This is a genomic window from Sediminibacterium sp. (genome assembly GCF_030695065.1).
GTDB lineage: Bacteria > Bacteroidota > Bacteroidia > Chitinophagales > Chitinophagaceae > Sediminibacterium.
The window spans coordinates 1-57,671 of the sequence record NZ_JAUYTR010000019.1 but is presented as its reverse complement, the minus strand read 5'-3'; the positions used below and the strand labels follow the sequence as shown (position 1 = coordinate 57,671).

General features: G+C 37.2%; 53 protein-coding genes (1 of these 53 running past the window's edge). 16 read left to right on the top strand and 37 right to left on the bottom strand.

The window, feature by feature from the left end:
* The 3 genes in view from Q8S25_RS09425 to smc are tightly spaced (at most 59 nt apart) and all read right to left on the bottom strand, a layout consistent with a single transcriptional unit that may run on beyond the window.
* Positions 1-15, bottom strand: the start of a protein-coding gene (locus tag Q8S25_RS09425; protein WP_305537090.1) for a DUF389 domain-containing protein. The gene continues 1,242 nt to the left of window position 1, outside the view; the window shows 15 of its 1,257 coding nt (coding positions 1-15); it begins with the start codon at positions 13-15; the stop codon falls past the left edge of the window.
* Positions 16-59: 44 nt separating this feature from the next.
* On the bottom strand, positions 60-1,646 hold the full coding sequence (locus Q8S25_RS09420; RefSeq protein WP_305537088.1) for a peptide chain release factor 3: 1,587 nt from the start codon (positions 1,644-1,646) through the stop codon (positions 60-62).
* A 59-nt stretch (positions 1,647-1,705) separates the two neighbouring features.
* On the bottom strand, positions 1,706-5,224 hold the full coding sequence (gene smc / locus Q8S25_RS09415; protein WP_305537086.1) for a chromosome segregation protein SMC: 3,519 nt from the start codon (positions 5,222-5,224) through the stop codon (positions 1,706-1,708).
* A gap of 140 nt (positions 5,225-5,364) precedes the next feature.
* Between smc and Q8S25_RS09410 the strand changes: the two genes are divergently transcribed.
* Together Q8S25_RS09410 and Q8S25_RS09405 are read left to right on the top strand one after the other, a co-directional pair.
* Entirely contained in the window at positions 5,365-6,573 is a 1,209-nt protein-coding gene (locus Q8S25_RS09410; RefSeq protein WP_305537084.1) for a glycosyltransferase, read from the top strand.
* Position 6,574: 1 nt separating this feature from the next.
* Entirely contained in the window at positions 6,575-7,699 is a 1,125-nt protein-coding gene (locus Q8S25_RS09405; RefSeq protein WP_305537082.1) for a glycosyltransferase family 4 protein, read from the top strand.
* On the opposite strand, the gene Q8S25_RS09400 is transcribed toward Q8S25_RS09405, so the two are convergent.
* Together Q8S25_RS09400 and Q8S25_RS09395 are read right to left on the bottom strand one after the other, a co-directional pair.
* Positions 7,696-8,385: a cell division ATP-binding protein FtsE gene (locus Q8S25_RS09400; RefSeq protein WP_305537080.1), complete on the bottom strand. Its 690-nt coding sequence runs from the start codon at positions 8,383-8,385 to the stop codon at positions 7,696-7,698. The genes Q8S25_RS09405 and Q8S25_RS09400 overlap by 4 nt on opposite strands.
* A 43-nt stretch (positions 8,386-8,428) precedes the next feature.
* The gene (locus tag Q8S25_RS09395) at positions 8,429-9,610 is read right to left on the bottom strand and encodes an AIR synthase related protein (protein ID WP_305537078.1); all 1,182 of its coding nucleotides are present in this window, start codon (positions 9,608-9,610) and stop codon (positions 8,429-8,431) included.
* Between the two features lie 101 nt (positions 9,611-9,711).
* Here Q8S25_RS09395 and Q8S25_RS09390 point away from each other — a divergent pair, with 101 nt between their 5' ends.
* Complete coding sequence (locus Q8S25_RS09390; protein WP_305537076.1) at positions 9,712-10,644, top strand: bifunctional riboflavin kinase/FAD synthetase; 933 nt, start codon at positions 9,712-9,714, stop codon at positions 10,642-10,644.
* Positions 10,645-10,652: 8 nt separating this feature from the next.
* Here the strand turns inward: Q8S25_RS09390 and holA are convergent, their stop codons facing one another.
* Positions 10,653-11,654, bottom strand: a complete 1,002-nt coding sequence (gene holA, locus Q8S25_RS09385) for a DNA polymerase III subunit delta (protein ID WP_305537074.1) — start codon at positions 11,652-11,654, stop codon at positions 10,653-10,655.
* A 140-nt stretch (positions 11,655-11,794) separates the two neighbouring features.
* On the opposite strand from holA, the gene Q8S25_RS09380 reads away from it, so the two are divergent.
* Together Q8S25_RS09380 and Q8S25_RS09375 are read left to right on the top strand one after the other, a co-directional pair.
* The gene (locus tag Q8S25_RS09380) at positions 11,795-12,760 is read left to right on the top strand and encodes a hypothetical protein (RefSeq protein WP_305537072.1); all 966 of its coding nucleotides are present in this window, start codon (positions 11,795-11,797) and stop codon (positions 12,758-12,760) included.
* Positions 12,761-12,885: 125 nt separating this feature from the next.
* Positions 12,886-14,043 (top strand): HAMP domain-containing sensor histidine kinase, encoded by a 1,158-nt coding sequence (locus Q8S25_RS09375; protein ID WP_305537070.1) that lies wholly within the window; start codon positions 12,886-12,888, stop codon positions 14,041-14,043.
* 2 nt (positions 14,044-14,045) lie between these two features.
* Here Q8S25_RS09375 and Q8S25_RS09370 read toward each other — a convergent pair whose 3' ends face one another.
* A complete protein-coding gene (locus Q8S25_RS09370) occupies positions 14,046-14,699 on the bottom strand; it encodes a head GIN domain-containing protein (protein WP_305537068.1) in 654 nt (217 codons plus the stop codon).
* Positions 14,700-14,757: 58 nt separating this feature from the next.
* Positions 14,758-16,752 (bottom strand): 1,4-alpha-glucan branching protein GlgB, encoded by a 1,995-nt coding sequence (glgB, locus tag Q8S25_RS09365; protein ID WP_305537066.1) that lies wholly within the window; start codon positions 16,750-16,752, stop codon positions 14,758-14,760.
* Between the two features lie 103 nt (positions 16,753-16,855).
* On the opposite strand from glgB, the gene Q8S25_RS09360 reads away from it, so the two are divergent.
* Together Q8S25_RS09360 and Q8S25_RS09355 are read left to right on the top strand one after the other, a co-directional pair.
* Positions 16,856-19,624 carry an outer membrane beta-barrel family protein gene (locus Q8S25_RS09360; RefSeq protein ID WP_305537064.1) on the top strand — a complete coding sequence of 923 codons (2,769 nt, stop codon included), beginning with the start codon at positions 16,856-16,858 and terminating at the stop codon, positions 19,622-19,624.
* 1 nt (position 19,625) lies between these two features.
* The gene (locus Q8S25_RS09355; RefSeq protein ID WP_305537062.1) at positions 19,626-20,366 is read left to right on the top strand and encodes a GLPGLI family protein; all 741 of its coding nucleotides are present in this window, start codon (positions 19,626-19,628) and stop codon (positions 20,364-20,366) included.
* A 3-nt stretch (positions 20,367-20,369) separates the two neighbouring features.
* Here Q8S25_RS09355 and Q8S25_RS09350 read toward each other — a convergent pair whose 3' ends face one another.
* The 14 genes from Q8S25_RS09350 to Q8S25_RS09285 all read right to left on the bottom strand — a co-directional run bounded on the left by Q8S25_RS09350 (position 20,370) and on the right by Q8S25_RS09285 (position 36,554).
* Entirely contained in the window at positions 20,370-21,080 is a 711-nt protein-coding gene (locus Q8S25_RS09350) for a sulfite exporter TauE/SafE family protein (protein ID WP_305537060.1), read from the bottom strand.
* A 2-nt stretch (positions 21,081-21,082) separates the two neighbouring features.
* A complete protein-coding gene (locus Q8S25_RS09345; protein WP_305537058.1) occupies positions 21,083-21,520 on the bottom strand; it encodes a FixH family protein in 438 nt (145 codons plus the stop codon).
* A gap of 9 nt (positions 21,521-21,529) precedes the next feature.
* On the bottom strand, positions 21,530-22,915 hold the full coding sequence (gene ccoG / locus Q8S25_RS09340; protein WP_305537056.1) for a cytochrome c oxidase accessory protein CcoG: 1,386 nt from the start codon (positions 22,913-22,915) through the stop codon (positions 21,530-21,532).
* Positions 22,916-22,933: 18 nt separating this feature from the next.
* Positions 22,934-24,133 carry a cbb3-type cytochrome c oxidase N-terminal domain-containing protein gene (locus tag Q8S25_RS09335; RefSeq protein ID WP_305537054.1) on the bottom strand — a complete coding sequence of 400 codons (1,200 nt, stop codon included), beginning with the start codon at positions 24,131-24,133 and terminating at the stop codon, positions 22,934-22,936.
* A 13-nt stretch (positions 24,134-24,146) separates the two neighbouring features.
* Positions 24,147-24,308 (bottom strand): CcoQ/FixQ family Cbb3-type cytochrome c oxidase assembly chaperone, encoded by a 162-nt coding sequence (locus tag Q8S25_RS09330; RefSeq protein WP_305537052.1) that lies wholly within the window; start codon positions 24,306-24,308, stop codon positions 24,147-24,149.
* Positions 24,309-24,319: 11 nt separating this feature from the next.
* Positions 24,320-26,455 carry a cytochrome-c oxidase, cbb3-type subunit I gene (ccoN, locus tag Q8S25_RS09325; RefSeq protein ID WP_305537050.1) on the bottom strand — a complete coding sequence of 712 codons (2,136 nt, stop codon included), beginning with the start codon at positions 26,453-26,455 and terminating at the stop codon, positions 24,320-24,322.
* A 6-nt stretch (positions 26,456-26,461) separates the two neighbouring features.
* On the bottom strand, positions 26,462-26,623 hold the full coding sequence (ccoS, locus tag Q8S25_RS09320; RefSeq protein WP_305537048.1) for a cbb3-type cytochrome oxidase assembly protein CcoS: 162 nt from the start codon (positions 26,621-26,623) through the stop codon (positions 26,462-26,464).
* Positions 26,620-29,046 (bottom strand): heavy metal translocating P-type ATPase metal-binding domain-containing protein, encoded by a 2,427-nt coding sequence (locus tag Q8S25_RS09315; protein ID WP_305537046.1) that lies wholly within the window; start codon positions 29,044-29,046, stop codon positions 26,620-26,622. Before Q8S25_RS09315 ends, ccoS begins: the two co-directional genes overlap by 4 nt.
* A gap of 53 nt (positions 29,047-29,099) precedes the next feature.
* Complete coding sequence (locus Q8S25_RS09310) at positions 29,100-29,642, bottom strand: hypothetical protein (RefSeq protein ID WP_305537044.1); 543 nt, start codon at positions 29,640-29,642, stop codon at positions 29,100-29,102.
* A 93-nt stretch (positions 29,643-29,735) separates the two neighbouring features.
* The gene (locus Q8S25_RS09305) at positions 29,736-30,449 is read right to left on the bottom strand and encodes a Crp/Fnr family transcriptional regulator (protein WP_305537042.1); all 714 of its coding nucleotides are present in this window, start codon (positions 30,447-30,449) and stop codon (positions 29,736-29,738) included.
* A gap of 39 nt (positions 30,450-30,488) precedes the next feature.
* Positions 30,489-32,360 (bottom strand): alpha-amylase family glycosyl hydrolase, encoded by a 1,872-nt coding sequence (locus tag Q8S25_RS09300; RefSeq protein ID WP_305537040.1) that lies wholly within the window; start codon positions 32,358-32,360, stop codon positions 30,489-30,491.
* A 15-nt stretch (positions 32,361-32,375) separates the two neighbouring features.
* Positions 32,376-33,701: an MFS transporter gene (locus Q8S25_RS09295; protein ID WP_305537038.1), complete on the bottom strand. Its 1,326-nt coding sequence runs from the start codon at positions 33,699-33,701 to the stop codon at positions 32,376-32,378.
* A 110-nt stretch (positions 33,702-33,811) separates the two neighbouring features.
* Positions 33,812-35,095 (bottom strand): glucose-1-phosphate adenylyltransferase, encoded by a 1,284-nt coding sequence (locus Q8S25_RS09290; RefSeq protein WP_305537036.1) that lies wholly within the window; start codon positions 35,093-35,095, stop codon positions 33,812-33,814.
* 43 nt (positions 35,096-35,138) lie between these two features.
* The gene (locus Q8S25_RS09285) at positions 35,139-36,554 is read right to left on the bottom strand and encodes a glycogen synthase (protein WP_305537034.1); all 1,416 of its coding nucleotides are present in this window, start codon (positions 36,552-36,554) and stop codon (positions 35,139-35,141) included.
* Between the two features lie 124 nt (positions 36,555-36,678).
* Here Q8S25_RS09285 and Q8S25_RS09280 point away from each other — a divergent pair, with 124 nt between their 5' ends.
* Both Q8S25_RS09280 and Q8S25_RS09275 read left to right on the top strand, forming a co-directional pair.
* Complete coding sequence (locus Q8S25_RS09280; protein WP_305537032.1) at positions 36,679-38,286, top strand: MFS transporter; 1,608 nt, start codon at positions 36,679-36,681, stop codon at positions 38,284-38,286.
* 19 nt (positions 38,287-38,305) lie between these two features.
* Positions 38,306-39,301: an ROK family protein gene (locus tag Q8S25_RS09275; protein ID WP_305537030.1), complete on the top strand. Its 996-nt coding sequence runs from the start codon at positions 38,306-38,308 to the stop codon at positions 39,299-39,301.
* Here the strand turns inward: Q8S25_RS09275 and Q8S25_RS09270 are convergent.
* From Q8S25_RS09270 to Q8S25_RS09260, 3 genes are read right to left on the bottom strand one after another with little or no spacing between them, the layout of a single operon-like run.
* Positions 39,261-40,223: a phosphodiester glycosidase family protein gene (locus tag Q8S25_RS09270; RefSeq protein WP_305537028.1), complete on the bottom strand. Its 963-nt coding sequence runs from the start codon at positions 40,221-40,223 to the stop codon at positions 39,261-39,263. The two genes, Q8S25_RS09275 and Q8S25_RS09270, sit on opposite strands and share 41 nt — an antisense overlap.
* Positions 40,216-41,163, bottom strand: a complete 948-nt coding sequence (gene lipA / locus Q8S25_RS09265; protein ID WP_371131590.1) for a lipoyl synthase — start codon at positions 41,161-41,163, stop codon at positions 40,216-40,218. The genes Q8S25_RS09270 and lipA overlap by 8 nt, the downstream gene beginning before the upstream one ends.
* A 31-nt stretch (positions 41,164-41,194) precedes the next feature.
* Positions 41,195-42,019, bottom strand: a complete 825-nt coding sequence (locus tag Q8S25_RS09260) for a hypothetical protein (RefSeq protein WP_305537026.1) — start codon at positions 42,017-42,019, stop codon at positions 41,195-41,197.
* A gap of 45 nt (positions 42,020-42,064) precedes the next feature.
* On the opposite strand from Q8S25_RS09260, the gene Q8S25_RS09255 reads away from it, so the two are divergent.
* Positions 42,065-42,475, top strand: coding sequence for an OsmC family protein (locus Q8S25_RS09255; protein WP_305537024.1), 411 nt, complete (start codon positions 42,065-42,067; stop codon positions 42,473-42,475).
* 55 nt (positions 42,476-42,530) lie between these two features.
* Here Q8S25_RS09255 and Q8S25_RS09250 read toward each other — a convergent pair whose 3' ends face one another.
* Genes Q8S25_RS09250 through Q8S25_RS09230 form a run of 5 tightly spaced genes read right to left on the bottom strand, consistent with a single transcriptional unit; the run spans position 42,531 to position 45,241 of the window.
* Positions 42,531-43,130, bottom strand: coding sequence for a Maf family protein (locus Q8S25_RS09250; protein ID WP_305537022.1), 600 nt, complete (start codon positions 43,128-43,130; stop codon positions 42,531-42,533).
* A complete protein-coding gene (locus Q8S25_RS09245; RefSeq protein WP_305537020.1) occupies positions 43,127-44,071 on the bottom strand; it encodes a geranylgeranylglycerol-phosphate geranylgeranyltransferase in 945 nt (314 codons plus the stop codon). The genes Q8S25_RS09250 and Q8S25_RS09245 overlap by 4 nt, the downstream gene beginning before the upstream one ends.
* 47 nt (positions 44,072-44,118) lie before the next feature.
* A complete protein-coding gene (locus Q8S25_RS09240) occupies positions 44,119-44,634 on the bottom strand; it encodes an HAD family hydrolase (RefSeq protein WP_305537018.1) in 516 nt (171 codons plus the stop codon).
* A gap of 2 nt (positions 44,635-44,636) precedes the next feature.
* Positions 44,637-44,876: a Fe-S cluster assembly protein IscX gene (gene iscX / locus Q8S25_RS09235; protein WP_305537016.1), complete on the bottom strand. Its 240-nt coding sequence runs from the start codon at positions 44,874-44,876 to the stop codon at positions 44,637-44,639.
* A 29-nt stretch (positions 44,877-44,905) separates the two neighbouring features.
* Positions 44,906-45,241, bottom strand: a complete 336-nt coding sequence (locus Q8S25_RS09230) for a 2Fe-2S iron-sulfur cluster-binding protein (RefSeq protein ID WP_305537015.1) — start codon at positions 45,239-45,241, stop codon at positions 44,906-44,908.
* 93 nt (positions 45,242-45,334) lie between these two features.
* Between Q8S25_RS09230 and Q8S25_RS09225 the strand changes: the two genes are divergently transcribed.
* Together Q8S25_RS09225 and topA are read left to right on the top strand one after the other, a co-directional pair.
* Entirely contained in the window at positions 45,335-46,219 is an 885-nt protein-coding gene (locus tag Q8S25_RS09225) for an alpha/beta hydrolase (protein ID WP_305537013.1), read from the top strand.
* Between the two features lie 75 nt (positions 46,220-46,294).
* Positions 46,295-48,904, top strand: coding sequence for a type I DNA topoisomerase (gene topA, locus Q8S25_RS09220; protein ID WP_305537011.1), 2,610 nt, complete (start codon positions 46,295-46,297; stop codon positions 48,902-48,904).
* 106 nt (positions 48,905-49,010) lie between these two features.
* Here topA and Q8S25_RS09215 read toward each other — a convergent pair whose 3' ends face one another.
* A complete protein-coding gene (locus Q8S25_RS09215) occupies positions 49,011-50,087 on the bottom strand; it encodes an acyl-CoA desaturase (protein ID WP_305537009.1) in 1,077 nt (358 codons plus the stop codon).
* Positions 50,088-50,291: 204 nt separating this feature from the next.
* Here Q8S25_RS09215 and Q8S25_RS09210 point away from each other — a divergent pair, with 204 nt between their 5' ends.
* Genes Q8S25_RS09210 through Q8S25_RS09195 form a run of 4 tightly spaced genes read left to right on the top strand, consistent with a single transcriptional unit; the run spans position 50,292 to position 52,892 of the window.
* The gene (locus Q8S25_RS09210; RefSeq protein ID WP_305537007.1) at positions 50,292-51,170 is read left to right on the top strand and encodes a transglutaminase family protein; all 879 of its coding nucleotides are present in this window, start codon (positions 50,292-50,294) and stop codon (positions 51,168-51,170) included.
* Positions 51,170-51,499, top strand: coding sequence for a tRNA-binding protein (locus tag Q8S25_RS09205; protein WP_305537005.1), 330 nt, complete (start codon positions 51,170-51,172; stop codon positions 51,497-51,499). The genes Q8S25_RS09210 and Q8S25_RS09205 overlap by 1 nt, the downstream gene beginning before the upstream one ends.
* A gap of 48 nt (positions 51,500-51,547) precedes the next feature.
* The gene (locus Q8S25_RS09200) at positions 51,548-52,045 is read left to right on the top strand and encodes a methylated-DNA--[protein]-cysteine S-methyltransferase (RefSeq protein ID WP_295190617.1); all 498 of its coding nucleotides are present in this window, start codon (positions 51,548-51,550) and stop codon (positions 52,043-52,045) included.
* Positions 52,023-52,892, top strand: coding sequence for a hypothetical protein (locus Q8S25_RS09195; protein WP_305537003.1), 870 nt, complete (start codon positions 52,023-52,025; stop codon positions 52,890-52,892). Before Q8S25_RS09200 ends, Q8S25_RS09195 begins: the two co-directional genes overlap by 23 nt.
* On the opposite strand, the gene Q8S25_RS09190 is transcribed toward Q8S25_RS09195, so the two are convergent.
* The 6 genes from Q8S25_RS09190 to metK all read right to left on the bottom strand — a co-directional run.
* Complete coding sequence (locus Q8S25_RS09190; protein ID WP_305537001.1) at positions 52,867-53,883, bottom strand: GSCFA domain-containing protein; 1,017 nt, start codon at positions 53,881-53,883, stop codon at positions 52,867-52,869. The two genes, Q8S25_RS09195 and Q8S25_RS09190, sit on opposite strands and share 26 nt — an antisense overlap.
* A gap of 7 nt (positions 53,884-53,890) precedes the next feature.
* The gene (locus Q8S25_RS09185) at positions 53,891-54,766 is read right to left on the bottom strand and encodes a hydroxymethylglutaryl-CoA lyase (protein WP_305537000.1); all 876 of its coding nucleotides are present in this window, start codon (positions 54,764-54,766) and stop codon (positions 53,891-53,893) included.
* The gene (rlmB, locus tag Q8S25_RS09180) at positions 54,763-55,527 is read right to left on the bottom strand and encodes a 23S rRNA (guanosine(2251)-2'-O)-methyltransferase RlmB (RefSeq protein ID WP_305536999.1); all 765 of its coding nucleotides are present in this window, start codon (positions 55,525-55,527) and stop codon (positions 54,763-54,765) included. The genes Q8S25_RS09185 and rlmB overlap by 4 nt, the downstream gene beginning before the upstream one ends.
* Before the next feature lie 11 nt (positions 55,528-55,538).
* Positions 55,539-56,093 carry an NUDIX hydrolase gene (locus Q8S25_RS09175; protein ID WP_305536998.1) on the bottom strand — a complete coding sequence of 185 codons (555 nt, stop codon included), beginning with the start codon at positions 56,091-56,093 and terminating at the stop codon, positions 55,539-55,541.
* Complete coding sequence (locus Q8S25_RS09170; protein ID WP_305536997.1) at positions 56,093-56,590, bottom strand: hypothetical protein; 498 nt, start codon at positions 56,588-56,590, stop codon at positions 56,093-56,095. Before Q8S25_RS09170 ends, Q8S25_RS09175 begins: the two co-directional genes overlap by 1 nt.
* Before the next feature lie 75 nt (positions 56,591-56,665).
* A partial coding sequence (metK, locus tag Q8S25_RS09165; RefSeq protein ID WP_305536996.1) for a methionine adenosyltransferase occupies positions 56,666-57,671 on the bottom strand: 1,006 nt, incomplete at its 5' end.

Here is a 57,671-nt window from a genome sequence, read left to right as displayed (position 1 = left end):
GAGTAATTTATTCATACACTTAAAGATACAATTTCCTTAAATGCATACCATTACCTGTATTACTTATGTACTTCACTGGTAAAGTGAAAAGTAATATCTGGGTTATTGGTGATTTCAGTATTTAAGAACCATTCGCTTTGTGCTAGGTAAACAGGCTGTTCGTCTTTGTCTGCAGCGGCGTTTTGCTGTTTGAATCTTAAGAAGTCTTCTAATTTTTTAGGGTCTTTGCTGGTTAACCAACAAGCTTTATAAAAAGGCAAGGTTCTAAATTCACAAGCAGCGCCATATTCTTGTAAGAGTCGGTATTGAATTACTTCAAATTGCAATTCACCCACACAACCAATGATTTTTTTGTTTCCCCCGTGTTGAGTAAATAATTGGGCAACCCCTTCATCGGTTAGCTGGCTAATTCCTTTCTCGAGTTGTTTGGTTTTCATTGGATCCTTATTCACCAACTCCTTAAATATTTCGGGTGAAAAGGTAGGGATACCACTAAAATAGTAGTTCTCTCCTTCTGTCATGGTATCGCCAATTTTAAAATTACCCGTATCAAATAAACCCACTACATCTCCAGCATAAGCATCTTCCACTACTTCTTTAGAGCGTGCCATAAAGCTGTAGGGATTACTAAAACGCATGTCTTTATTTAAACGAACATGGTGAAAATATTTATTACGCTCAAACCTACCACTGCAAACACGCATAAATGCAATACGGTCTCTGTGCTTAGGATCTAGGTTGGCATGTATCTTAAAAATAAACCCACTGAATTTTTCTTCTCCTACTTCAATAGTTCTAGTGGTTGTTTCACGAGATCTAGGTACGGGCGCAATTCTAATAAATGTGTCGAGCATTTCCTTTACCCCAAAATTATTCACCGCAGATCCAAAAAATACCGGCGCGATGGATCCACTTAAATAATCTTCTGGATTTAAGTCCCCGTAAACACCATCAATCAGTTCTACGTCTTCTCTTAGTTGATTGGCATCACGTGCCCCCACTTTCGCATCCAAAACAGGATCTGCTAAATCGGTAATGGCAATCACGTCTTCTTCCTCTGCCTTGGTGCTGGCCGTAAATAAACGCAAGCTCTTATTGTCTAAATTGTATACTCCTTTAAACTCTTTCCCACTATTGATGGGCCAGGTCATTGGGTGTAAGGATATTCCTAATTCTTTTTCAATTTCTTCTAAAAGGTCGAATCTGTTCTTTCCATCACGGTCCATTTTATTGATGAATACAATTACAGGCGTGTCTCGCATGCGACATACTTCCATCAATCTTCTGGTTTGTGCTTCTACCCCGTTTACACTATCAATCACCAAGATTACACTGTCTACCGCAGTAAGCGTACGATAAGTATCTTCTGCAAAGTCTTTGTGGCCGGGCGTATCCAATAAATTGATGAGAATATTTTGGTACTCAAAAGTCATTACCGAAGTAGCCACAGAGATTCCTCTCTGGCGTTCAATTTCCATAAAATCTGAAGTAGCTCCTTTTTTAATTTTATTGCTCTTCACTGCACCTGCCACTTGAATAGCACCACCAAACAACAATAACTTCTCTGTTAAAGTGGTTTTACCTGCATCTGGGTGAGAGATGATGGCAAATGTTTTTCTCCTGTTGATTTCTTTCTCGTACTTCATATATATAATAAAAGCGCCCCCAATAATAAAATGGAGGCGCAAAGGTAATCTTTATACAGTTAGTTCAAACTCCTGAAATCTACTGGAACCAGCTTACTAACCCCAGGTTCCTGCATGGTTACCCCGTAAATCACGTCTACGGCTCCCATGGTTTGCTTATTGTGGGTTACAATAATGAACTGAGAATTGTCACTGAATTTCTTGATCATCTGAGTAAACTTACCAACGTTGGCATCATCCAATGGTGCATCTACCTCATCCAAAATACAGAATGGTGCAGGTTTAATTAGATAAATGGCAAACAATAATGCGGTAGCCGTCAAGGTTTTTTCTCCTCCACTTAACTGGGTAATAGAGCTAGGACGTTTGCCCTTTGGCTTTGCTACAATTTCAATACCGGTATCTGCTAAGTTATCAGGGTTTACCATCAACATATCTGCGGTATCTTCTTCGGTAAACAAGGCTTTGAACACTTTCTGGAAATTCTCTCTTACCTTATTAAAAGTTTCTAAGAACAACTGATTGGCCGTTTCTTCTACTTCTAATATGGTTTGCAATAAACTTTCTTTGGCAGTTACCAAGTCGTTCTTCTGTTCTAAAATAAAGTCGTAACGCTTCTTCATTTCAGTGTAAGCTTCAATGGCAGTGGGGTTTACTTCACCCATATTGTCCATGCGTTTGCGCATTCTATCTGAAGCAGCCTGCAATTCTTCAAGCGGGGTATCAGAAGTTCTAGGTTGATCAAGGATTTCGTCTAGCTCAATCTTAAACTCAACATGCAAGCGCTCCTTCATTCCAGCCAACTGCAATTTGAGTTCATTGAGTTTGTCTTTTAGTTCATTCACTAAATGATCAATCATTTCCTTGCTCTTCACTTTCATTCTAAGCGCACTCTCTTTCTCCTGTAATGCATTTCTATAATTGTAGTAAGCCTGGTCTGCCTCGTTCAACTTAATTTCTTCGGCTTCTTTATTGCGCATTAATTCGAGCAATAATTGCTCCACTTCTTGTAAAGAAGCCACTCCATCCACAATTGCCTGTTCTGCTTCAGCTAATTGCGCAGTATTGTTTTTGATTTGCTCATGCAAATCATTCAATTGATTCTCTTTAAATAACAACTCTTGTTTAATGGTGGTCAATTTGCTCTGTTGACGAGTCAACTGCAAATTGGTTTCATTAAATTGACCTGATGCAAAATGATAAGCTTGCTCCGATTCTTGGTAGTCTTGCTCTAAATTGCGCATTTGCTCGGCCGTATTTTGCAATTGAACATTTAATTCAATCAATACTTCTCTGGTTTCTGCAATGGCATCTTGCTCATCTTGCAAACGGCCTTCAATATCTGCCAAGCGCTGCTCGCCGTTTTGCTGGGCAGCTTGTAAATTTTCTATTTTATTTTTAGCAGCAAAAACCTGGTTGGTCAACTGATTAATTTCTTGCTCGGTTGCTCTAATGGCATGTTCTTTCAATTGGTCACTGAAAGTGATGACTTCATTGTGTTTTGCTTGGATATCTGCTTTTAATAAACTTACTACCGATTCTTGGTCCTGAATTTCTTCAGCTAACTTTTCTAAGTTTTTAGCACGGCCAATCTTTTTACCTTCAAAAAGCCCAACACTTCCACCGGTAAGGGTATATTTCCCTTTTACATATTTACCCGTCTTTTCTAAAACAACCGCCCCATTTGAGTTATGAATCGCTTCTTCGTTTTCACCAATGTAAACATTGCCCAATAAATATTCTGCTAGCTTATAATATTGGTCGTCTACCTCAATTACATCCAACGCTTTTAAGGTATTGGCAGGTTGATGGGTATTATTTTGAAAATTGGCAAACTGGTCTAATAAAAAGAAATTGGCTTTGCCCTTCTTGTTATCGTCTAATAAATGAACGGCTTTCAATCCCTCCCCTAAATTGTTCACCACATAATAGTTTAGGTAAGGCTCCAATACATTTTCAACTGCAGTGCGGTATTCTTCTTTAACATAAATGATATCCGATAAAATAGGGGCTGCATGGTTCCAATCATTGTTCTTATGCAAGAACTTAATGCTTTCTGGATAACCTTCCATTGAATCAATCAAGCTTTTCAACAAATTGTATTCGTTGCGCTTGGCATCTAATTTACGGTTCTCATCGGCCAACTCCCCTCTCAACACTTCTAATTGTTGCTGGGTTTCAAAAATCTGTTCTTTTGTTTTTTCGTGCTGCTCTTGTAACTGAACCAAGTCTACCCGCTTCATTTCTAAAGCTTCTTCCTTCTCGGTGCTTTCTGCTTGCAACTGGGTCAACTGCTGTAAACGATTGGTTCGCTCATCGGTTAATTGCAATTGCATTCTTTGTAAGTTCTGAATAGAAGTATCTGCAACCGCCACTTTTTTCTCAGCATCAAACTGATTGCGCTGGTATTGTTGGTACTGGTTTCTTACCGCATCTACCCCAGAACGCTTTTCATCAAATACCTGGCGTTTGGTTTCCACTTCTACTTTGGCTTCGGTAACCCGATCTTGCAATACCGCCAAATTCGCTTCTTCCTCGCCCACTTGCATTTGAGAGTATTCAATGGAATCTCCAATGGTTTTTAATTGACCTTCTGCTTTTTCTAGGAAATCCTTTAAGTTGGTTTCTTTTTCTTTTAAGTATTGTAGTTTTTGACTTGCAAGGTTCTTGTCATTCTCTGTAGAACGAAGGTTTTGTTGCAATTCATTAAACCCATGTTGCATGCTTTGGAGCGCTCTCTCTTGCGCAATAAATGACACTTTCTCTTGCTCAATGGCCGCTTCTTCGGTAGCAATTTCTGCTTCCAATTGTATTTTCTTATCTAGCTCTAATTCTTGTTGCTCAGTTAGTTCACGATAAGAAATATTGAATCCTTCCAAAGCAGCTTTAGCCAATTCAACCGCTACTTCTTTGTATTCTTTTTTGATTTCATAAAACTTCTCCGCCTTGCGAGCTTGGCTCTCCAAAGTTTTTAATTGGTTATTGATTTCAAATAAAAGGTCTTCAATACGAGCTAAGTCTTGCTCGGTAGCATCCAGTTTATTCTTGGCTTCTTTTTTACGGGTTTTATAAATGGTAATTCCAGCCGCTTGTTCCAACATTCTTCTACGACTGTTTTCTTTGTCTTTGATGATATCGTCTACCATGCCCAATTCGATGATGGCATAACTGTCGGTACTAACACCCGTGTCTAAAAACAAATTATGAATATCTTTTAATCTACAAGTAACATCGTTGAGCCTGTATTCACTCTCCCCATTTTTATAAAATCTTCTGGTTACTGTTACTGTACTAAATTCAGTTGGTAGTAAATTTTTGGTGTTCTCAAAAGTCAAACTTACTTCCGCCAATCCACTCGCACTTCTGGTTTTACTTCCGTTAAAAACCAATGCTTCTAAATTCTCACTTCTTAAAGCCGAAATCTTTTGCTCCCCAATTACCCAACGAATACTATCAATGATATTACTCTTCCCACAACCGTTTGGTCCAATGATCCCTGTTATGCCTTCGTCAAAGCTTACAACTGTTTTATCAGCAAAACTTTTAAACCCCTTGATTTCTAATGATTTTAATCTCACGTTATCGTTGTTTAGTACTTGCGAACATAAGGTAAAAGAAGAAGAATTAATAGGGGTAAAAGCCTATTGTGAATAACAAGCGAGTTATCCACCAAAAATGTGTATAGACTTCAAATTAATATTGAAGTTATATTTGTTTGATGCAGTCCATTGTTTTCACCGTTACCAACGATATTAGCTACGACCAGCGGATGCATCGAATCTGCAGCAGCTTAGCAGTCAATGGCTTCCAAGTAAGGATAATAGGGGTAAAAAGACGGGGATCTATCCCACTCCCCATTCCACCATTGTACCATGTAAGCTATCAGCAACAAAGATTGAATTGTTTTTTCCAGAAGGGACCGCTATTTTACCTAGAATTTAATATTAAGTTATTTATTCTATTATGCTCATTATCATATGATACAGCATGTGCAATTGATTTAGATACCATCCTCCCCGTATGGTTGGCTACTTGGCTCAGGCGCAAGAAAAGGGTGTATGATGCCCATGAATACTTCACCGAGATGAAGGAAGTACGAACCAGGCCTATGGTTCAAACGGTATGGAAATGGATTGAAAGAAGTGCCCTGCCCCATTTTAAAGTTGGCTATACAGTGAACCAACACTTGGCCGACCTATTTTATGAGCAACTTCAAATTAAACTTGAAGTCATCAGAAACCTTCCATCCACCCAAAACGAATCAATTAACAATTCGCAAATATCCCCCGAAAAAGGCGCCGTTTTGGCAGAACTGCCCATCGATAATAGTAAATCATCATTTAATTTCACATCAAATAACCTATTACAATTACTTAATAATCAGTTTAAATCAAAATTTATTATATATCAAGGAGCGGTTAACCATGGAAGAGGTTTTGAACAGCTTATTCCAGCAATGCAATGGGTGAATGCACCACTCCTGATTGTAGGCCAAGGAAACTTTTTAGCCCAAACAACCGCTTTAATTGAAGCGTATGGGTTAGAGCAAAAGGTCTTTATCCATCCCCCCATACCCCCTGCCGAATTAAAAATGCTTACCCCATTGGCCCATATTGGAATCACTATTTTTGAAGCAGAGGGGGTTAACCAATTCTATTCATTGGCCAACCGCTTCTTCGATTATATGGCTGCAGGTGTTCCACAAGTATGTGTCAATTACCCGATGTATGCCCAAATTGTTAAAGCAAATCCATTTGCTTTGCTAATTGATAATATAGAACCTTCCACAATTGCAGCAGCTTTGAACAATTTGCTATCAGATGATGTTCTTTACAACAGACTCCAACAAGAATGCTCCAAAGCAGCTAAAGTGTTGAACTGGGAGAACGAGTCCAATCAATTAATTGCCTTTTATAGCCGCCTCTAATTTGGAAAAGCACTTACATATTATTTCTTTTGACGTTCCCTTCCCTGCTAATTATGGGGGTGCCAGCGACGTTTTTTACAAATTACCTGCTTTTCAAGCACAAGGAATTAAAGTGCATTTTCACTGTTTTGATTATGGTCGTGGCCAACAAAAAGCATTGGATCAATATTGTGCCAGTGTTCATTACTACCAACGCACCCAGGGGCATAAAGGTTTTTCGAGCAAACTGCCCTATATCGTTAGCAGCCGCATTAATGAGGAACTCTACCAGAATTTGCTTCAAGACAATCATCCCATATTCATGGAAGGAGTGCATTGTACTTATTTATTACAAGATGATCGTTTTAAAGAAAGGGCTTGTTTTGTTCGATTGCATAATGTAGAATACCAATACTACCGAGACTTATATAAAAATGCCAACTCTCTTTTTAAGAAAGCTTATTATTGGAATGAGTCTAGATTGCTTAAAAAATATGAAGCCAATTTAGCGGGCAAAGCCACTTTTTGGGGAGTAAAAGAAGCCGATAACAATGTTTATCGCAACGAATTTGGTTGTAAAAATATTGAGGAACTCAGCTTATATATACCCGATTGGAAGCTCAGTTGCGAGGAAGGCATTGGTTCATACTGCCTATATCATGGCGACTTGAGTGTGGAAGCCAATGAAAAAGCAGCAACCTGGTTATTGGAAAAAGTATTTAAAAACTTAGCCATTCCGTTTGTAATAGCCGGCAAAAATCCCTCCGAAAAACTAAGAGAACTGGCTTATTCTAGTAAATATTCTTGTTTAGTAGGCAACCCAACTGAAAAAGAAATGCAGGATATGATTGCAAAAGCGCATATTCATTTGCTGCCTTCTTATATTAAAACTGGCATGAAAGTAAAATTATTGAATGCCTTATTCAATGGACGACATGTGGTGGTGAATGAAGCCACTATTGCCGATTCTGGATTAGAGCCCCTCTGCCATGTGGGAACCACGGCCAATGCCTTTAAAGACCTGGTAGCACAATTGTACCACCAGCCTTTTACAGAAGATGAAATCAGGTTACGCAATAAAGTATTGGTGCCTCGCTTTAACAACGAAGCCAATGCAAAAAAGCAAATTGGTTGGATTTGGGGTTAGTTAGATGCGCTATCTGCTACCCTACCGTTTTCTGTTTTCAACATTCTACTTGGGTAACGATTGATTACAATAAAATCATGGGTAGCCATTACTACTGAAGTACCATAATCTTTGGCAATCTGAAAAAGCAACTGCATAATTTCATCACTGGTTTCAGGATCTAAATTTCCAGTAGGCTCATCGGCCAATATTAGTTTGGGCGAGTTAAGCAGCGCCCTAGCAATTTCTACCCTTTGTTGTTCGCCACCACTCATTTCGAAAGGCATTTTAAAGCCCTTGCTCTTTAAGCCCACTTTCTCCAACACATCCGCTATTTTTTCCTCCATTAAACGTTCGTCTTTCCAGCCAGTTGCTTTTAAAACAAACTTGAGGTTCTCGTGTACATTTCTATCGGTTAACAATTGAAAGTCTTGAAATACCACACCCAAATTTCTGCGTAAAAAAGGAACTTTTTTCCAATCCATTCCTCTTAAATCAAATCCTACTACAGAAGCTTCTCCTTCGGTTAACGTTAGTTCACCATACAAGGTTTTTAATAAGCTGCTCTTACCTGTTCCGGTTTTACCCACGAGGTAAACAAACTCTCCTTTATTAATGGTGAAATTTACGTCTTGTAAAATAAGGCTATTGCCCTGGTATATATTTACATTCTTTAAAGAGACTACTGTTTCAGACATATTGTACATAATATAGTATTACAAATATAAGTGCTCCGCCAATAAGCAATCGTTAATATTGATAAGATACTTCTCCAAAGGAACCTTTCAACAATAAAGAGGAATGGCCTGCATTTGCTGCTTCCACCCTTCCTACAATTTGTGCCTCAATGCCCAATGCTGCAGCAGTTTCAATCATTTTATTGGCAGAAGCTTCATTGGTGAAAATTTCTAAGCGATGGCCCATATTAAATACTTGGTACATTTCTCTCCAATCTGCGCCAGAATTTTCTCTAATCAATTCAAAAACAGGAGGCGGCGTAAACAAATTGTCTTTCACAATATGCAAAGGCTTGGGCAAATATTTCATACACTTGGTTTGACCACCGCCACTACAATGAATCACTCCATGAATTTGATCAAAATGCGTATCCAATAATTGCTTCATCAATGGAGCATAAGTTCTAGTGGGAGACAACAATAATTTACCAACAGAAATATACTGCCCATTAATATTAATAGTATCCGTCATTTTATTTTTACCAATGTACACCACTTTGTCTTGCAACTTAGGCTCAAAAGATTCAGGATATTGACGGGCATACATTTTATCTAATACATCGTGCCTTGCACTGGTTAAACCATTGCTGCCCAAACCACTATTGTATTCGGTTTCATAATGTGCTTTTCCCGCACTTGCAAAACCAACAATCACATCGCCTTCTGCAATTAAATCGTTGGTGATTAATTTATTCTTGGGCCATCTAGACGTCATGGTACCATTCACTGCAACGGTTCTAACCACATCTCCTACATCTGCCGTTTCCCCTCCCAAATAATGAATATGTACGCCGTATGTTTTTAAGGTATCAAAGAATTCTTGGGTACCATTAATGATGGCCTCTAATATGTCTCCATTGATCAATAATTTATTGCGATCAATGGTGCTTGAAAACAACAATTGATCGGTTACTCCCACACAAAGCAAATCGTCTAAATTCATGGCAACAGCATCTTGGGCAATTCCTTTCCAAACAGCTAAATCTCCTGTTTCCTTCCAATACAAATAAGCCAAAATACTCTTGGTGCCCGCTCCATCTGCATGCATAATATTTACCCATGCTGGATCATTGCATAAAAAGTCGGGATAAATTTTACAAAAAGCATGGGCATATAAACCCTGATCTAATTTTTGAATTGCTTGGTGTACTTCTTCCTTTTGAGCAGAAACCCCTCGTTGAGCATATAAAGACATGTATCGCTTTTTATTATGTATAGAATTGGCGCAAAGGTACAAAAAGGGGGTATGCAAAGGGAAGGAACTTTGCCTTGGAGTACTTACTTTTGCGCCTGATTATGAAGGTACATCGTGAATTAGCCCCCTCGCTTCCCAATTTTACCCATGCGGTCATTACCATTGGCACTTTTGATGGCGTGCACCAAGGCCACCAACAGATATTGGCACAAATGAAAGCCGAAGCAACAAGGGTAAAAGGCGAAACGGTGATCATCACTTTTCACCCTCATCCTAGAAAAATAGTTTCTTCGGTTCCTGGCGATATTAAACTCATTAATACCCTAGAGGAAAAAATTCATTTATTAGAACAAGCGGGAATTGATCATTTGGTGGTGATTCCTTTTGATCATGCGTTTTCTAACCAATCTGCCGACGATTATATTCGTGACTTTTTGTTTAAATACTTTAAGCCAAGTGTTATTATTATAGGGTACGACCATCGATTTGGTAAAGGTAGAATGGGGGATTATCACTTGCTGGAACAATATGGCCGCGAACTGGGTTTTGAAGTGAAAGAAATTTCAGAAGAGATGTTGAATCAAGTAGTGATCAGTTCTACCCGAATTAGAGAAGCGCTTTTGAACAATGATATTGATACTGCCAATCATTTTCTAGGATACCCTTATTTTTTTGAAGGAATAGTAGTAGAAGGCAATAAGATTGGCCGCACCATTGGATTTCCTACCGCCAATATGCATATTAAAAGCGAAGAAAAATTAATTCCTGCCAATGGAGTGTATGCCGTTTCCATTTCAATGGATGCAGAAACTTTTAAGGGCATGATGAATATTGGGGTTCGCCCAACTGTTGACGGAAAAAAGCGCGTGATTGAAGTCAATATTTTCGACTTCAATAGAGATATCTACGGCAAAAAATTAGTGATTCGTTTAGAAAAATTCCTTCGCGGAGAAGTTAAGTTCAATGGATTAGACGAATTAAAAGCACAATTGAATACAGATAGAACCCAAGCGATGAGCGTGTTTGCGTCTTAATAACAGCGCTATGCCATGATTTTTACTACTAATTCTTTCATGAGTCCTGCATCATTGGCCGAACCATTGTGCACGCCCAAGCTTCTTAAATTGTATTCATGCAATAACAGCAATACTCTTTCTACAGAAGGGAAATCATACTTGCGCGCGGCGGCGTAATAATCTTTTATAAAAAAAGGAGAAACACCCAACGCCGCCGCAGCGCTGCTTTCGTTGGCATCTTTCAAAGAAAGCAACACATATAATTTGCTGAAGAAATTAAACACAGAAGGCAGCACCAACTGAATGGGACCCGCTTTAGGATTCGATTCAAAATATTGAATGATGCGAATGCTTTTAGCCAAATCACGCTGCGAAATAGCGGCCTGCAATTCAAAAGCATTGAATTCCTTACTCACCCCAATGAAATTTTCTACATCATCTTCAGTGATCGTTTTACGAGTACCCATATTGAGCATGAGTTTTTCAATTTCATTTTCAATTCGGCTTAAATCGTTGCCAATATGATCAACTAGAATCACCAAAGCTTTAGGGGAAATGGTTAGCCCATGATTTTTTACCATTTGGCCAGCCCAATCGGGCAATTGATTGTCGTATAGTTTTTTGGTAGTGAAAACTTCCGCTTTAGTTTTTTTAAGCGCAGCCGCCAATTTACCACGACCGTCTAGCTTTTTCTCTTTGTGGCTAACAATAAAAATGGTAGAGCTCAAAGGTTGTTCAATATAGCCGAGGAGCTTTTCAACGTCCTTCATTTGCTGGGCTTCTTTTAGAAGCACCACTTGCTTATCTCCAAACATGGGATATTTCTTACAAGCATTCACCACTTCGGTCCAATCGGCATCTTTACCATAAAAAATAGATAAATTAAACTCCGCTTCTGCTTCAGTCAATATTTTTTTCTCTGCGTAATCAACCAAAGTATCAATAAAATAAGCTTCCTCCCCTTCTAACCAATAAACGGGCTTGAAACTATTTTTTTTCCAATCAGATAAAATTTTCTCAGAAGACATACCGCAAAGATGCTGCACCCAATAGGAATTTCCATATTGAAAAGGGCTTTTTTGTACACAAAATTGGATCTTCTTAAAGTTTTGGCACGATTTTGGAAAATAAGTCGCCAGAAGCAATCAACATCTTTAAAAACCATTTTATGAGTACAATTAACAATGGCGGTGCACCAGATAACCGCAAAACCATTTACGGAATACTAATAGCAGCATTGGTACTAACCTGGGGTTATATTTTTTATGATAAGAGCCAGACCAAAGAGACCATTATTGGCTTAGAAACCAAAATAAGCAATGTAGACAGTGCAAGATTAGCTATTCAGCAAGAGTTTATGAATGTATCTGCAAAAGCAGACTCATTAACCCAAGACAACATTGAGTTACAAGGAGATTTAGCCAATAAAAATGCAGACATCCAAAAACTAAAAGGCAATATTGGTGCAATTTTAAAGAAGCGAAACGCAACAGCAAAGGAATTAGCTGAAGCCAAGCAATTAATTGGCGAATTAAATGGTAAAATTGATGGGTTATTCGCAGAGATTCAACAATTGAAAGGCGAGAACCTACAATTAACCACTGCCAATGAGCAATTGAATACAGAGAAAACGCAGTTGACAACAGAAAAGCAAAATTTAGAGAGTAACCTAAATACTACTAAAACTGAGAAAAAACAATTGGAAGAAAAAGTAGACGTAGCATCTACCCTACATGCTTCTAATATTGGCATCAATGCCATCAATATTAAAGGCACTGGAAAAGAAAAAGAAACCACTACTGCAAAACGTGCAGATTTGATTAGAATTTCATTTGTAATTGATGAAAACAGAATCACCCCATCTGGTACCAAAGATTTTTATGTAGTTGTTACTGCACCTGATGGAAAAGTAATTACCGAGGGAGCCAATTTTACCACTAGAGAAGATGGAAGCCGTCCTTATACCAATAAAGTATCGGTAAACTATGAACAAAACAAAGTGATTCCGGTAAGTTTTGATTGGAAACAAAAAGATGCTTACAAAGAAGGAGATTATAAAATTGAGATTTACAACAATGGATTTAAAATAGGCCAAGGTGTAAAAACTTTGAAAAAAGGCGGACTTTTCAGTTAGTTAATAAGAAGTTAGTTAGTTAGTTTAAGCAAGCAATCGTGTAAAGAGCCGCTCCAAACCAATGGGGCGGTTTCTTTTTTTAGGGAGGGTTTGCGGCAAGTCAATCAAAAGCTTATTTTAGTGAGATGTTAAAGAGCTGGTTCAATTTTACCAACGCGTTGTTTTTAATGGCCATCTTAATTGTAAGCGGCACCATTGTTTACTCACAATACATTGCACAACAAATAGCCAGCAAAGAAAGAGCTGCAGTAGAATCATGGGTAGAAGCAGAAAGAACCATACTCAATTCAACCGATTCTGTTTCAATTAATCTAGCATCAAAAATCATAACAGAAAATAAAAGCATTCCCATCATAGAAACCAATGAACAAGATCAACCAACTGGTAACTATGTAAATATTGATGAAACAAAAATAACAGCAGATTCCAACTATTTAGCGCAACGCTTACAAGAATTTAAACTGTATAGCAAAACACCTATTGAAGTAAAATTAAAAGCAGGCGACTCTACGGCTATTCGATACTATTATGGACAAAGCAAATTATTAAGAGAAGCCAAATGGTATCCCATTGTGCAATTGCTATTGGTAATCATGTTTGTGTTGATTGTGATTTACTCTTTACGCACTCGCTATAAAAGCGGCCAGAACCAGCTTTGGGCTTCAATGGCAAAGGAAACGGCCCATCAATTAGGCACACCCGTGAGTAGTTTAGAAGGTTGGTTAGAAATCTTAAAAGAGAAAGCAGAAAGCAAAGAAATTGCCAATGAAATAGCCAAAGACATTAATCGCTTACAACTTATTACCGATCGATTTGGCAAAATAGGCAGTACCCCCAAAACCGAATTGTGTAATCCATTTGATCGTATTAAACAGGTGATGGATTACATGAAAAAAAGAAGTAGTGAGCAGGTATATTTTCAGCTAAATGGAGATGATACAGAAAACCTTCAATGCTTACTCTCCCCTACGCTCTTTGATTGGGTAATCGAAAATTTATTGAAGAATGCTTTAGACGCCATGGATGGGAAAGGCAGCATTCAAATAACCATGACACAAGAAAATAAGCAATTAACTATTTTAGTAAAAGACAGTGGCAAAGGCATCCCGAATAGTCAATGGAGAAAAGTGTTTCAACCAGGTTTCACTACAAAAAAGCGAGGCTGGGGAATTGGACTATCGCTAAGTAAGCGCATCATAGAACAATACCACAATGGACAATTATTTGTACAATCCAGTGAAATAAGAAAGGGAACCGTATTCTGCATACAGCTCCCTTTATAATTTTACAACCGCTTCACAGTACCCCCACTGCTCACTTTAATATCGCGGATTAAGCCTTCGCCTTTGTAACGGATAGATCCGCCGCTGCTGGCCTTTGCATTCAATTCTTTTGAAACATTTATTTGCACACCACCACCGCTGGAACTTTCAGCCAAACATTTGGTACTGCTTAATTCATATCCTTTGAACATGGCGCCACTACTAGCATCAACACTTAAATCGGTAGTGCTGCCTTCCAATTCCGCAAAAGCACCACTGCTCATTTTCACGTCTAGGTTATTGAAACTTAAATTAGATCCGCTAATATGCGCACCGCTATTGGCTTTGATTGATTTTAAATCTTTATAAGACAAGTAAACAGTTACTTTCCAGTTTTTCCATTGGTTCCAAAATTTCCAATCTTGGTCACGCGTAATTTTTAGTACACCGTCTTTCACCGTTGTTTCAATGTATTCTAAATAAGCAGGATCACCAGCAGCAACTGCCAATTCCTCTTTATCTCCTTGTGTTAGCAACACTTTAATTCCAGAAGACACGTCAATACTGTGGAAAGACTTTACAGATCTTTTTTGTGCATTGGATTCAGCAACCGTTTTTTGAGCATAGGCACTCAATCCTAATAAAATGATGGAAGCAAATAGCAGTATCTTTTTCATATTCGTTTTTTGAGTTAAACGAAGTATAAAAGAGAATGTTACAACCGTTCATCATTCTTTATCGCAGTACAACAGCTCCTAATGCCGGCAGGTGCACTTTTAACTGGTAACATTTAGAAGGCTTGTCTACCAATTTGCTTTGTATAGAGGGATTGAACACGTCGCCTGTTCCCCAGAATTCTTTGCTATCGCTATTGAAAATTTCGGTCCATTTTCCTTTACCATGAACATAAATTTCCCAATCGTTTCGAACAACTGGTGTTACATTTAATATTACCAGTACATCGTCTTTTTCCTTTTTACCCTTTCGCTTGTACACCATCACCGAATCACTGCGGTGATTTAAATCGACCCATTCAAAACCGCCTGGCTCAAACTGTTTTTCGAACAAAGCAGGTTCAGATTGGTATAGCTGATTCAATTTTTGCACACAATATTTCATGCCGCCATGACTGGGATGTTGCAATAAATCCCATTGTAATTCAGACTTATAATTCCATTCATTGGTAGCACCAAATTCATTGCCCATGAACAATAACTTGGCACCTGGATGGGTAAACATATAGGTATAGAGTATACGCAGGTTCGCAAATTTTTGCCATTCATCTCCTGGCATTTTGTATAACATGGGGCTCTTGCCATGTACTACTTCATCATGACTTAAGGGCAACATAAAATTCTCATCGTAGTAATACATCATACTAAACGAAAATTTATCTTGGTGAAACTGCCTGAAAATGGGATCCATTTTATAATAGTCCAACGTATCATGCATCCAGCCCATCATCCATTTCATTCCAAAACCCAATCCACCTTCAAAAGTGGGTTTACTAATTTTTGGCCAATCTGTTGCTTCTTCTGCAATCGTTTGAATATCTGGGAAATCTCTATACAGCGTTTCATTTAAATCTCTAATAAAATCAATGGCTTCTAAATTGCCATTACCTCCGTATTCATTCGGCTCCCACTGACCTTGGCCGCGGCTATAATCTAACCGTAACATAGAACTTACTGCATCAACGCGTATTCCGTCGGTATGAAATTGATCGCACCAAAAACGCGCACTACTGATTAGAAAAGATTTTACTTCACCCCTTTTGTAATTAAAAATATAGGAGTTCCAATCGGGGTGATAGCCTTTACGCATATCTGCATATTCATAGGTATGGGTACCATCGAACATGAACAGGCCATGTGCATCGTAAGGAAAATGAGAAGGAACCCAATCTAAGATTACACCTATACCTGCTTGGTGAAATGCATCTACTAAATAAGCGTATCCCTGCGGGGATCCAAACCGCGACGTTGGTGCAAAATAGCCCGTGCCTTGGTAGCCCCAGCTCCCATCAAATGGATGTTCCATCACCGGCATGAACTCTACATGCGTGAACCCCATTTCCTTCACATAGGGAACCATTCGTTCCGCTATTTGCTCATAAGTATTGTAGGACTCTTCATCGTTTTTATCAGGACGCATCCAACTGGCCAAATGCACTTCATACACAGAGTAAGGACTCTTTAAAGAATTCTTAGACTTTCTATTTTTCATCCATTCTTGGTCCTTCCATTCATAATTGGTTTGCCAAGTAATGGATGCAGTAAATGGTCGCTTCTCCCAAAAATGAGCAAATGGATCGCCTTTGTCTAATTTGATTCCGTTAAATCCATGTATATGGTATTTATATGCTTCCCCTTCTAATACATTGGGAATAAAGCCTTCCCAAATACCTGAATTATCTAATCGAACCCTTAAAGGATGGCTGGTTTTGTCCCAATTATTAAAATAACCTGTTACTGAAATATAAGTAGCATTGGGTGCCCATACGGCAAAATAAGTTCCTTTCACCGCTAAAACGGTTAACTGTTTGTTTCCAAAATATTGATATAAACTATAGTGGGTACCGTTTTGAAAATTGCGAATGGCTTCTTCTGTAAACAATGAATAATTCCATACAGCTTGTTGCGTATCAACAAAATGAATGTCTTCGTATTTTTTTTCTTGAGCCTTTACAACTTTTATCGTTTTGTTGTTTCTTGATGATACACCGGACATATTATGATTTTATTAACTGAAAAAAGTATGAACGGTAAAAATTGTTCACGAACATTTATGGAATTTACAACAAAATTCATCTAAAGACGAATTAACTGCATTTATGACCAAACTAACAATGATTGGGCTATTTATTTTAGCCACTATCTCTAATTCATTTGCACAACAAGGTTCTTTAAAGGGAATGGTAACAGACACTTTAAATAAACAAAACCTTTCAAATGCAGTGGTATCAGTACTTAGAGCCAAAGACTCTGTACTAGTAAAATTTACCAGAACCAATAAGGAAGGCAATTTTGATTTGCCCAATCTAGCTGCGGGTAAATACATTGTGATGGTTTCTTATCCTACTTATGCCGATTATGTAGACATCATCACTACTACAACTGGCATCACCGATTTGGGAAAAATTCCTGTGATTACAAAAGCTACTTTACTTCAGGAAGTAATTGTAAAGCAAACAATTGGGTCTATCCGAATGAAGGGAGACACTACTGAATACAAAGCAGACAGTTTTAAAGTGAGTGCCAATGCCGACGTACAAGAGTTGCTTCGCAAAATGCCAGGCATTCAAGTAAACAGCAAAGGTGAAATTACTGCACAAGGTGAAAGAGTGCAAAAAGTATTGGTGGATGGGGAAGAGTTTTTTAGCGATGACCCCGCCGTAGTAACCAAGAACCTAAGAGCAGATGCGGTTGATAAAGTACAATCTTTTGATAAAAAAAGCGACCAGGCAGTGTTTACTGGAATTGATGATGGCCAGAAAATCAAAACCCTCAACCTTACTTTAAAAGAAGATAAGAAGAAGGGCTATTTTGGTAAAGCGGAAGCGGGGGGTGATTTTGATAAATATGGGTATGGAAAATTATTAGCCAACTCATTCAAGGGTAAAAGAAAAATCTCCGGATACCTTACTACCGACAATACCAAATTTGAATCCCTCAATTGGAATGAAAACCAGAATTATGGAGGAAATTCAAATATGACCACTGAAATGACAGATGATGGTGGCATTATGATGTGGAGCTCAGGTGATGAATTTAGTTGGGGAACTGGCTTTCCAAGATCGGTAACTGGTGGATTTCATTTTAGTAATAAATGGAATAAAGACAAACACAATTCTAACAATACCTACCAGTACAATCAACTGGATGTGAGTGGAATTAATTCTAACAAAACACAGAATATCTTGCCTGGTGCAGATTTAATTAGCACCAGTGTGCAAGACCAGGTTAGCAGCAGAAAAAGGAATAAACTGACCAGTACTTATGAATGGCAAATTGATTCAAGTAGTTCTTTAAAAATTACTGCGAGAGGATCCATCGTCAATAGCAATAATGCGTCTAATTATTTTGGTCGTACCATTACGAGCGATAGTGTTTTATTGAATCAGAGTAATCGACTTACTTCTACCGTTGATGAGAATAAAACTATGAACTCAACCATATTTTATAGGAAACGTTTTAAAAAAATGGGACGAACTATTTCTTGGAACAATGAAATCAATTACAACGATAGAGCAGATGATGGCTTCTTAACAGCAGACAATACTTTTTATGATGCCTTTGGCAATTTGGTTAGAAGAGATAATGTTGACCAACAAAAGACCAATAAACAAATTGTAACCACTATTAATTCTACCATCAATTATACTGAACCATTGTGGAAAAATACATTCTTAGTAATGAACTATAAACTGAGTGTAAGTAGAAATGATGCGGAGCGAAATACCTTTGCAAAGAATACTGCGAATAATAAATATGAGAACTTGGTAGACACGTTAAGCAACCATTTTATATTCAATACTACCGGGCATAATGGTAGTGTTAATATCCGATATAATGTAAAGAAATTTAATTTCTCCGTTGGTACTGGTTTAGGAACAGTGAATTATCGTTTAAAAGATTTAGTGAAACAAACTGACCGCAATGTAATTTTCAACAACTTTATTCCAGCGGTAACATTTAATTATACGCCAAAACAACAACGTAGGTTTAATTTTTCTTACAATGGTTCAACCAGGAACCCTTCGCTTTCGCAAATTCAACCCATTATTGATAATATTGACCCACTCAATTTAACCATCGGTAACCCCAATTTGAAACAATCCTTTGTACACCAGTTCAATTTAGGTGGTTCAGATTATAAGGTATTGAAAAGCAGAAGAATTAGTTTTAATGTAAATTATTCTAAAACAGAAAATGCCATATCTAATTCAAGTTTTGTAGACAATCAAGGTAGAAGAATTAACCAAGCCATTAATGTTGCAGGTAATTATAGTTTAAGTGGAAGAGTTGGTTATGGATTTGAAATCATTCCATCATTTAATGTTGGTATTGATATTGGTCCTAGAATCAATCAATTTGCCAATAGGGTGAATGGGCTAGATAATATCACTAAAAATAGAGCAACTGATTTCAGTATTAATATGGGATACTGGGGTGATAAATGGATCAACTTTTATGCCTATGGAAGTGCAGTTCGCAATAACTCTACCACTTCTATTCGTCCAGATATCAGCACTAAGTTCTGGTCGTACAATGCATATGCCAATCTGCAGTTTAAGTTGAAAAAAATAAAGACCTATATCGACTTTGATATGAATGCCAATATTTACCAAAAGACAGCAGTATTTGCCGATCAAAGAGATGTATATATCGTAAATGCCTCAGCTAGAAAAGTAATTTCGAAAAATGACCAGTGGGAAATCAAAGCTTCGGTAAACGATTTATTTAACCAAAACTTGGGAATCAACAGAAATGCATCCAGCAACTTTATTACTGAAACAACTAACCAAACCATTCAGCGCTATTTCTTATTTTCTTTAATCTGGAATTTTAGCAAAAATGGTAAACCAACTCAAGGATTTTAATATGAAAAAGACCATATTCAGTTTTACAATTCTATTATTTAGCAGTTTTTTAAATGCACAAGTTCAATTCATACAATCCGGTAGAATAGAGTTTGAAAAAAGAGTCAATCAACATGCCCCCATTCTAGATGAAGGGGAAAATATGTGGAATGTTGAAATACTCAAGCAGATACCCAAATTCGTATCAGATGTATACGAACTCAAATTTACTACAGACAAATCTGTCTATAAATTAGCCAAAGAAAATCCCAATAATAAATATATGTGGGGCACCAAACCTATTGACACCGATGTAAGCATGCAGGATTTTAAAAAAGGTATTTCCATTAGCCAAAAAGAGGTATTTGAAAACACTTATTTAATCAAAGACAGTAGCCGCAGTTGGGAATGGAAAATTGCAGATGAAACCAGGGAAATTGCTGGCTTTGAATGTAGAAAAGCCGTTACCAAAATTTGTGATTCTGTTTATGTGGTAGCATTCTATACCGATCAAATTCCGGTAAGTGCTGGCCCAGAAAGTTTTGGCGGACTTCCAGGAATGATATTGGGATTAGCTGTTCCTAGATTGAATACTACTTGGTTTGCTACTAAACTCGAATTAGCTGCTCCCACTGTAAATGAGCTGAATGTGAAGCAAAAAGGCAAACAAGTTGGCCGCGCGCAATTAACAACAGAATTATCCAAAGCCTTAAAAGATTGGGGAAAGGAAGGAGCTAGAAAAATGTGGGTAGCTCAACTATAGTGTTTAATGTGTACAGTTGATTGCATCAGTACCTTGAATAGCCGAATTTAAATAAGGGCTAACAAAAGGGATATCTAAATTAAGTCCTCTTAATATTAAAAGACAACCAATAATAAAAGTAAAGACGGGAACCAATTTTCTAAATTGGTTCCTTATGTTTTTAGGTAAGTACTGAGCAGCAGCTACTAATAGTAACATCGCAGGTATGGTGCCCATACCAAAAAATCCCATGAACAACATAGACTCATAAACATTATGAGCTACTAAAGACGCAGCAACAGCGGTATACACCAATCCACAAGGCAGTAACCCATTTAATAACCCAAAAACAAACATCCAACCAGCAGATTGTTTCTGCATAATTTTTTGCATGGCGTTGATTTGCCATTGCTTGAACCCTTTTAATAAAGACAATTCTGTTTTAGGAAATAATCTTGGCAATAAAACAGAAAAAACAATGATAAAGCCTAAAACAATTGAAATGGTTTGGGTTAATCCAAACCAGTTCACTCCCCTACCCAATAAACCAGCAGCTAAACCAATTCCGATATAGGTAAAAACTCTTCCAATATTATAGAAGAAAACAGCCATCCATTTATAGAACCCATTAAAAACTTGAAAGGGCAAAGACAAAGCCAATGGACCACACATACCAATACAGTGTACACTCCCGGCAAAGCCAAGAACAAACCCAGATATTAATAATACTTCCATAATTAAGGAATAAAAATCACTTCTTCGGCATAATAATTTTTACCTGCACTGGTAAAACTTATTTTAGCTATATACTTCCCCTTTGTAAAAGAGGCTACTGGAAAATAATAAAGCCCATTGTTAGTCGCTTTTATAGCAATTTTCTTATCTGATTTTTCTGATGCAGGATTGTAAAAATGCACTTCTGCATTGGTAATAGCCGCAGCAGTTGTTGAATCTATTTTCACTAAAATTTGTTGTCCTTGTTGTTCAACAGTAATTTGATTGGTTAATGCTTTTGCGTTTGCGGTAGCTTGTATTTTTCCATTAAAAGCCATTTCTTTTTCATAGTAATTAGACTCTACCATTTCTATATCTACTTGCATGGTTTTCCATACCAGAAATAAAATAAAAGCTACGCCTAATCCAAATGCAAGTACAATTCTATATCCCCAATTCATTTTTTTATTTTAAAGGTCGCTGATAAAAATGGCTTTTTTAGTAGTAATTAATTTGTCGCCACTCAATAATTTAATTTCATACTCTTCTTTCCTATTCTTGATTTTATTGCTATCTACCTTTATGAAAAAAGTTTCCTCGGCCAACTGACGACCTCTCAATGTATCCAAAGTTTGTCCAATTCTTTCAATTTTTACATCTGGATCAGTTGCCAATAACCTATAAGGAAGGTCTCGATTGCTCTTATTGGTTACTTTAATTCTGAATAAATTACTGATAGTTCCATCTTTATTCTCTTGCATACCTTGTCCTGGTACCCTTAAAATGGTAGCATCAAATGTAGTTCTGGTCACAATCAAGATGCCCAATAAAACCATCAATACCACCAATACGCCAGAATAGGCTTTGATTCTATAAGTAAATTCAAATTTTTTACCAGAAGCAATTTGATTCTCGGAAGCAAAAGTGATTAGGTTTTCTGGTTTATTCACTTTCTTCATCATCATATTGCATGCATCAATACAAGCAGTGCAGTTCACACATTCCAACTGGGTACCATTTCTGATATCAATATTGGTAGGACATACATTCACACACATTCCACAATCAATACAATCGCCTGCTCCCTCAGCTGCTTTCTTTTTATTCCTAGGCTCTCCACGCAAATAGTCATAAGCTACTACAATGGAGTTCTTATCTAATAGGACCCCTTGTAATCTACCATAAGGACAAATAACGGTACATACAATTTCTCTAACAAAAGCATATACAGTATAAAAAACCAAGGTAAAAAAGATGATTGCAATAAAGCCCCCAATATGTTCAGACAAAGGATCAGTGATGATTTTAAACAGTTGATCTGTTCCAATAATATAGGCCAAAAAAGTGTTTGAAATAGCAAAACTGATGATTAAAAAAACAATATGCTTAATCGTTTTTCTTACATAAAGTTCCGTAGTCCATTTTTTTCCATTATTGATTTTTTGCTTGTTGCCATCCCCTTCTATAAAGTATTCAATCTTTCTAAAAATCATTTCCATGAATATGGTTTGAGGGCAAACCCATCCACAAAAGAAGCGACCGTATATCAAGGTGAAAATGACAATGAAAAGCATGAAAATAATCATGCCTAACCCAAACATGATAAAATCTTGCGGAGTAAACAATGAGCCGAAAAAAGTAAATTCTCCTTGAGGCAAATTAAACTGAAACAAGGGATTGCCGTCAATTCTAATAAATGGCATGGTAAAGAACAACAATACATACACATAACTTAAATAGGTTCTGTATTGGTATAATTTACCCTTGGGTTGTAGGGCATGCACCCAATTCCTTTTTCCCTTACTATCAACAGTTGAATGTAAACTCCTAAAATCTGCTTGCTTCGACTCACTCATAATTTTAATTTATATCACCTACTTCATCGCAGGCGCTGTAGTTGAATCTGTTGCTGCGGGTGCAGTGCCTGTTTCAACAAACAATTCTCCTTGCTTTTCTTTGGCTGGTTGTGGATTGGTTCCTTGTAAAGATTTTACATAACTAGCAATCTGCGCAATTTGAATAGGCGAATAATCCTCTTTCCAACTTTTCATCCCTTTTTCTGGCCAACCATATTTGATAGAATAAAAAATGGCTTTAATATCACCTTTATGCAACCAGTAATCATCAGTTAAGTTAGGTCCAATTCCAGGAGCACCATTTACAATAGCACTTCCGTTCTCTGCATGACAAGTTGCACAAGCACCAGGCTTAATGTACAATTCCTTGCCTTTTGCAATATCATCGGCACCCATCATTTTAACCGTATTCTCATCTACATTATTAGCCGATTTTTCTAAATAAGCCACTTGTTGAATGGCAGCTTGCTCCATATCCATGGCTAATTCAGCTTGCTGCAAAGGTTTAGTTCCTGCAACATGATAATTGTATAAATAAACCACACCAAAAATTAAACTAAGTGCAAAGCCCCATCTCCACCATACTGGTACTTCATTGTCTAATTCTTTAATTCCATCGTAATCATGACCTAAATCTAAACGCGCAATATCTTCATTGGTATTTCTATTGTACAAACGATCAAACCAAGCTATTTTTTCTTTTTTAACAACAGGAGCAGCTCCGGCTGCTACCGCAGTTTGTATGGCTTCTTTTTTCAAAAAGCTTCGTATACCATTGGCAAAATAAACAATGATAATCATTTCTAATACCACTACAAATGCCAGCATTTGTATGATGGTTTCAGATACCACTGTTTTGGTTCCTGCAGGTAAATTTGCAGATTGAGCAAACAATGATCCAGCAGAAAGAAGAAAAAACAAACCAGTTAACACGGCAGCTTTTGAAGCACCCTGTTGTTTTTCTTGATCTATTTTATTTTTAATAGCAAGGATAAATACATTCCCTAGCATAAAAATAACAACTGCTAATAACCCAATTACTGTAACCAATACATAGGCAACAGTTGAATCATAAAAAACTTCTTTAGCAACAGGAGCCGCTTCTTTAGCTGCATCCTGCGCCCAAATAATATTTGCAGCTAAGCTGGCCAATAAAAGCAAGAGCAATTTTTGCATAAATGCTTTTTGATTTTTGAAATAAGATATAGTAGTTAACATATATATTTTTTTATCAGTCATTGATCGGAATTTGGCTATTCTTTTCCATTTTTTCATTGTTGGCAGACAAAACATACCAAGTAACCACAGCAAAAAATACCGTGAATATTACCAAGGAAACCATTGGATAAATATTGACGTTTTCAATACTGGTTACATAATTTTTAAATTTCATACAGCTGAATTTTAGTGCAATGTTTTAATTTCTGCCTCAGGCGCTTTCTTTAAATCGGCACCCAATCTTTGCAAATACGCAATCAATGCAATGATTTCTTTTCCACTTTTTGCTTTGATTCTGTTTGCATTTAAATCTGCAGCAATTTCATCGGCCTGCATTTTCAAATCGTTGTTTGCTTTTTGATCATAGCCTTCAGGATAAGGAACGCCTAAAGTTTGCATTGCCCTTATTTTACCTGGAGTAGTGCTGATGTCTAAATCATTGTCTAATAACCAAGGATAAGGTGGCATAATGGAACCTTGAGATATTTCTTCAGGATCATTCATATGTCTGTAATGCCAACTGTTGGGATATTTATTTGCTTGACGAGCCAAATCTGGTCCGGTACGCTTGCTTCCCCATTGGAAAGGATGGTCGTAAACAGATTCTCCTGCTTTAGAATAATCGCCATACCGGGCAACTTCATCTCTAAATGGACGAACCATTTGTGAGTGACAAGTATAACAACCTTCTCTGATGTAAATATCTCTACCTTGTAATTCAAGTGGAGTATATGGTTTAACCGTACTAATGGTTGGCACGTTTTCTTTCACAATGAATGTGGGGATGATTTCTATAGCACCTCCAACAGATACAACTATCAAACTCATTACCAACATTTGTACTGGTCTTCTTTCAATAATTGAGTGCCAATATGCTTTCCCTTCTGGTAATGGTTGAGCTGCTAATGCAGGTGCTTCACCATGTTCTTCTGGAACAAAAGATCCAGCTTTTGCAGTTCTGATTAAATTCACTACCATGATAATTACTCCTACTAAGTAAATAGTACCACCCAATCCTCTTAAAATATACATAGGGATGATGCGAGTAACTGTTTCTAAAAACTGGAACTTTAACTGTCCTTCTGGAGTAAATTGTTTCCACATCAAAGCCTGTGAAATGGCTGCCCAATACATTGGTATTGCATATAATAAAATACCAACGGTTCCAATTAAGAAATGGGTATTGGCCATTTTAACAGAATGCAATTTGGTATTATATATTCTTGGAACTAACCAATACAACATACCAAAAATCAAGAATCCATTCCATCCTAGTGCACCTACGTGTACGTGTGCAACAATCCAGTCGGTATAGTGCGCAAAACCATTTACGTTCTTCAACGAAAGCATCGGTCCTTCAAAAGTGCTCATACCATAACAGGTTAATGCTACAATGAACATTTTCAAAATGGGATCTTCTTTTACTTTATCCCAAGCACCACGTAAAGTGAAAATACCATTTAACATACCACCCCAACTTGGTAATATCAGCATAATACTAAATACTACGCCTAATGATTGTGCCCAATCAGGTAGAGCAGTATACAACAAATGGTGAGGACCTGCCCATATGTAAATAAAGATCAACGCCCAGAAGTGAATAATGCTCCACTTATATGAATAGACTGGTCTACCAGCCGCTTTAGGAACAAAATAATACATGATACCCAACATAGGTGTAGTCAAGAAAAATGCAACCGCATTATGACCATACCACCATTGTACCAATGCGTCTTGAACCCCTGCATACCAGCTATAACTATGTGTCATAGAAGTAGGCAATGAGAAAGAGTTTACAATATGCAATAATGCAACAGTAACCCAGGTACCAATAATAAACCAAATGGCAACATATAAATGTCTTTCCCTTCTGGTAAGAATGGTTGCAAACATATTGATACCAAACACCACCCATATAAGGGTAATGGCTATATCAATAGGCCAAATTAACTCAGCATATTCTTTTCCTTGTGTTAAACCCAAAGGAAGCGTTACCGCTGCTGAAACAATGATTAACTGCCAACCCCAGAAATGGACCAACCCTAGGGCTTTACTCCACATACTGGTTTTAAGTAACCGGGGCATCATATAATACACGCCGGTGTAAATTCCGTTGCCCACAAATGCAAAGATGACTGCATTGGTATGCAATGGCCTTAATCGTCCAAAACTGGTATAAGATATACCTAAATTGAGTGCGGGATAAGCAAGCTGAAAAGCAATAATTACCCCAACCAGCATCCCAACTATTGCCCACAACACGGTGGCAAAAGCAAATTTTCGGACGATGGAATTGTCGAAACTGAATTTTTCTAACTGCATGGTGTTTTATTTATTCTCTGTTGGTTGATTGGTTTGATCAAATAAAATTTTATTCGCCGGTGTAAAATGATCATCAAACTGTCCTGTTTTTGACCCCCAGATGAATGCAATCAGGAACCCTGTTGCAACCAAAAGACTGATGATGAGTAAAAAAACAATTACAATCATTGATGTATATTTTTAAGATCAGCAATATGTTTAAAACAAAATTTTTCAATAAGTGCAGCGCCCAACATAGTCGAAATCACAATAGTGAAAGTGCTGGATGGCATTAAGATAGCCGCAACTAAAGGAGACATTTGAGCGGTTACAGAAAAATACAATCCTACTACATTGTATAAAGTAGAAATAACAAAAGTAGTTTTAATTAAATTCTTAGACCACTTAGCTGCTTTCATGTATTGGTCTAACAATGGTAATTGGCCAGATAACATAATGGCATCACTAGCAGGAGAAAACTGAATGGTATTATCTACCACTGCAATGCCTACATTACTTTTACTTAATGCCCCTGCATCATTTAACCCATCTCCTACCATCATGACTTCTTTACCACTTAACTGCAATGATTCTATATAAGCCAATTTAGCTTGAGGGGACTGATTAAAGTGATATGCAATAGGACGCTGTAATTGTTGCTTTAAATAATTTTCGGCGTTATTATTGTCTCCACTTAATACAGCTACCGGATAAGGCAATTCATGTATTAGGCGATCTACATGGGCCCTTAATATATTTTGAATAATAAACTTGCCGTATATTTTATTATCAATAGACACCCAAACTTCAGAAGCCATTGGTTCTACTGATTCATTTCCTACAAAAAGGGCTGATCCTAATTTAAAATGCGTTTCATTTTCCCAAGCTTCAATACCTGCACCAGCCACTTCTTTAATATGCTCCAACAAACGTGGTGCAGAACTGATTTTATTGGCAATGGCTTTACTTAAAGGATGCAATGATTGTGCAGCCATTGCAGCAATAATTTGTTGATAGTCATCTGCAATTGCATCACCTATATATTCAACTGATGAAGCATGCGGATAAGTGAGTGTTCCTGTTTTATCAAAAACCACCTGATCTACCGTAGCAATGGTTTGCAATACTTGCGCATTTTTAAGAAATAAACCATGCTTGCTAAAAATATTCAACACAAAACCCTCTGTAAAAGTAGCTGTAATTAATAATGCACAAGGACAAGCTACTATTAATACTGCTGTCATTGCTTGCCAAGCATTGGCCATATTTGTTGGATACCAATAGGCAAAACTGCTGAAAGCAACGGTTAAAACCGCTAAAGAAAAATAATTACTAATGACTGTGGTAAATGAATAAACGTTTTTATCTGTTTTTTTAAAAGCCTCATTGTTCCATAATCTAGTAAAATTGCTTTGAGAAAAAGGTTTTACTACCAATAAATCAATCGATCCATTTAACTGTTTTCCACCTGCATACACCAGGTCTCCAATAGCTACAGAAGTAGGTTCATTTTCACCAGTTACAAAACTATAATCAATTTCTGCCTTGCCCAATAAATGCATTCCATCTACTGGAATCACTTCATTGCTTCTGATGCGAATGGTATCATCTACTTGTACTTCTTGAACAGGTATATAAGATTCTACTCCATTTTTATCTAGCAAGCAAACTGCAACAGGAAAATAAGATTTATAATCTCTATTAAAAGAAAGGTCTGCAAAAGTTTTTGTTTGAAAGGATCTTCCTAATAACATAAAGAATATAATACCAGACATGCTGTCTAAGTATCCCCCCCCAGTTCCAGATATAATTTCATACACACTTCTACTAAAAGTTACGGCCAATGCCAATGCAATGGGTGCATCTATATTGAGCCTTCTTTGTTTAACGCTAAACCAAGAATTGATGAAAAACTCTGACCCGCTGTAAAGTAATACAGGCAATGCTAATAATAAATTAACGTACCTGAATAAATTTGCGGTTAAGCCATCTACTGATATAGTTTCTAATCCCAAATACTCAGGGAAGCTTAGCATCATGATATTGGCAAAACAAAAACCAGCAATGCCAATTTTAACCATGGCAGTACGAGATACCATTTTTTCTTGCCTTTTAGACTGTTGACCATCGTCTAAAGTAATATAGGGTTCGTATCCAATAGAAGCCAATAACTCAGCAATGGCTCTTATAGTAATGGCCGCAGGATTAAAATAAATAGTTGCTTCTTTTGTTGGGAAATGAACAGAAGAAAAATAAATGCCATCATTCACTTTTTGTAAATTCTCTAATAACCAAATACAAGAACTACAATGAATTTGAGGCAAGTAAAATTTTATAGCCAATTGATTGGGCTTAGAAAAAACAATATATGAAGCTGCAATTTTTTCATTGTCTAGAAACCCAAACTTTTGTTGGTCTGGTGATTCGGGAAGCTTTACACCTGAAGCATCATGAATAAGGTAATATTCGCAAAGATTGCTTTTATTCAAAATCTGGTAAACAGAACTACAACCCTTACAACAAAATGCTTTCTCATCAAATACCACTGGTTGCCCCGCGCAATTATCTCCGCAGTGAAAGCATTTAGTAGTTTCGATGGTTTTATTCAGCATAGTCTTAAATAGTTGTTAAAAGTTAGTTCAATTTGAACAAATTTCAAAAAAAGCTAAATATGTTTTTCTTGTCTAGCAGATTTTGGATCCAATCCTAATCCTTTATAAAGATTTGACCTGAAACAACTGCAGGAATTCAATCGATCTTCAATCATTTTATTCCATCTATATTTCTCATTTACAAAATTGGTGATGAATGAGTGGGCTAAATCGTGCTGTTTAATAGCACCGTTCTTAAATGTATTGGTTTCTAATACGCTTACTAAATTATGCACATGGGTCATTATTTTATGCTCTTTACTTCTTGTGAGCTGCATTAAATCGAATAAATTAGGAATTTGAACTTCTTTAGCAGCTTTTGCATTAAATACTTTCATTACCGATGGGAATACCAGCTTCTGTTCGCAAGTAACCAAAGAAGTAAATTCGTTTTGAAGGTGGTGCATCAATTCTACTAAATAGCTTGTTTGCTCCTCTTCGTATTCCTTTAAATAAACGCAATGGATGGAATTCTGCAGCTTTAACTCTAGGCAGGGATATACATTCTCTAAAAGGTGATGAATGAATTCTTCTGTTTGATCTGCGTGTTTACACATTTGTAGCTTTTTACCTTACAAAGATGTATTTAGATCAACCGAGAATGAATGAGTTTTGCTGTGGCATTATATGATATAAATCATATAATATTTCTAATCCTCAATATTGGCTGTTTGAATCAGTTTCTGTAGATTAAGGATGCTGATTTTTTTCCCTTTTAAAGATATCAATTTATCGTTATTGAACTCAGACAATAAACGGATGCAGCTTTCTGTAGAAGTTCCTACATAATCTGCTATTTCTTCTCTGCTTAGACTAACATTAATGGTTTGGTTATCTTCTTCAAAACCATAAGTTGCTTTTAAAAACAATAAAGCTTCTGCCATTCTTTCCCGCACATTCTTTTGAGAGAGAGAAACAATATGGTCTTCCGCCACTTTTAAATCTTGGCTCATTTTCTTCACAACTTCAAACATGAGTTTTGGTGAAGACTCAATTGCATCAAAAAAATATTTTTTATCGATGATGCAAATAGAAGCGTCTTCTAAAGTAACTGCAGAACAATGGTATCGCTCATTAGATAAAAGTGCCCTATATCCAACTATATCACCCGATTTAACGAGCCTTAATATTTGTTCTTTCCCATCGTAACCTGTAGTAGTTAATTTAATTTTTCCACTATTGATGCAAAATAAACCAGCAGGTAAGCCATTTTCTGTAAACACATATTGCCCTTTCTTGTACACCGCACATGACTTGTGAATGCACAAATCTTTTACCTGGCCTTCATCCAATACATTGAAAACAGAGTTTAGCCTCACATTACAATGCATACAACTTGTTTCAATAGGACCATTATTCTTCATTACTTCTCACGTCTTTCAACAAAGTTAAACATATTAAACTTATTTGGTTAATAAAACTACCCTAGACTCCATTGCAGAAAGTTGCATTGTAACACCCCCTTTTTGACCTGTAATTACATCAGTATATGCGTTAAATCCCTTTGTTCTTTCTCCATAATTAGACAATGAGAGGGTTTTTTCTTTATTAGCTGTATTCAAGACCACCATCACTGTTGAACCTTGATCGTACCTAAAGTAAACATAAAGACCATCATTGGGTAGCCACTGCATCATTTTACCTGTTTGCAATGCCGTATTATTCTTTCTAAAATTAGCCAAGGTTTTTACATAATTAAAAGCGGTGTTTTCAGTTTGATTACGGCCGCTGGCTAACCGCTTGTCTTTTTCATCATTTGGAAAGCCGCCAGGAAAATCTAAACGGACCATCCCGTCATTAGGGTCTTTAAAATTTTTCATCCACAATTCTGTTCCATAATACAATTGCGGAATTCCCCGAAGGGTTAACAATAAATTCATTCCCATTTTATACTTATTCATATCTGATCCAATCATTGATACAAATCTTTCCATATCATGATTGTCTAAGAAGATGCAATTCTTTTCAGGGGCTTTATATAGTAAATCTTGAGAGAGTGTCATATACAATTTATTGACCCCCTCCGTCCACCCAAATGGTTTATTAATGGCATCCATCATAGCGTAACTCAATGGGAAGTCAGTAGTGCCTTGGGCATTGTGCTTGAATGCCACTTGCATATTATTTCTGGTAAAGTACGCGCTTCCGGCAACGGTATTGGCCACCGCTTCTCCAAAAATACTGATGGTAGGAAAGTCTTTTTCTAAAGCTGCATTTACGTTATTCAAAAATAGCTCATCGCAATATTTATAAGTATCTACTCTCCAACCATCAATGCCAAATTCTTCTACTGTCCATAATGCATGTTGAATTAAAAAGTTAGCAACATAAGGGTTGCGCTGATTAATGTCAGGCAAATGCGGAACAAACCAACCATCTAACATCACTTTTTTATCTGCAGCATTTCCCATTGCATCAAAAATGGCTTCATCTCTATGATTCGTATTGGTATAAGTTGGCCAATGATTAATCCAATCTTTAGCAGGTGCATCTTTATACATCCAATGTTCATTGCCTACGTGATTGTACACAGCATCTTGAATAATTTTAATGCCTTTAGCATGAGCAGCATCAATCAATTTTTTATAGGCGTTCTCGCCGCCTAATCTTTTGTCAATTGCATAGTGATTGGTAAACCAATACCCATGATAGCCAGCCATCATTCCAGCTTGCTCACTTTGCAAGGGCATATCATTTTCTAATACTGGTGTCATCCAAATAGCGGTAACACCTAGATTATTTAAATAGTCTAAATTATTCGTGACACCCTGTAAATCGCCCCCATGTCTTTTGATGGGATCTTTGCGATTGACCACTTTATCGGTATACGCCACTAGTTGATCATTTGAAGTGTCACCATTACTAAATCGATCGGGCATTAATAAATAAATAAAATCTTTTGCACTTACCCCCTGTGCATAGGTTTTGCCCATTCCTATTCTTCGTGGTTTTAATTCCCAAGCAATTGAAGCTACACTATCTGAATCAGCTATTTGAATCTTGACTTTACCTGGTTTAGCGGTAGGACTAATCAATAAATCAAGCGCAACATATTTTTTATTTTCAAATGAATGTACTTTGATTAATTGAACACCAGCATAATTTACACTTAGTTTTGCATTGGAGAAATCAGTTGTTGTATTGCGAACAATCAACTGCACTTTATTCCATTTCATTCCCACGAACCAATTGGTGGGATACAATTCAATATTACTTTGAGCTTGTAAGCTATAGGCCAACAATAAGCACCCAATCATTTTTACTAAGCGATTCATATCAATAGTTTGTATTTATTCATTTTCTTTTACTACAATGGCACATACTACTGCAGCAGCAATTAATAATCCACCCCCTACTTGCACCGCTAATAAGCGATCATTGTGTAATACTGTTTCCATTACATTTCCAAAAAACAGGGAAGCAATAATTTCTGGAAGTACTATAAAGAAATTAAAAATGCCCATATAAATACCCATTTTATGTGGGGGAATACAACCCGCTAACATAGAATAAGGCATGGATAAAATAGAAGCCCAAGCAATACCAACCAAGCCCATTGATAAATATAAATAGGAAGGTTCAGTAACATAGTTCACCGAAATCAATCCAGCACCACCCAATAACAAACAAATGGTATGGGTATATTTTTTCCCTAATTTATTTACCCAAAAAGGAAGGGTAAAAGAGAAACCAAATGTGACTAAATTTAAAATGGCTGAAGTGGTATTGGCGTATTCTAATCCTTGTGTATATAAATCACTGGAAGTAGTGGTATTACCGCCAAATATGTCTGAAGCAACGCCAGTGCTGTAATAAAACCACATCAAAAATAATCCTGGCCAAGTTAAAAAATTCACCAATGCCAAACGCTTCATTTGATCGGGCATATTGGCAACTGAACTAAAAATTTCTTTTACACCACCCATAAAGCCTTTGCCTTCGGCATCTAATTTATTTTTCCAATCTGGATCAACAGGTGGATACTCTTTACTCTTAATTACGGTGTACAAAACAGCCAATAAAAACACTGCACCCCCAATGTAAAAAGAGTACATGATATTTTCTGGAATACCACCAGCTGTTTTTTCCCTAGACACCCCAAACCACTGTACCAATTTTTGTGGCAAGTAACCCGCCACAAAAGAAGCCAAGCCAATAAACATACTCTGCATGGCAAAGCCCATGGGTTGTTGCTTCTTATCTAAGTTGTCGGCTACAAAAGCACGGAATGGTTCCATACTAATATTGATAGAAGAATCTAAAATCCAAAGAACCCCTGCAGCCATCCAAATAGCAGAAGAGTTCGGCATAATAAACAAAGCCAAAGAACTTAAAATGGCTCCTACTAAAAAGTAAGGTCTTCTTCTTCCCAACTTTGGATGCCAAGTTCTATCACTCATGTATCCTATAATGGGTTGAACAATCAAACCCGTCATTGGCGCTGCTAACCAAAGACCTGGAATTTGTTCGGGAGTTGCACCTAAGTACTCATAAATGGCACTCATATTGCCCATTTGCAAACTCCATCCAAACTGAATTCCAAAGAATCCGAAACACATATTCCAGATTTGCCAGAAACTCAGTTTAGGCAACACCGCTTTAGGGGTAGTAGACATAGCAATCGTTTTATCGTATTAGATTGTGTATTGAATACACATCTCAATATACAATAAAAAACATCCTCATATGGAGGATGTTATAGAAATATTTATTGACTATAAAATGTTTAAATCACAAACCCATCAGGCAGTATCGCTGTTTTTTTAACCACTACAATACCATCTTTAACAGTATAGAGTGGATGATCGGTATTGGCCAAATGACTGCCGCCATTAATTCTTACATCGTTGCCTATTCTACAGTTTTTATCGATGATGGCATCTTTAATATAACAGCGCTCTCCTATTCCAATTTTAGGAAGTCCTTTGCTGGTATTTGATTCCATTTCTTCAAGGGTTTCATAATAGTCGTTACCCATGATATAAGTGCTAACTACGGTGGTACCATGACCAATTCTAGAACGAATACCTACTACACTTTGCTCTATTCTACTTGCATGAATAATAGAGCCTTCTGCAATAATGGTTTTCTCTAAAGTAGTGCCGCTAATTTTAGCGGGGGGCAACATTCTTGCTCTACTGTAAACGGTTTTATTATTATCAAATAAATTAAAAAGAGGTACTTCTTGTGTTAATGCAAGGTTGGCTTCATAGAAAGAATAGATATTACCAATATCGGTCCAATAACCGTCGTACTGGAAGCTAGATACTTTGTAGTTCTCTATAGAATCTGGAAGAATTTCTTTACCAAAGTCGGTTGCATTTGGATGGGCTTCATTCAATAATTTATCTAGGATTTTTTTATTGAAAATATAAATACCCATGGAAGCCAAATAATTTCTACCCTGCCCTTGCATTTCTGCTCCAGTATCACTTACCCATTCTGGTAAAACATCTTTTTTAGGCTTTTCTATAAATGAAGTAATCACGTTCTCTTCATTTGTTTTTAAAATACCAAACTCAGGTGCATCTCTATCATCCACAGGAATAGTTGCTATAGAAATATCGGTATTACTCTTGATATGATTCTTGAGCATGTCACCAAAGTCCATTTGGTACAATTGGTCGCCACTTAAAATTAAAATATAATCATATTCTAAATTGGAAATATGCCTAAGTGATTGTCTTACCGCATCTGCTGTTCCTTGAAACCATCCTGGGTTATCGGGTGTTTGCTCTGCCGCCAAAATATCTACAAAGCCAGTACTGAACGCACTAAAGTGGTAGGTGTTTTTTATATGCTTATTTAAAGAAGCAGAATTAAACTGTGTTAAAACAAACATGCGGTTGATACCACTGTTGATACAGTTACTAATGGGAATATCTACCAAACGGTATTTACCAGCAATAGGTACAGCTGGCTTTGATCTGCTTGCGGTTAGTGGAAAAAGTCGCGTACCTGCTCCACCTCCTAATATTACTGCCAAAACGGATTGCGAAAATGTTTTCATATTGCTGATTGCTTATGTTGATATTGATTTGAAATTAACTTATTTATTTTAAACTTTGATAAACTTGTCTATACTCAAACACGGTACTCTCCCAACTATGGTCTATCTGCATCATATGCTTACGCATCCACTCCATATGTTTTTTGTCTTGGTAAACAGCAACTCCCCTACCAATAGAATAAGCCAAATCGTCAATGGTGGCGTTGTTAAATCGAATACCAAACCCATCTGTATCGCCCATATCAGTAACCGTATCTTTTAAACCGCCGGTACTCCTAACAACTGGCACTGTGCCATATCGCATGGCATACATTTGATTTAGACCACAGGGTTCTACCCTACTCGGCATCAACAAAAAATCGGCCCCTGCATAAATTAAATGGCTCAATTGTTCGTTGTAGCCAATATAGGCATTGTAAATGCCTTTGTACTCATTGGTCATTTGTTGCAGTTCCCATTCAATACTGGTTTCACCGCTGCCTAAAATTAAAAAACAAGCATCCCCTTGAGTTTGATGAATGGCAGTTCTAATGGCACCGGGTAAAATATCTGCGGCTTTTTCGCCCACCAATCTTCCAATAAAAACAAATAAGGGTTTGGTAATATCTAACCCAAATTGATTGCAGAGTATTTGTTTGTTTTGCTCTTTGCCCTTGGTAACTGTTTTTACGGTGAATCGATTCTCAATATAAGTATCGGTAGATGGGTTCCATACCTCATTGTCTATGCCATTTAAAATACCTACAGATTTCCCCTTCTCAAATTCAAACAATGCTTCTAAGCCGTTGGCATTTTCTCTCAACTCATCCATATAACTCCAACTAACCGTGGTTACTTTGTCGGCGCATTTTACACCAGATGCAAGCGGATTAATGCTGCCCGCCCAGTCGAGCATTCCGCGCTTCCACAGATCCCACCTTGGTATATAGAGACTCTTATCCCAACCCATCCAACCCTGGTATTGTCCGTTGTGGATGGTCACTACGGTTGACACAGTAGACAAGTGTTGAAAATCATAACAATACTTCATCATAAATGGAATCAATGCAGTATGGTGATCGTGGCAATGCACTACATCTGGTTGATGCTCCCAACTACTGATCCAACTAACTACTGCAATTTGAAATGCAGTAAAGCGCTCCGCATCATCGTCGTACCCATAAATTTTTTGGCGATCTAATAAGCCATTAATATCAATTAAGAAAAGGTCGAAACCTAATTTATTAGTTGGTTCCTTAATAACAGTAAAATCAAAATACCAATTGCCTAAGTTGGCACTCCCTTTAAAATCTACTGTCCAATCATTTTCGTACAAAAACTTGGTTCTATACATGGGCATGATTACTTTGGCAATATCCCCCGACTTGCATTGGTACTTGGGTAATGCACCAACAACATCCCCCAATCCCCCTGCTTTGGCTACAGGATAACACTCAGCACTAACATGTATAATTTCCATAAAAAAGAATTAAATCTTCAATTTTCAAGATAACCAATAAAGCGATTCCATCAAATTACCATTTAAAATTTTTCCTTCAACCAATTATTCCTATTTTCCATACCTATAAAAACGAACGATTGATATGACTCAGACCAAACAGCCCACCAATACTGGTGCATTAGCCACCCTTGTCATTGTATTTTTCTTTTGGGGATTTATTGCTGCTTCTAACAGTATATTCATCCCATTTGCTAAAAACCATTTTCAGCTTAATCAATTTGAATCTCAATTAATAGGTTCTGCATTTTATGGCGCTTATTTTATTGGGTCTTTAATCTTATTTATATTATCCAATTTATTTGGATACGATATCTTGAATAAAATAGGCTATAAAAAAGGAATCATATATGGTTTGGGTATTTCAGTAGTAGGCGCTTTATTAATTATACCCTCTGCCAATGCCAATTCTTTTCCTGCTATTCTTGGTTCATTTTTTATTGTAGCATTAGGATTTTCTTTACAGCAAACATCTGCACAACCTTTTGCTATTACCTTAGGAGATCCTTCCACAGGATCACATCGTTTAAATTTAGCTGGCGGTATCAATTCGCTGGGAACCACGCTGGGGCCCATTATCGTGAGTTTCTTTTTATTTGGCTCAGTAGGTAATGCCAACACAGAAGTAACTGTAACCAATATCAATACTTTGTATTTAATAGTTGCAGGAGTATTTGCGGCAGTGGCTTTATTCTTTGCATTTTCAAAATTACCCGAAGGTAAAAACGATGAAAAATTTGAGAAAGCAAACAAAGCAGCTTCTTCATTATTAATGATGACTTTTTTAATTGGCATCATTATTATTGTAGGACAATTTACAGAAGTACCTAAACTAACGTTGCTTTTACTTTCTTTAATATCAGTGGTAGGAATTTTGTTTTATTCTAATAACCAAGCAGTTAAAAATCCAACGGGTTGGGGCGCTATGAAATACCAACAATTGATTTATGGTATGATTGGTATTTTTGTTTATGTAGGGGTAGAAGTTACCATCGACAACAATTTTGGGGCTTTATTAAGAATTCCAGGATACTTAACCGAAGCTGGTTTAGAAGAAAGCCAGATCTCCAAATACGTTTCATTGTATTGGGGTAGTTTAATGATTGGTAGATGGACCGGTGCCATCAGCGTATTTAATTTAAAGGGCATGAGTAAAACCATTGCAACCATTGTTGTTCCATTTTTTGCTTTTGGTGTAGTGCTTTATGTAAATAATTTATATGGCAGCGATGTGTCTGATTTATTTGGTTATGCTGTATACATTGCATTGGCCATAGCAGCCTTCTTTTATGGCCAAGAAAAACCAGTTAAAACCTTGATTGCAGTTTCTGCATTGGCTACTGCTGCTATGTTAATTGGGGTGTTTACCAATGGATTAATTTCAGTTTATTCTTTTATGGCTGGTGGTCTTTGTTGCTCGGTAATGTGGCCATGTATATTTTCTTTGGGTGTGGGTGGATTAGGAAAGTATACTAGCCAGGGCTCTGCATTTTTAATTATGATGATTTTAGGCGGCGCCATTATTCCACCATTGCAAGGTGCTATTGGAGACAACTCTGCAATTGGCATGCACCAATCCTATTTATTAGCAGCTGCTTGTTTTGCGTTTTTAATATACCTCGCCATCAAAATGAAAAATGTGTTAAAAGCACAGGGATTAGATTTTGATGCACAAGTAGGCGGTGGACATTAATTATTTGAAAGTACAGTTTATGAATAGTAAAAAAGACAACAGAGCCGGTTCAACTGCAATGGAGCAATTGGCAGTAGGCATTGATATTGGTGGTACTGGAACCAAATATGGAATTGTAGATAGAGTAGGGAATTTATTGTTCTCTGGCGAAATGAGTACCAGAAACCATCTTGAAGTAATGCCCTATATAGAAGACCTCTACCAAAATATTGCTCCTTTAATTGAACAAGCAGGTGGAGTAGGTAGAATAAAAGGAATTGGCATTGGTGCACCCAATGGCAATTATTATAAAAATACCATTGAGTATGCTGCCAACTTACCTTGGAAAGGCATTATTCCATTTGGTAAAATGGTAGAAGATCAATTTAAATTACCCGTTGTTTTAACCAACGATGCCAATGCTGCTGCTTTAGGAGAAATGATGTATGGAGCTGCTCAAGACATGCATGACTTTATCATGATTACCCTTGGAACAGGCGTGGGCAGTGGTATTGTGGCCAATGGAAAATTAATTTATGGGCACGATGGATTTGCAGGAGAATTAGGACATACCATTATTATTCCAGACGGAAGACTACACGAGGGAACAGGCAAAAGAGGTTCTTTAGAAAGTTATGCTTCTGCTACGGGTGTTAGATTAAATGCGCTTGAGTTCTTAGAAAAAAGCAGCAAACCCAGTTTATTAAGAGTAATTCCAATTGAGCAAATAGATTCTAAAAAAGTGCATGAAGCCGCTTTAGAAGGCGATGAATTGGCTAAGGAAATATTTGATTATACAGGTAAAATCTTAGGAATGGCACTAGCTAATTTTGTAATGTTCTCTAGCCCTGAAGCCATTATCTTGTTTGGAGGATTAACCAAAGCGGGAGACTTTATATTAAAGCCTACACGCGAACATATGGAAGCCAATCTTATACAAGTATTCCAAAACAAAGTGAAAATATTGGTGAGCCATTTAAAAGAATCTGATGCCGCTATTTTAGGAGCGTCTGCACTTGTTTGGGAGATGAAATAATAAACACAGCTGGAACCGGGCGTTGCCCGGTTTTATCGCTGGGTTTAATGGTTTCTTTTCCATTTACCAACATGGTACTACTTCCTCCCCCATCTAAATTTAATGCTTCTACGCAACCAGCAGACAGCATTAATTGCGCCAATTGAGTAAGGTTTGCGCCCTCCGCAATTCCTGGATTTCTTCCCTCCACTACCATTACCACTAAACCTCCATCAGCGGTATAGCCCATTGCAGTTCTTGGATGCTTGTCGTTTATTTGTTTACCCGCAAATCTTTGCTCCTCGTTATTGGTGATTTTAATTTGATTAGCTTGAATTAACACTGGCCCTCCTGCAACAGCGGTTTGCATTTTCCATTTTTTAAAGGAACCAGGCAACTGTGTTTTTTGAAGCACTGCATTGCTGTCTTTAAAATGGGGGACGGGTATTTGACTTGCTAATGGATATTTTGCAGCACTGTCTGTAAACAACCAAGCAATATCTGCTTTTCGTTTTTTAGAAACGCCAATAGCCCCTGCAAAACTGTGACGATAAGTAAAAGTGTCTTTTCCTTTTAGAACAGTGTTATGGATATTATAAGCCAAGAGTTGACCATTGCTCACTACCGCATTTAAATTTCTGTTTTGAACAAACTCAAAAAAAGTGGTGTTCACTACTAACAATGGGGCATTATTTTGCTGATGATATTCCGAAGGTGTATACCGCTTTCCGTTACCCACCGAAACCGAAAAATCCAGCGTCTTCTCTTTTAAAGGTGCTATTAAATAAAAAGCTTTATTGGGCTTGCCATCTAAAGAATCATTTGAATAGAATATGTGTACTTTATTGGGCAATGGACCAAATACACTGTCTACATTTATCCACTTGGTTTGCCCAAGACCAAATATTGGAGCAAAAAATAATAAACCTAAAAATTTATGCATGTAATTGTTTTTCCATCTTCCATTTGTTTACTCCATAACCAGGAATCACATGCTTTTCGCTATGATAAGAAGATCTAACTAAAGGACCACTTTCTACATAATCAAATCCAATGCTGTAGCCTATTTCTCTTAGTTCTGCAAACTCATCTGGATGTACAAATCGCTGAACGGGTAAATGCTTTTTAGTAGGTTGTAAATACTGGCCCAAAGTAAGTACATCGGTGCCTACGGCAACCAAGTCTTTCATTGACTGAATAATTTCTTCCTTGGTTTCACCCAAGCCAAGCATCATACCCGTTTTAGTTCTCATGCCCCCTTTTTTCAAGGTTTCTAACACTTCTAAACTACGCCTGTATTTTGCTTGAATTCTTACTTGCTTGGTAATGCGTTCTACTGTTTCCATATTATGACTCACTACTTCAGGAGCAGCTTCAATAATACGTTGTATTTGGTCTTTAAATCCCCTGAAATCGGGAATCAACGTTTCTAATGTAGTGGTAGGATTTAATGTTTTTACTGCTTTGATGGTATTGTACCAAATAATAGAACCCCCATCTTTCAATTCGTCTCGGTCTACACTAGTAATGACTGCATGTTTTACTTTCATTAAGTGAATGGCTTCTGCTACTCTTTGTGGCTCATCAAAATCAACTGCCAAAGGTCTACCCGTTGCCACCGCACAAAACCCACAGCTTCGCGTACAAATATTTCCGAGAATCATAAATGTAGCCGTTCCTTCTCCCCAGCACTCGCCCATATTAGGGCAATTGCCACTTTCACAAATAGTATGTAACTTATGGGTATCTACTAACCCTCTTACGTGCTTGTAACTTTCTCCAATGGGAAGTTTTACACGCAACCAATTGGGCTTTTTCAAAGGCGCGTCAGCTGTAACGATGGTATCGATAGGCATTTTAGGTACTACAGGTAATTCTTGCATGCTCTAGAAATATAATTGGGCACAAAATTAACTACTTTCTTCTACCGAAAGTGAATGCGGCGTAAGCATTAAAGAAGAAGTTTTTTTCCTTATTTAGTAAAATAATGGGCATTTTCTGTGAATAAAAGGAAGCATTTACACCCACTTCAATAGCGGATAACAATTCATTGTATCTGCCATAATCAAATCGCAATGCCAGCTTAGCATGAGCCCCAGGTACAACTTTCATTTCACCAAATCCTTTAAATAGCCCCCCTTTGCCTAAAATAGCACTTGGGTCTAAAAAAAGCGCTTCATTGGTACCATCGTATTTAATTTCCTCTCTCAAGCCAGTTTGTTGGTTCTGAACTTCTAAATAATAGGGCTTTAATAATCCCGCAGTAATACCGCCGCCATAAATAGCTGAAACAGCAATACCATTTTTATTACCCTTGCCTCCAATTAATTTTTGCTGCCCAAAACCGAGGTTGAGGTAATAAAAATTATTCTGCTTTCCATAGATATAATTGGATATTAAAATAAAGCCACCTGAAGAAGACAATGTGGGAATGCGCTCTTCTTTGGGATGTTTTCTTTCGCCAAATTCTAGCCACATCAAATTAGTACTGGTAATGGTTTTATACTTTCCTTTTTCAAATTTCACCCCCCATCCATCGGTGTTTAAATTAATGCTGAATGCATTTTGCTTATTAAAAATTAGCGCACCTTCTTCTTCTTGTTTAATGAGTTGATTTATTTTTTCTCTGCGCTCTTCTTTCTTTTGCGCACGCTGCATAGCAGATTCAGAAGGTTGTTTTTTCTGAGCCATTAATCCTGTTCCTGACATTAGGAAAACCACAAAAAATAGTTTCTTCACTTCCATTTGGTTTGTTATAGGTAAATTTAAAGCAAAATTGATGCAATGACTTCACAAATTATTTATACCAGCGACCTTAGAACCACAGCTACACATTTACAAAGCGGATCTGCTATTGAAACCGACGCACCTACCGATAACAAGGGAAAGGGCGAAAGGTTTTCTCCAACCGACTTAGTAGCAACCGCATTGGCCTCTTGTATGATCACCACAATGGGCATTAAAGCCCAATCCATGGATAATATTGTACTAGATGGCACTAAGGCCGACGTTACTAAAGTCATGTACAGTGACCCTAGAAGAATCGGTAAAATCGTTGTTCATATTCAATTTCCTGAATCACTTAAACATTTAAGCGACAAAGAAAAAGCCATACTCGAAAATACTGCAAGAACTTGCCCGGTAGAAAGAACATTACATCCAGACGTAGAGCTAGACCTGCAGTTTATTTGGTAAAAGATACTGGTAAAACCCTATTTGCTGCCCAATATCAGTCAGTTGAATGGCGTAACTAATTTGCTACTAGATCCAGGGTGGTTAATTCTTTTACCACCCTACTCACTGGAAGTCCCATTACATTGTAAAAGTCGCCCGTAATGGAGGCAATTCCAATTACGCCTATCCATTCCTGTATGGCATATGCCCCTGCTTTGTCGTAGGGTTTATATTGGTCTACATAATATTCAATCTGCTGCAAGGTTAATGGATGAAATTGTACATGGGTAGTTTCTGAAAAAGCCACTTCTATTTCATTTAATAAAATGACTACTCCTGTTATAACCCGATGATTTTTACCCGACAATTTTTGTAGCATAGCAATGGCTTCTTCTCTATTTGCAGGCTTATTAATAATCTCTTTCTCTAAAACCACAACCGTATCGGCTGCTAAAAAAATAATATTGTTCACTTTTTCTTCAGCAGCAACCAATTTGTTTTTTACTGCAATTGCTTTAGCTTTTGCAATATGGATGGGAATTTTTTCTGCTTCCATATTGGCATCAAAACTTTCATCGGTAGATTCTACAACCACCCTAAAAGTTACTTCGGCCCATTCTAATAAAGTTTTTCTTCTAGGGCTTTGAGAGGCAAGTATAACGGGTGTTTTTATCATATTGATGCTGAATAAAATCTAAAGAAAAGCATTGAAAGTATTCCGGTAAACATGACCAATTTAATCCAAGCACTTACCGTATGATAGTCTTTGGAACTATTGGCATGATATAACTTTTTCAATATGACCAACAAAGGCAAAACAATTAATAAAACACAGTACAATGCGCTATGCCACCACCCTAGCCCTAAAACATAAATTTGTAAAATGATTAATGCAGCAATTAACACAACCATCCACACTGCAACAAAAACTTTACTGGCTCTAATTCCCCACAATATGGGCATGGTTTTACAACCATACTTTTGATCACCTTCTATATCTTCCATGTCTTTTACCACTTCTCTTACCAGTGAAATAATAAATGCGAAAGAAGCATATAAAATAGACAGCCTGAAAAATCTGACTTTGTTATGGTCTACCACCAAAAGCTCATTAATTAACAAAGGAAATTTGGCAAAAAATAAAATTAAAATAACCCATGCTGTAAGTAACGAGATGATGATATTACCAATCAATAGTTGTTTTTTAAAATTGGTAGAATAAAACCACAGCAATAAAATGGCCAATAAATTACCCAGTACCAAATGCCAATACAATTGAACTGGCAAGGCCAGCATGGTAAAGAACAATCCAGCTAAACTCAATACCATATGCCAAAATATAACCCATCTTCTATTGATAATGGTATTCACTACCATTTTATCGGGTTTATTAATCTGGTCTATATTTTGGTCAAAATAATCATTAATGATATACCCTGCAGCGGCAATGAATACCGATGCAAGCAGAATTAGTAAAAACTGAGAATGGTTGGATTCATTAAATTCAAATGGATAAACCCTAGCATAAATACACCATTCAAATAAATATTGGGTAACAATGATAAACACCAAATTGGGCCATCTTACCAAGCGAAAAAATGCAGCTGTTAATTTCAAATGGTTGAATTGAAAAGGTATTAAATATTGTCTTAGTAAAATAAACCCTACTGTGCCCTTAGGGTAAAATCCTCATTCCAATCACCCCTCAATTTCATCACTTTTTCAATTACATCTCTTGCACAGCCCATACCTCCAGATATTGCAGAAATATACAATGAAATTTCTTTTATTTCTGAAACTGCATCCGCCGGGCAAACAGGAAGACCCACCCATTTCATGCATTCCAAATCGGGTATATCGTCGCCCATAAATAGACAAGTATTTTGCGCAACGCTCAATTCATTCAAAATTGATTTGAGCAAACCCAATTTATCGGTTACTTGCATATGTACCGCATGAACCCCCAGCTTATTCAGTCTATCTTTTACTTCGGGTGAATTACCTCCTGAAATAACAATCACCTGATACCCTTTTTTTATCGCTAGCTGCAATGCATACCCATCTTTAATATTCATTCTACGGGCCATTAAACCATTCGGCATTACTAGTAATGAGCCGTCTGTTAAAACCCCATCAACGTCAAAAATGAATGTATTGATATAGTTGAATTGCTCCAGCATAATTACTTTTGATTGTCTCTCCATTCGTATACCCAAGCACTTTGAATCATTTCTAAATGACCTTCCGTACTCTGTTCTCTTGTTCCTTCAAATCTAGGAATTTCTAAAACCCACTCTAATAAATCAGTAAAACGAATACGGTATATTTTGGCTTCGGTAAAATCGTCTCCAAAACGCTCGTATAATTTCATCGCAATATCTTCGTGGTCGTTCCAATTAATGGGTGGCTCAAAATGGCTCATGGTAATTTGTTAAAAGTTAAATCAATTCATTATTCTCCCAAAAACTGGGTTTGATCTGGTAATGTAATGCTAACCTCTCCAGATCCTGCTTGTAATACACATTGACAGCCTAATCTAGAGTTGATTCTAGGATTTACAGCCCTATCTATAAAATCTTCTTCTCTGTCTCCAAGCTCTTCTAAATGCGCTGCACCGCTATTCACATATAAATGGCAAGTACTACAAGCACAAACAGCTCCACAATTGTGGTGCAACTCTATCCCGTTGTCTAAACAAACTTCTAATAAACTTTGGTCGGGCGCAATATTGGTCAAGACTACGTTTTCTAGTCCTTTCTGTTCAAAATCAATTTTAATTGTATACATAATCACTATTTGGGTGGCAAAAGTATTTTAAAAGTCTTATTAACCGATTTATTACTAAAAAGTTTAGATATATTATTTAAATACCTTTGCAGGATGAAGATGAAATTGAGTCAGCGCCTTCTGCTGAGATACTATAAGGCTAAAATTAGAACCATCGGTATGGTATCGCCTGAAAAAGCCGCTGCCGAGGCTTTTGACTTGTTTAGTACCCCTTTTAAATCGAAGAAAAACCCTAAAATACCCGCCATTTTTCACCAATCCCTGCCCGTATCGGTAGAAGTAAGAGGAATAACAGTTAGGGGCTTTCAGTGGAAGTCGGAATTAACGCAAGCCAGAAAAATATTAATTGTACATGGGTTCAGCAGCTACTCTTATAAGTTTGAGCAATACATTGTATCCCTAAAGAAAGAGGGATTTGAAGTATTGGCCTTTGATGCTCCTGGGCATGGCATTAGTGATGGGAAAAGAATTAATGCACTTATATATAGAGACACCATTTTAGCTATAGAAGCCCAATTTGGACCCTTATATGGCATTATTGCCCACTCTATGGGTGGCTTGGCTGCTTCTTTAGCTATGGAATCAATGACCAATACGAAAGAAAGAAAATTGGTATTAATTGCCCCTGCAACTGAAACCAAAAGGGCCATTGAAAATCTATTCACACAAATTCCTGTTAAACCTGCTGTTAAGCAAGCTTTTGACCAATATGTAACCAATTTGGCGGGTAAGCCCATCAGTTATTTTTCTGTAGCAAGGGTGGTCAGAAACTTGGATGCAAGGGTTTTATGGATTCACGATGAAACGGATGCCATCTGTACTTTTGAAGACGTAGCACCCCTATTATCCGAAACCATATCCTCTACAGAATTCTTTATTACCAAGGGTTTAGGCCATAATCAAGTGTATAAAGAAGCCAGTACAAGAGACCGAATACTCGCCTTTATTCAATCCCCCTCAAAGGGAGATTTTTTGTGATTTAACGGTTTCCCCTAATATTGCAATGCATTTGATCTTAATAATTGAAGTAAAACCGTAGACCGGATTTCGTACATGGCTAAAAATTTATTGATCGTTGAGTCGCCCGCAAAAGCAAAAACCATTGAAAAAATTCTGGGTAAGGATTTTGATGTGAGAAGCTGTTATGGTCATATTAGAGACCTTGAAAAGGACGATATGGGCATTGATGTGAACAATCACTATTTACCAAGGTACAAAGTACCCGACGACAAGGAAAGAGTGGTAAAGGAACTGAAGCAAATGGCCAAAAAAGCAGACGAAGTATGGCTTGCATCGGATGAGGACCGCGAAGGAGAAAGCATTAGTTGGCATTTAGCCGAAGTATTGGGTCTAGATCCTACAGTGACCAAGCGAATTGTATTTCATGAGATTACTGCACCAGCCATTAAAAAAGCAGTAGAGAATCCAAGAATCATCAATATGAACTTGGTAAATGCGCAACAAGCAAGAAGGGTTTTAGATCGTTTGGTAGGATTTGAACTGAGCCCTGTTTTATGGCGCAAGATTGGCATGCAAAGAAGCCTAAGTGCAGGAAGGGTTCAAAGCGTTGCAGTTAGATTAATTGTAGAAAGAGAGCGCGAAATCAATCAATTTATTACCGAAAGTTCTTATAAAATTGAAGCCATTTTTAGTGCAACAGATATCAATGGCAAACCAGTACAGTTTAAAGCAGAAGGACCTGGAAGATTGCACACTACTGAAGAAGCAGAAGCATTTCTAGAAAGTTGCAAAAATGCAGGTTACACTGTAAAAGATATTCAAGTTAAACCGGCCAAAAGAACCCCGGCTGCACCTTTTACTACTTCTACCCTTCAACAGGAAGCATCTCGTAAAATGGGATATAGTGTAAGCAAAACCATGTTGATTGCACAGAAGCTGTACGAAAGTGGTAAGATTACTTATATGCGTACGGATAGTATTGCTTTAAGTGAAACTGCTTTAGCAGATATTAGTAAAGAAATCAATCATAGCTACGGTGCCAAATACCACCAACCACGCAAATTCAAAAACAAGAATGAAAATGCGCAAGAAGCTCACGAAGCCATCCGTCCAACTTATATGAGCAATCATACCGTAGACGACGAAGAGTGTAAGCGATTGTATGAACTAATTTGGAAAAGAACCATTGCTTCACAAATGAGTGATGCAGCATTTGAAAAAACAACAGCAAAAATTGAAATAAGCACCAATAAAGAAACACTTACTGCCAGTGGAGAAGTGATGCAGTTTGATGGATTTTTAAAAGTGTACATGGAGGGTAAAGACGAGGAAGACGAGGAAAACACGGAGGGTATGCTCCCCCCCATTAAAGTAAATGAGCAATTGAATTTTGTATACATGAATGCCAGTGAAAAATTCACTAAGCCAGCAGCAAGGTATACAGAAGCTTCACTAGTAAAGAAATTGGAAGAACTGGGTATTGGTCGTCCTTCTACCTACGCTCCCACTATTTCCACCATTATGAAACGCAACTATGTAGAAAAGCGTGATAAAGAAGGTATAAAAAGGGCTGCAGCCATTTTAACACTTACTCCCAACAATCAAATTGAAAAAGAAATTATTCAAGAAAATACGGGAGCCGAAAAAAGCAAATTATTCCCTACCGATTTAGGTATGGTAGTAACAGACTTTTTAAAACAACACTTTAATAAAGTAATGGACTTTGGATTCACTGCAAAAATTGAAGCCGAGTTTGATGAAATTGCGGGAGGCAATTTAAAGTGGAGCAATATGATTGATGGTTTTTATAAACCATTTCATGAAACCATTGAACATACCCTAGAAAATGCAGAGCGCGCCAAAGGCGAAAGAGAATTGGGTATTGATGCTGTATCAGGAAAAAGAGTCATCGCTAGAATGGGGCGCTATGGCCCAATGGTTCAAATTGGCGATACCAGTGATGAAAACGACAAAGCCCGATTTGCCAAACTAAAACAATCTCAAAGCATCGAAACCATCACCATGGACGAGGCAATGGAGCTGTTTTCTTTGCCGAAAACATTGGGAGAATACGAAGGAGCTGAACTTTCAGTAAATATTGGAAGATTTGGACCTTATATTAAATTAGGCGAACAATTCATTTCGATTCCTAAAGGAGAAGACCTACACGAAATGGATTTGAATCGTGCTATTGAATTACTAAAAGAAAAGCAAGCTGCAGATGCACCCGTTGCTTTTTACAATGAACTCCCCGTTACAAAAGGAAAGGGAAGATTTGGTCCTTTCATTAAATGGAACGACCTATTTATCAATATTCCAAGGGCTTACAATTTTGATTCATTAAGTCAACAAGACATTAATGAATTGATTGAGAAGAAAATGGAAAAAGAAGCCAACCGTTTTATTAAACAATGGCCTGCAGAAAAAATAGCGATAGAAAATGGAAGATGGGGCCCGTTTATTCGTTTTCAGAAGAAGATGTTGAAACTAGGAAAGCAAGCAGATGGAAACAAATATACTCCTGAAACTATTGCTAATATTGAATTAGACGAAGTTAAACGTTTGATAGAAGAGCAAGTTCCCGGAGCATTTACCAAAAAAACTGCCGCTAAGAAAGCTGCCCCTAAAAAAGCCGCAACCAAGAAAGCAGTTGCTAAAAAGGCAGCGCCTAAGAAAGTAGCAAAAAAAGCAGCTAAGAAATAAATAAACCTCAAAGAATAGGGACATAAAAAAACTCCGATCACTGATCGGAGTTTTTTATTATCGTTATAAGTAAAATACCAATTTAATAGGTGCTTACTAGTCTAAATTATGCCCTGCCCATTTCCCTTAAGAAACGAACGTGCGCAACAACTGCTCTTCGCATGGTGGGGTACTCAATATATTGTAATTGATATTCCTTACAAACCGACTTCACAATCTCGCTAATTGCAGGATAATGAACGTGCGAGATTTTCGGGAACAAATGGTGTTCAATTTGGAAATTCAATCCACCTACTAACCAACTAATCAATTTATTATTGGTAGCAAAATTAGCAGTAGTCTTAATTTGGTGAGCTGCAAATTCATCAGGTAGTTTATGGGTTTCAATATCTGCAACAGGAAACTCAGTATGTTCTACGGTATGTGCTAGTTGAAATACGATACTCAATACAAAGCCTGCAAAGAAAGTCATAATAACAAAACCAATTACCCAGTTAACCCAGCCTACAATTGCTACTGGTATTACAATAAATACCGCAGCATGGTATACTTTAACTGCCCAGAATTCAATATGATCAGCAGTACTCATTTTTTTCAATGGAACATTGCCAATTTTTTGGGTAAAATATTTTTTATAGTCTGTAAAGAAAATCCAGAATACGTACAACAACATATACAATATCCAGAAATATAAATGTTGAAATTTATGTGCACCAATTCTTTTTTGTGTGGGTGCCATGCGCATTAAAATGCCCACTTCAATATCATCGTCTACTCCATCAATATTGGTAAAGCTGTGATGAATCATATTGTGTTTCATATTCCACATAAAATGATTCGCACCTAACAAACTGATAGAAGAAGCAGCAATTTTATTAACCCAACGATTGGTGCTAAAACTTCCATGGCTACCATCGTGCATTACGTTAAAACCAATTCCAGCAACCAATCCTCCTAATAAGATACATTCAGCTACAGCAAAATACCAAGCTGGTGTAAAAAATACTAAGTGGGTGTAAACAATCACAAAAGCAATTACCATGATGATTGCCTTTGTAAATAATTTAGGGGTTCCGGTTGCGTCAATGCCTCTTTCATCAAAATAGGCTTGTACTCTTTTTTTTAACTCTAAGTGAAGGGATTGCTTTACAGCAGGAAATTTGGGGATAGTAAATGTACTCATTCAAAAAAATTAATAGTGTCAAAGGTAAACCTTAACAATCAGTTATGGTGTTAATATTACTAATTTAAGGCAGAAATGACAATTGAACGACTATCTGTTCAAATTATTATGCGTAAAATGAAACATATATCCACAAGGGGGGAATAACTTATGCTTGACTATTCAGTAAAAATTAATTTAGTTTGATAAGAATTTAAGCTCAATATGCAGGAGACCAAAGAATTAAATGCCCTGTTCACGCTCATAGATGATCCAGATGAAGTTGTTTATACAACTGTTACAGAAAAACTGGTAGGCTATGGTAAACCGGTTATCCCCAACCTGGAACATTTATGGGAAACCACCCCGAATGAAGAAATTCAGGAAAGAATTGAGATGATTATTCATCGCTTGCATTTTACCGACCTACAAAACGATTTTATAGAATGGGTGAATAGCCCCTGTCCCGATTTATTATTTGGTGCATTATTGGTTGCCAAATTTCAATACCCCGATTTACAAACTACGCCCGTATTACAAGACATAGAAAAAATTAGGAGAAATGTGTGGCTAGAGTTAAATAGCTTTCTTACCCCTCTTGAACAGGCCAATGTGTTAAGTAGTATTATTTATAATTACTACCATTTAAAGGGCATTGAGTTGAAGTATGAAAACCCCGACGATTTTTTTCTGCACAAAGTTTTAGAAGCAAAAAAAGGAAATGCCATAGCCAATAGCATTATCTATCAAATCATTTGTGAAAAATTAGAGGTCAACGCAAGAATCATAAATATTCCTAAACAGTCTATCATTGCTTTTTTCAATTCAGAATTTGAATTTGATGAACCCAATACTTCGTTCAGAGACCAAATTCATTTTTTTGTGGATGCTACCAATGGGCAGGCTTACTCACATACTGATATTGAAACTTATTTAACAAGAATTGGAGCAGCTGTAGAACCAGCTTATTTTATTCCCAAAACTCATCCTCAAATTATTAAGCATTTAATTGGTGAAGTAGCTAAATGTTTCTGTAAAGAAGAACAAGAATACAAACAACAAGAGTTGATGCAATTGGTTGCACTTATACAAGAAATGATATAATGATTAGCTGGCAAGATTTTGAAAAAATAGATATCAGAACTGGAACCATTCTTGAAGCCAACCCATTTCCAGAAGCTATTAAACCAGCTTATCAACTAACCATAGATTTTGGTGAATTAGGGATTAAACAATCCTCTGCTCAAATAACCGTGCATTATACTACAGCTGAATTAATTGGCAAACAGATTATTGCAGTAGTGAATTTTCCGCCCAAAAAAATTGCCCATTTTTTTAGTGAATGTTTGGTATTGGGTGTGTACGATGAAAATAAGCAAGTAATCTTACTCCAGCCCAATAAGACAACAAGTAATGGATTTAAAATTGGATAATAAACCATTTAGTTCTGTATATTTATTCACGATATAAGGAATGGTTAAATGGGCGAATTGCATTATACTTATTACGAAAGTCCTATAGGGCTCTTACAAATTGGGGGCACCAACCATTATATTGGTGAATTAAGCTTTGTAGACAACAAAGACCAATTTACCCATGGAGAACCAGGCATTACCGAAATCATGCACCAATGCACTGAACAGCTAATTGAATATTTTCATGGAAAAAGAAAACAATTTGATTTACCTGTTCACCAAGATGGTACCGATTTTCAGGTTCGAGTATGGAATAAACTAATGGATATTGAATATGGTAAAACCATTAGTTATTTAGACTTGGCCAAAAGATTAGGAGACCCAAAAGTAATTAGAGCAGCAGCTACTACCAATGGGAAAAATAAAATTGCCATCATTGTTCCTTGTCATAGAGTTATTGGAAGTGACCGTTCCTTAACAGGATATTCGGGCGGTATGTGGCGAAAAAAATGGCTATTACAACATGAATTCAAAATTGCCCATGGCGTACAAACCTTGTTTTAATTGGATAAAATTGGGTGCAATTGTTGTTTGGGTAGTTGCTGCTTATTCGGCAAGTGCTGAACCCTCCCCTAATAGAGTCATCATTTTGGGCACCAAACACAACGGAAACAAACTGGTAACAGTGGGTAGTATGTTGCAAATAATCAAGCGGATTAATCCAGATATTATATTATTAGAATTTGATTCATCTGTAATTAAGAATTGTACCATTAATAAAGTTTGGGGTGCAAAAACAGCCGAATTTTTAGGGGTTTGGAATAACCCAATTGAATACAGGGCAACAAGAAAATTTAAAGAAATAAAAGATTCTGTATGTATTGCCCCATTTGACATCTATATCCCTAATAGAAAAAGCTATATTTCTTACACACAATTAATGGAAAAATCGCACCAAGAAACATTGTTAAGGGTTTACAATGAAGGGCTTTTAAATGCAGGGGATGCCGATGATTTCAATAACTATACCAATATCAATAATGCATTCTTGCGTTTATTAGATAGCTCCTTATTAAGAATGAACAGCCCTAATTTAACAGATACCATTGAAACAATTATTTATAAAGAAAAACACGCCATCAGAAGAATTACCATGAATTATCCGGCATTGCAACCATTTAGTAATTGGTATAATGCGCAGGTAGATTTTTGGGACGAAAGAAGTGAAGCCATCAATAAAAAGATATTGAAAGAATTAAACGCCAATAGCAATAAAACCATATTAATTATAACTGGGCTATTACACAAAAGTGATATTGAAAACTTTTTAAAAAGAAAGGAATTAGCCAGCTTATGCACCCTGATTCCTTTACAAGATGCACTAACTAATCCACCCATTGCTGATTTCTAATTCCAGTTTTAAAATAATTCAATTCTTCAGTTAATTGAATATGCGGGAACTGTTCCATTAAATGCGCGGTTTCATTGGCATACTTTTTTAAGAATTGCTGGTGCTGACCCGTTGCTGGATTAAATGGTTTGTGCTGATAAGCCAATTTGATTTCCCTAATCAACTTGAATTGCTTGCTGGCTTCGCTATCTATACAAGCATCAACAAATTTTTCCCAAACATATTGGGTAGCTTGATAATTGGGGTGAACCATGTCTTCTGCATAAAAACGATAATCGCGTAAATCGTCAATAACCAATTCATAAGCTGGGAAATAATAAATAGCATTATTGCTATTGGCCAAATCATGAACTGCTTGAATTAATACCGCTTTACTTCTATTATTATCTATTACCCCTTCACGCAAATGTCTTACAGGACTGATAGTAAAAATGATTTGTAGGTATGGATTGTATTGAAGCAGCTGATCCACCATTTGTTGAAGCATTTGTTGTGTTGTAGCTGCTGTTAACAATTCTCTTTCAAACCATGCTGCGGGTGCTTTATGGTTATTGGCAGCAACAGACCCTGCTATACCGTCTGCCGCTTCTGTTAACCGATATACCCAAGCAGAACCCAGCGTAATCATGAGATGATTGGCTGTTTTTAAAAACTGGGCGGCGGCTGTTGTAGATGCATTTATTTTCGATACTGCATCTGCTTGAGTAGTACCTGAAAAACGACTATGGTGTTTCCAACTATGCCAAGTTTCATTCAATAAAAACAAATCGGATGCAACAATTTGCTTTTGATGAATATAACTATCTACCGCCTCTACTACACTAATCGGATTAAATAATATTCCATTGGGGTTTTCTAATACTGTAAAACAATGGCTCTTTAATAATTGACCAATGTTCTCGGTAAAGCAAGAACCCATCATCACCATTTTATGGTAATGCATGAACGGGGTAGGTATTTTCTTAATGGGAAATTCGTAATGAAACTTCATAGAAGTGTTATTGAAAAACGGTCGAGACCATATTACTGCAATGCTGCAATTGAACTGTGTTAATTTGATTCAGTAACTGGTGCTGTATTAAATACTGAATAATATTTTCGGTATCCATATTACCCACTAAATCATCTTGTGCCATTGGGCAGCCACCAATGCCTTTTAAAGCCCCATCTATCCTATTACAGCCGGCTTGTAATGCGGCAGCCAACTTGGGTTCCCAATTAGCTGCACTTGCATGTAAATGCACCCCAAATTGAATTGCTGGGTATTGGGGTATCAAAATATTTAAAGCATCGGTTATTTGATTGGGGCTAGCCAACCCAACAGTGTCTGCTAAAGAAATCGTTTTAATTCCTAATGCAGCCATTTCGCCTGCCCATTTCATTAAAATAGCTTGGTTGTACAAATCTCCATAAGGATTTCCAAAACCCATACTCAAATAGATTACCAATTCTTTATGGTGGGCAACACACAATGCTTGAATAGCTTTAACCCTTTCAAAACTTTCTTCTAAGCTGCTATTGGTATTTCTCATTTGAAAGCTAGGAGAAATAGAAAAAGGAAATCCCAAATAACTAATTGAATTAAACGCTACCGCTTCTTCTGCCCCTCGTTGATTGGCTACAATCACCAATAATTTGGTTAAGCTATTGCTCAAATCTAAAGCCTTTATTACTTCAGCTGTATCGGCCATTTGTGGGATAGCCTTAGGAGAAACAAAACTGCCGCAATCGAGTACATCAAAACCTACTTTAAGTAATGCATTGAGGTAGTCAATTTTTTTTTCGGTTGGTATATAATTTTTCCATCCCTGCATTGCGTCTCGAGGGCATTCTACCAAAATAGTTTTATTCGTATTGCTCAATTGCATGGTCATGAATTGGATACAGATTTAATACCCATTCGCTGTTTCATTCCTTCGTACAAAATCATTCCTGTTGCAACAGACACATTGAGTGAATCAAATTTTGCTGCCATGGGTATTTTAAAAAATGCATCTGCCGATTTAGCTAAATAAGGCTGCACCCCCCTACCTTCATCGCCCATAATTACACAACAAGGAATGGTATAGTCTAAATCGTAAACATTTTGATCGGCTCTCATTTCACTGGTATAAACTGCAATTCCATTTAAATGTAAATCGTCTACCGCTTTCAACAAACTACCTACTCTACAAATATGTATTTTCTCTAAAGCACCTGCACTGCTTTTCATGGCTTCTTCATTTAATGCCCCTACCCCTTTATCTGGAATAATGATTGCTTGTGCTCCACAGCAAACAGCCGTTCTGGCAATGGCACCAATATTCCTTACATCGGTAACACCATCTAGCATTAAAAACATTGGCACTGTTCCTTCAGATACTACATGATCTATTACTTGTTGTAAATCTAAATATTGAACCAATGCAACTATTGCAATCACCCCTTGGTGATTGGCTTTGCTTAATCCATTCAATTTTTCTACTGGAACCAGTTGAATGGGAATATTGTGCTCGCGTGATAAAGTTCGAATTTGGTGTACTACTTCTCCACTTGCATTTTTCTGCAGTAAAATTTTGTCTATGGCTTTGCCCGATTGCAAAGCTTCTACCAACGGCTGACGGCCAATAATTAAGGAAGTTTTTTTCAATGCCATCTGCAAATGTATTAATTCAATTTTCCCTGCAACAATAAGAGTTGAACTTTATATACAGCAGCTACCGTCATGGAGTCGGTAATGGCGCCATTCTCTACCATGTTGACCATTTCAGTAAAAGGGAGTTTTTTAACCACTAATTGCTCTGTTTCCTCCGGTTCTGCCTCACCTTGGTGTAGTTTTCGGGCTAAATAAATGATGGCTAATTCATCGCTTACCGAGTTAGACAAATGCATCTGAAATAATTCGGTCCATTCTTCGGCAATAAGACCTGTTTCCTCTAACAGTTCACGCTTTGCGCTATCCAGAGGCTCCAATCCCACCAAACAACCGCCCTCGGGCATTTCCCAACTATATGCATTTAATGTAAATCGGTACTGCCCTACCAAATAAGTATCCAAGTTTTCGTCTAATACTAAAACACCAACGGCAATATTTTTAAAATGTACTTTACCGTAAATCCCTTTACCTCCATTAGGATTAATTACATCGTATTCGGTAAGCGCAATCCAAGGATTATGATAAATCAATTTCTCGCCATTAATTTTCCAAGGATTGGATTCCATCATTTGTTTTTATAAAAAAAGATAAAGGGTATACTAATTACAATATACAGTATAACCACCAAGAGCAGTAAAAATTTTGCACCGGCACACCAATTGGTTAGCATTAATGTGAAGTCTGAAAAGCTACCTGCCAAGCTATCCAACATAATTTTATTCTCAATTAAGTCTAATACCCCTACAACATAAACCGCTTTAGACAAAGAAGTTCCCGCATGCTTCATTGAACTATTGGTCCACGCAGCAGAACAAGCAAGGGCAGCAGTATAAAAAAACAACACATAAAAAGGAATAAACACAAAGTCTATATAGATATTGGCTTTTACGTCTGCATTAGACCAGCCAAACAGAACGGCATTCAGCCTCTCGCCTGTATCGGCAAATTCTAAATCAATTATACCTAATGGAGTGGCATCGGTTTTTAGGTTCGCACCTTGAATTTGTAGGATAAAGAAAAACAAGGCTGCCAGCGAACCAAATACGATTAGTCTGGTTTTCATTCTTTGAATATAAAAAAAAAGGCTGTATCTACATACAGCCTTTGGCGATTTTTTTATTTAAAGCTTCAGTAATTCTTATTTCAACCCAAACGCCTTCTTCACTTTAGCTACATAATCTAGCTTCTCCCAGGTAAACAATTCTACTTTTACTTTCTTCTCTTTACCGTCTGGAGTTTTGAAGGTTTTGGTTACTGTTTCAGACTTGCGACCCATATGACCATACGCTGCAGTTTCACTGTAGATAGGGTTTCTGAGCTTTAAGCGCTGCTCTATAAAGTAAGGACGCATATCGAATAAGCCTTCCACCATCTTTGCAATCTGGCCATCGGTCAAGTTTACTTTAGCAGTACCGTATGTGTTTACGTTGATAGAAGTAGGTTGTGCTACACCAATGGCGTAAGACACTTGTACCAATATTTCGTCTGCCACACCAGCAGCTACCAAGTTCTTCGCAATATGACGCGTTGCATACGCTGCAGAACGGTCTACCTTGCTTGGATCTTTACCACTGAATGCACCACCACCATGTGCACCCTTACCACCATAGGTATCTACGATGATTTTACGACCAGTTAAACCAGTGTCTCCGTGCGGACCACCAATCACAAACTTGCCAGTTGGGTTAATATGGTATTTAATGTCTTTGTTAAACAGCTTCGCGTATTTCTTGTACTTCGCTTTAACTCTTGGAATTAAGATATCAATAATGTCGTTCTTAATCTTGGCCAACATCTTGCCTTCTGTATCAAAATCATCGTGCTGGGTAGATACTACAATCGCATCTATTCTTACGGGTTGATTGTTGTCGTTGTATTCCAACGTCACCTGGCTCTTGGCATCAGGTCTTAGGTATTTGATGGCTTTGTTCTCTCTTCTTAACGCAGCTAGTTCAATCAAGATCTTGTGCGCTAAGTCTAAAGCCAATGGCATATAGTCTTCAGTTTCATTGCTGGCATAACCAAACATCATTCCTTGGTCGCCTGCTCCCTGCTCTTCTTTCTTCTTCTTGTCTACCCCTTGGTTAATATCGGCACTCTGCTCATGAATAGCAGATAAAATACCACAGCTATTTGCTTCAAAC

What these genes read in the sequence shown, in the direction of transcription:
- Q8S25_RS09420 (WP_305537088.1), bottom strand. Translation starts at nt 1,646, where the DNA reads ATGAAGTACGAGAAAGAAATCAACAGGAGAAAAACATTTGCCATCATC.
- Q8S25_RS09410 (WP_305537084.1), top strand. Translation starts at nt 5,365, where the DNA reads ATGCAGTCCATTGTTTTCACCGTTACCAACGATATTAGCTACGACCAG.
- Q8S25_RS09400 (WP_305537080.1), bottom strand. Translation starts at nt 8,385, where the DNA reads ATGTACAATATGTCTGAAACAGTAGTCTCTTTAAAGAATGTAAATATA.
- Q8S25_RS09395 (WP_305537078.1), bottom strand. Translation starts at nt 9,610, where the DNA reads ATGTCTTTATATGCTCAACGAGGGGTTTCTGCTCAAAAGGAAGAAGTA.
- Q8S25_RS09390 (WP_305537076.1), top strand. Translation starts at nt 9,712, where the DNA reads ATGAAGGTACATCGTGAATTAGCCCCCTCGCTTCCCAATTTTACCCAT.
- holA (WP_305537074.1), bottom strand. Translation starts at nt 11,654, where the DNA reads ATGTCTTCTGAGAAAATTTTATCTGATTGGAAAAAAAATAGTTTCAAG.
- Q8S25_RS09380 (WP_305537072.1), top strand. Translation starts at nt 11,795, where the DNA reads ATGAGTACAATTAACAATGGCGGTGCACCAGATAACCGCAAAACCATT.
- Q8S25_RS09375 (WP_305537070.1), top strand. Translation starts at nt 12,886, where the DNA reads ATGTTAAAGAGCTGGTTCAATTTTACCAACGCGTTGTTTTTAATGGCC.
- Q8S25_RS09370 (WP_305537068.1), bottom strand. Translation starts at nt 14,699, where the DNA reads ATGAAAAAGATACTGCTATTTGCTTCCATCATTTTATTAGGATTGAGT.
- glgB (WP_305537066.1), bottom strand. Translation starts at nt 16,752, where the DNA reads ATGTCCGGTGTATCATCAAGAAACAACAAAACGATAAAAGTTGTAAAG.
- Q8S25_RS09360 (WP_305537064.1), top strand. Translation starts at nt 16,856, where the DNA reads ATGACCAAACTAACAATGATTGGGCTATTTATTTTAGCCACTATCTCT.
- Q8S25_RS09355 (WP_305537062.1), top strand. Translation starts at nt 19,626, where the DNA reads ATGAAAAAGACCATATTCAGTTTTACAATTCTATTATTTAGCAGTTTT.
- Q8S25_RS09350 (WP_305537060.1), bottom strand. Translation starts at nt 21,080, where the DNA reads ATGGAAGTATTATTAATATCTGGGTTTGTTCTTGGCTTTGCCGGGAGT.
- Q8S25_RS09345 (WP_305537058.1), bottom strand. Translation starts at nt 21,520, where the DNA reads ATGAATTGGGGATATAGAATTGTACTTGCATTTGGATTAGGCGTAGCT.
- ccoG (WP_305537056.1), bottom strand. Translation starts at nt 22,915, where the DNA reads ATGAGTGAGTCGAAGCAAGCAGATTTTAGGAGTTTACATTCAACTGTT.
- Q8S25_RS09335 (WP_305537054.1), bottom strand. Translation starts at nt 24,133, where the DNA reads ATGTTAACTACTATATCTTATTTCAAAAATCAAAAAGCATTTATGCAA.
- Q8S25_RS09330 (WP_305537052.1), bottom strand. Translation starts at nt 24,308, where the DNA reads ATGAAATTTAAAAATTATGTAACCAGTATTGAAAACGTCAATATTTAT.
- ccoN (WP_305537050.1), bottom strand. Translation starts at nt 26,455, where the DNA reads ATGCAGTTAGAAAAATTCAGTTTCGACAATTCCATCGTCCGAAAATTT.
- ccoS (WP_305537048.1), bottom strand. Translation starts at nt 26,623, where the DNA reads ATGATTGTAATTGTTTTTTTACTCATCATCAGTCTTTTGGTTGCAACA.
- Q8S25_RS09315 (WP_305537046.1), bottom strand. Translation starts at nt 29,046, where the DNA reads ATGCTGAATAAAACCATCGAAACTACTAAATGCTTTCACTGCGGAGAT.
- Q8S25_RS09310 (WP_305537044.1), bottom strand. Translation starts at nt 29,642, where the DNA reads ATGTGTAAACACGCAGATCAAACAGAAGAATTCATTCATCACCTTTTA.
- Q8S25_RS09305 (WP_305537042.1), bottom strand. Translation starts at nt 30,449, where the DNA reads ATGAAGAATAATGGTCCTATTGAAACAAGTTGTATGCATTGTAATGTG.
- Q8S25_RS09300 (WP_305537040.1), bottom strand. Translation starts at nt 32,360, where the DNA reads ATGAATCGCTTAGTAAAAATGATTGGGTGCTTATTGTTGGCCTATAGC.
- Q8S25_RS09295 (WP_305537038.1), bottom strand. Translation starts at nt 33,701, where the DNA reads ATGTCTACTACCCCTAAAGCGGTGTTGCCTAAACTGAGTTTCTGGCAA.
- Q8S25_RS09290 (WP_305537036.1), bottom strand. Translation starts at nt 35,095, where the DNA reads ATGAAAACATTTTCGCAATCCGTTTTGGCAGTAATATTAGGAGGTGGA.
- Q8S25_RS09285 (WP_305537034.1), bottom strand. Translation starts at nt 36,554, where the DNA reads ATGGAAATTATACATGTTAGTGCTGAGTGTTATCCTGTAGCCAAAGCA.
- Q8S25_RS09280 (WP_305537032.1), top strand. Translation starts at nt 36,679, where the DNA reads ATGACTCAGACCAAACAGCCCACCAATACTGGTGCATTAGCCACCCTT.
- Q8S25_RS09275 (WP_305537030.1), top strand. Translation starts at nt 38,306, where the DNA reads ATGAATAGTAAAAAAGACAACAGAGCCGGTTCAACTGCAATGGAGCAA.
- Q8S25_RS09270 (WP_305537028.1), bottom strand. Translation starts at nt 40,223, where the DNA reads ATGCATAAATTTTTAGGTTTATTATTTTTTGCTCCAATATTTGGTCTT.
- lipA (WP_371131590.1), bottom strand. Translation starts at nt 41,163, where the DNA reads ATGCAAGAATTACCTGTAGTACCTAAAATGCCTATCGATACCATCGTT.
- Q8S25_RS09255 (WP_305537024.1), top strand. Translation starts at nt 42,065, where the DNA reads ATGACTTCACAAATTATTTATACCAGCGACCTTAGAACCACAGCTACA.
- Q8S25_RS09250 (WP_305537022.1), bottom strand. Translation starts at nt 43,130, where the DNA reads ATGATAAAAACACCCGTTATACTTGCCTCTCAAAGCCCTAGAAGAAAA.
- Q8S25_RS09240 (WP_305537018.1), bottom strand. Translation starts at nt 44,634, where the DNA reads ATGCTGGAGCAATTCAACTATATCAATACATTCATTTTTGACGTTGAT.
- iscX (WP_305537016.1), bottom strand. Translation starts at nt 44,876, where the DNA reads ATGAGCCATTTTGAGCCACCCATTAATTGGAACGACCACGAAGATATT.
- Q8S25_RS09230 (WP_305537015.1), bottom strand. Translation starts at nt 45,241, where the DNA reads ATGTATACAATTAAAATTGATTTTGAACAGAAAGGACTAGAAAACGTA.
- Q8S25_RS09225 (WP_305537013.1), top strand. Translation starts at nt 45,335, where the DNA reads ATGAAGATGAAATTGAGTCAGCGCCTTCTGCTGAGATACTATAAGGCT.
- topA (WP_305537011.1), top strand. Translation starts at nt 46,295, where the DNA reads ATGGCTAAAAATTTATTGATCGTTGAGTCGCCCGCAAAAGCAAAAACC.
- Q8S25_RS09215 (WP_305537009.1), bottom strand. Translation starts at nt 50,087, where the DNA reads ATGAGTACATTTACTATCCCCAAATTTCCTGCTGTAAAGCAATCCCTT.
- Q8S25_RS09210 (WP_305537007.1), top strand. Translation starts at nt 50,292, where the DNA reads ATGCAGGAGACCAAAGAATTAAATGCCCTGTTCACGCTCATAGATGAT.
- Q8S25_RS09205 (WP_305537005.1), top strand. Translation starts at nt 51,170, where the DNA reads ATGATTAGCTGGCAAGATTTTGAAAAAATAGATATCAGAACTGGAACC.
- Q8S25_RS09200 (WP_295190617.1), top strand. Translation starts at nt 51,548, where the DNA reads ATGGGCGAATTGCATTATACTTATTACGAAAGTCCTATAGGGCTCTTA.
- Q8S25_RS09195 (WP_305537003.1), top strand. Translation starts at nt 52,023, where the DNA reads ATGGCGTACAAACCTTGTTTTAATTGGATAAAATTGGGTGCAATTGTT.
- Q8S25_RS09190 (WP_305537001.1), bottom strand. Translation starts at nt 53,883, where the DNA reads ATGAAGTTTCATTACGAATTTCCCATTAAGAAAATACCTACCCCGTTC.
- Q8S25_RS09185 (WP_305537000.1), bottom strand. Translation starts at nt 54,766, where the DNA reads ATGACCATGCAATTGAGCAATACGAATAAAACTATTTTGGTAGAATGC.
- rlmB (WP_305536999.1), bottom strand. Translation starts at nt 55,527, where the DNA reads ATGGCATTGAAAAAAACTTCCTTAATTATTGGCCGTCAGCCGTTGGTA.
- Q8S25_RS09175 (WP_305536998.1), bottom strand. Translation starts at nt 56,093, where the DNA reads ATGGAATCCAATCCTTGGAAAATTAATGGCGAGAAATTGATTTATCAT.
- Q8S25_RS09170 (WP_305536997.1), bottom strand. Translation starts at nt 56,590, where the DNA reads ATGAAAACCAGACTAATCGTATTTGGTTCGCTGGCAGCCTTGTTTTTC.